Here is a 40,758-nt window from a genome sequence, read left to right as displayed (position 1 = left end):
CGACCTCACCAAGAACGCCTGGACCAACATCGGCGAGACCGCCGACCCCCAGCGCCGCGACTTCACGCTGCTGCAAATCACCGCAGCCAAGTAACGCACTCAACCACCGCTTTTGCCCGCCCAATTGAGACCATGTGGAGTCAATTCAGTCATGAGAAACAGACGTCGCTTAAAACAACGAAGCCGCATTGGCATATCCGGGATCGCCCTCGGTATGGCCCTGAGCATGTTCGGAACGGCCTGGGCGGATTCGGCGGCGGCGGCCGAGGTGGGCCTGCCCGACGACGCGCGCGCCCAGGTCCTCGACGCGTGGCAGCTCGGCGGCCGTGCGGTACGTCAGGAGGCCGAGACGGCACTCGTCGGCGGCAACGCCGAACTCAAGGCCTTCCTCGACACGGGGATGGCCCGCGCCCGCACCGAGGACGAACGCGTCGCCGTCCTGTCGATGCTCAACTACGCCGGCCCCGGTGTAAGGGCAGCGATCCAGGCCGCCCTCTCCGGCACGGACGCGCAACTGCACGCCTTCGTGACGGAGGGCTACAAGGCCCCACTGGCCGACGACCGCAGGGCCGCGGTGCTCACCGTCCTGGGCACGGGCGGCAAGGCGGTCACCCTGGAGGCGAACAAGGCGCTCAACAACGGCTCCGCCGCCGCCCTCGACGCCTTCCTCCAGTCGGGCCAGTACAAGGCGCGCGAGGAAGACCAGGGTGTCGAGGCCCTCACCCTGCTCAACGGCGCCGGGCCGAACCTGACCGAGGCCGTCAACCGGGCCCTCGACGGGACGCCGGCCGACATCACACGCCTGCTGGAGAAGGACCAATACCTGGCACGGGCGCGCGACCAGGAATCACTGACGATCAGTCAGCTGGTGGATCAGGCCGAGAGCGCCGGACGCCGTGCCCTCGAAGCGAAGGTCGCCGCCAAGGAGGCCGCCGAACGGGCCGAGTCGGCCTCCGCCGAGGCGAAGAAAGCGGCCTTGAAGGCGGCAGAGGAGAGCGCCAACGCCCAGGCGGATTCGGTCAAGGCGTCCCGTGCCGCCGGACGCGCGGCGGACGCCGCCCAAGGCGCCGCCGATGCCGCCCGAACGGCGATCTCGGCCTCCCGTACGGCGATCTCCGCCGCGCAGACGGCGGCCAGCGCAGCCCAGGCCGCGGCCGGTGCGGCGGCAGCCGCGTCGAAGGCGTCCGTGCGCGCCTTCACCGCAGCGTCCGCGGCCTCCAAGGACGCGAGCAAGGCGGGCGCGGCCAGCGAAGCCGCCAAGACCGCCCGCGACACGGCAAAGTTGGCCCGCCGGGCCGCCGACGCGGCCAAGTCCGCCGCCGACGCCGGCGTATCGGCCCAGGAGTCGGGCAACGCGGCAGCACGCGCGGGGCGAAACGCTGCGAACTCCGCCGAGGCGGCAGCAGACGCCGCCGAGGCCTCGGGCGTCTCCCAGGCGCAGGCCGAGCGCGCGAGGAGGGCGGCGGAGCTCGCCCGGTCCGCCGCCAACACCGCAACGGCCGCAGCCAACCGAGCGGCGACCCTCGCCGGCCGGGCCGCGGCCGCGGCTCGCGAGGCAGGGACCGCCGCCAGCAGCGCGGCTGTACACGCCGACGCCTCGGCGGCGGCGGCCGAGGACGCGGCCGCGCACGCCGGACAGGCGGTGGAGTGGGCCAACAAGGCCACGGCGAACGCCAATGCGGCCATCGCCGCCGCCGCGGAAGCGGGCAGCGCGGTCGAGAAGGCCAAGGGCATCGCCGAGCTCGCCCGCGACACGGAAGCCGCCCAGCTCGGCGAAGAGCGTGCTCTGGCCATCGAGGTGGCCAAGGAGCTCAAGGCACAAGAGAGTCAGTACCAGGCCCTGGCCCAGAAGCTCCAGGGGCAGGAGCAGTCGGCGACCAAGGAGACCCAGGACCTGCTGGCCCGGGCGAAGGCCGAGACCGATTCCGCCAAGGCCGCCGCGCTCGGCCGCAAGGCCGCGCTCAACCTGATGGACTCGGCGGGAGTCTGGACGCGGCAGGCGGCACAAGAGGCGCTGACCACCGGCGACCAGGGTGTCGTCGACTGGGCGAAGACCGGATACACGAAGGCGGCGGGACTCGACGACCGGGAGAAGGTCCTCACGCTGGCCAAGCAGAACAGGGTCGTACTCTCGGAGGCCGCACAGAAGACCCTGGAGAGCAGCGACCCCAAGGCCGTCAGCAACTTCCTGGTCCAAGGCGCCATGGACGTCCAATTGGACGACTACCGGGCGGCTGTGCTGCAGACCCTGAACGGCGCCGGCAAGGCCGTCACCGCCGGCGCCGGCGCGGCGCTCGACAACGGCAGCGTCCAGGCTCTGCACAAGTTCCTGCTCGTCGACTACTCGACCGCGAAGACCGAGGACGACCGCGCGGCGACACTGACCGCGCTGAACGGCGCGGGGCCCAACGTGGAGGCCGCGGCCCAGGCCGCCCTCGAGGGCCCGCAGTGGATGGTGCAGCAGTTCGTCAACTACGCCTACTACAAGGCGCAAGAGGCGGATCGCGACACCGCGACCCATGTGGAGTCCATCAACACACAGATCAACTCGGCGGCGCGCATCGCCGCCAACGCCTACAAGGACGCCGCCGAGGCGGCCGAGGCGGCCGCCCAAGCGCGGCAGGCTGCGACGGAGGCCCAGGGATGGGCCTCGAAGGCCGCCAAGTCGGCGCAGGACGCGAAGCTGTACGCGAACCAGGCGGCTGCCTCGTCCGCGTCCGCAGACAAGTCCGCCGCGGACGCGAAGGCCTCGGCCAACACCGCGGCGTCCGCAGCGGCGTCCGCACGCACCTCGAGCCGTCAAGCCAACTACTCCGCCAACCAGGCCACGGCCTCGGCCCGGGCCGCAGTGGCCTCGGCCGACAGCGCAAAGGCCTCCGCGACCCGCGCGTACGCATCCGCGCAGGCTGCCGGCAAGAGCGCCGGCGAGGCGAAAGCGGCGGCTGTCGAGGCCAAGCAGTTCGCTGAGCAGCTGCGCAGTAACGAGATCACTGCCGAGGCCGCGAAGGCCGCGGAGCAGGCTCGGCAGAACAAGGCGAACAATGTCGATCCGGCCAACACCGCGGCGAACGACACCGTCAACCCCGGCGAATACAAGGACGAAGCCCAGGCGTCCGCCGCGGAGACGGCCACGACCATGGCGAAGATCAGCGCCGGCTTGGGAGCGGCCGCGCTCGCCACGGCATTCGTACCGGGGCTTCAGCCCCTGGCGGCCGCGCTGGGCGGGGCTTCGCTGGTCTTCGCGGGGATCAGCACCCTGTACAACGCCAAGGCATATGGCTGGAGGAGCAAGCAGGTGGTCGTCGGGGTCGCCGGTATGGCTCTGAGCATCGGTCTCGGCAGCGTGGGGAGTCTGGCGAGCTCCATGGCTTCCACCAACGTCGGTAAGGCCACGGTCAGCGGGATCAACAACGCGACTTCGGCCATCGTAGGCTGGTTCACAGCGTAGGACGATCCAATGGATTGGCGGCGAGGGACAACCTCGCCGCCAATCCGCCGTGAGAGAGGCTTCTTCCTGCCTCCGTGGACGAAAGAGTAACGGTGCTAGAGAAAAGCTCTCCCTTGTGGTGGGTATTCGCGGCGGCCAGCGTGGCGCTCTATCTCGCGACGTTGTTCCCGGGAATGGCCAGCAAAGGGCAGAAGATCTTCGTGTCCTGCGGTCCGATCGCGGGGTTCATCGCCGTCATGGCTTATACCATGAATTACAAGTGGCCCATCACTGAACTGCTCCCCGTCTACTGCGCGATCAACCTGGCCATCGTGACGGGCTTCCTCGGGCACGGGAAGGCACTTCGCGCGTACATGGCCGAACGGGCGGAGAACCCGAACCTGCCCGAGGACGGAACGGCCACCCCGTGGGCCCTCCAAATAGCCTTCACCCTACCCGCCTTTCTCGGCGCCGCCTTCTGGTACGTGAGCAACTGATTCTCCGGCCGACCTGCCGGCTGCGCGCACGCTCGCAGGGATGTCCCGCGTACCGGCCAGGCCGGAACTACTGTGTGGCTTTCACCCGGGGAGACCGTAAGTGCACAACACTTCACCATCGACTGCAGATTATCGATGATCAATCATGGTTGATTTTCGTCAGGTTCCCCGTACGGTCCTGCCACATCGGGGGAACCCACGCCCGAACGGAGCGGTCGACGAAACCGAGCACGCGGTCTGAAACCACACCCCGGCACCGCACCAGAGATTCCCGGACCTTGCGCTGTTCTCCAACGCAGCCAGGAGTCCGGGAACGGCGGCCGCAGGGAGCATCCCGCGTATGTGTCATCGGGGAGACCACGCTGTACGACAAGGGCGCCGCCAGCCCCAGGGCGGTGATGACCGCCAGTGACGAGAACATGGAGGCCAGGAAGCTGGGATCCGGCAGCAATTACGTCGACGTGCGGATGGTCATGCACGCCAGCAATCCCTTCTGCGACGGCGTGCTCGGGTTCAAGGGGGGCATCGACGGCGCGTTCACCATGAACCTGACCACTAGCGGCAACTGGACCATCCGCTCCGGCAAGCACCGCCCGGTGCCGAACCGCCACATCTTCATCACCGACGGCGGAGAGGTCACCGACGTCTACAAGGCGAAGTACAAGGACCTGATGTGCCTGATCGGCTCGCTCATGTGCCCGGAGCCGGACCTGGCCGCTTACTACGGCAGCTTCTGACCCCTGCCGAAGCGAGGGAGAAAGCGATCACGAGGGCGCGGCGGGGCCCCACTGCGCGAGCAGCGTCCCGGCGATGAGGGAGAGAACGCGGATGGGCATCACGTCTACGGACGAGCGATCCACTCTCCACGGGACGGGCGCGCTCGTCTTCGGGCTGTTGGGGCTGACCTGCCTGGTCGTGGCGAAGTGGACTGGGCCTGGTTTCTCGGTCATTTTCGGCGCCCTCGGCATCACCATCGGCGGGATCGGACTGGGCTCCAAGGACGCCGCGCGCGTGCGGTGCATCGTGGGCATCGCCGCCGGGGCCGTCGCATTCCTGTTCCCGGTCGTGCTGCTCCTGCTCATGTTCAGCTGACCCGCCCACGGCATCGCTGCGCCGACGCCCGGGTTGGCGCAGCGATGCCGGCGCGGACAAGCCGCACAGAGCTGTCACGGGTGCCCTAGTACCAGCAGTCCCTCCTGGCGACGTGGCCGGTGTCTGTCGACCGGAGACGTCAGCCCGCTCCGGCTCGCTCCGTGCAGAACCGTTCCATCGCCGAGTTTCCCCGGAAGAACGGCACCAGGACGGCGGCTCTGGCCCCCGGATCGCCGCGCGTGTCCACCACGTCGAGGCCGCCCGGCCAGCCAGCTCCACCCGAGCGCCCCCGGCCACGCCACTGTCCGCACAGCCTCAGGCAGACGGCCCCACACCCGAGACCAAGACCTCCAGCGCCCCCAAGCCCCGTGGATGAGAAGCATCGCTTCCGTGGCAGTGGAGGCCATGAGGGGTGCACCACCCCACGACAGGGGGAGCCGCCCCAGGCACCGCTTCCGTCTGTCAGTAGCAGACCTGCCTTGTGGTGGCTTACCAGGAGGCTCCTCGTCTGCTGCTGGTACAGCACCCAACTAATACGAGGGCGAGTCCGGCTCCTTGGAGGGGCTGGTCCAAAGATAGTACGAATCGTGGTGATCGGGAGGGCTGCGGACTCGGTGGTCAGCGGATGGACTGGATCCAGCGCCAGCCGCCCTCCCCGATGGTTATGGACGGGCCGAACCCGGAGCCCGTGGCGTCGCCCGGCAGGAAGGTCAGGTTGCCGGTGTTGTCGCCCTGGGGCGCCGTGATGAGCAGCAGGTCGGCGCGACGGTCACCGTTGGTGTCGCCGACGGTTCCGGCCAGCGGGTGGGTGTCCCGAGGGGCGGAACCGAGGGCGGTGGGCGCCGGGAGCGCCTGCGCCCCCTTCGAGAGGTACTGCCGCAGCTGCCCGTCCGAGGCGCGCGCCCACAGGTCCGCGCGGCCGTCCCGGTCCACGTCGCCGGGAGCCAGGATCTCGGGCAGGTCGGCGGGCTTCCACTCCGCCCCGCCCAGAACCACGGCGTCACGGGTCAGGGCCGGGTTGGTACCGACGGTGCCGCGGTGCAGGTACAGGCCGTTGACACTGCGGCCCGCGACGTCCGGCTGCCCGTCCCCATCGACATCACCGACGGCGAGGACGGTGGCGTGCGCCCAGCCCTTGGGCCGTTCACCCATGGGGACGCGCTCACCGAGGTTGCCGAGGCCGATGTTGGGGTACACCCACAGCTCGTCCCCGATCCGGGCGACGACGTCCTCGCGGCCGTCGCCGGTCCAGTCACCGCGGTGGCTCACGTCGGCACCGGCGAACCCGCTCGTCCCGATGACCCGGTGCGGGGCGAACCGGCCGTTCCCGAGACCCGGATAGAGCCGCAGTGAGCCGTCTTCCTGAACCGCGAGCAGGTCTGGTGTGCCGTCGCCCGTGAGATCCCCGTCCACCGGCGTCCGAGTCTGGAACGAGGCCGCCGAGCGGACCATCAAGTGGTCCTTGACCTTGGTGAAGCCGGTCTCCAGCGTCTCGCTGCGCAGGTCCCGGAAGTCCTGGCGGGTGAAGAAGGTGAAGTCGAACTTCGAGACGTACTTCGTGCCGGTCTCGTTGTCGACCAAGGTCGGCTCGCCGGTGCGGCACTCCGCGGCGCCGGCTGCCTTGCACGCGGCCGTGAAGTACTGCTGGTCGGTGCCGTCCGCCTCGGCCAGGGACAGGGATCCGGGCCGACCCGCGTACACCGGGTCCATGTGCGCGTAGCCGGGACGGGCGTTGAAGTCGCCGGCCAGGATCACCGGCAGTCCGTTCGCCCATGTGTCGATTCGCGCCATCAGTGCCGGGGTGTCGTTCTGCGCGGCGTCGTCGCGCCGCAGGTGGGTGCCGCAGGCAAGGACGGCACGCCCGTCCACGGGGGCCTTGGCACAGACCACCGAGCGTTTCTCCCCGGTGGAGCCCGGCGGGGTGAGCTCCGCAGACATCCCGCTGACCTCGCTCTGCGGGGCCCGCACCAGCAGCGCCTGACCGAAGCTCTTGTCGTCCCCCCACTTCGCGCATCCGTCGGCAGTCTGGGTGCTGGTCCACACACCGGTGTAGCCGGGCAGCACCTGCCTTAGCCGGTCGTACTGGCCCTTGCACATCTCCTGGAGCATCACCACGTCGGCGTCCCAGCCGGACACGTGCCCCTGCAGGCCGTCCGCCCACGAGGCGAGTGACATCTCGCTGCGGCACTTCTCGGCATACGCGCCGCAGACGTTGTATGAGATCGTCCGCACCGGCGGCGTCCCGGGCGGCGCCGGCGCCGATACGACGGGCGTCACCGGCAGCGCTGCGAAGGCCGCGGCCACCGTGATCAGCCCCCCTGCCGCCCAAGCGACGAGTCTCTCTTTCCTGCTCACAGTTCTCACTCTCAGGGTGCTTTCTTGTCGTGCCGCCTGCTCCGGACCAGCTGGTAAACGCCGCCCGCGGCTGAGAGGGCCTGCCCGCCCCCGCTAGGGGACGTGTGCGGGCAGGCAGCCGGGGTGGACCGCCGCCGGGTCAGAGCGTGGCGGTGAGGGCGACGGAGCCCAGGGGGGTGGCGGCGATGCCCTGGATCGTGGGCACGGTGACCGGGTTCGTGAAGAGGCGACCGGGGTTGCTCCAGGAGGTGTACACCACGCGGTTGTCGCTGGTGGTGAAGGCGAAATCGACCTCATGGGGGAAGCCGGCGGCGCCCACGGACTTGACCGTGATGTTGCCGAGGTGGGCGGTCAGCTCCGAGAAGGTGCCCCAGACGCCGTTGCCCTGGCGGGTGGTGTGGTACTGGCGGGTTCCGTTGTCCGTAGCGATGACGACGTGAGCGGTGCTGCCACTGCCGGCCATGGCCACGGAGCTGATCGGGCCCGTGGCGCCGGCAATACCTGCGACGTCGCCCCAGATGGTCCAGGCGCCGCCGGTGTTGCGCAGCGTGTGGTATGTCTTGCCGCCACTGATGGCGACGACCTGGAGCTCGCCACCGGTGTTCGCCGTGGCGATGGAGGTCACGTTGCTCATGGGGCTGGTGACGGCGGCGACGTCACCGAAGGGGGCCCAGGTGCCGTTGGCACGGCGCAGGCTGTGGAAGACCTTGCCGTTGGAGACCGCGACCACCTGGATCTCGGTACCCGTCGAGACGGCGGACACCTGGCTGACGTTGGGCAGGACGCCGGCCTCTGCACCGACGTCGCCGAAGTTCAGCCAGGCGCCGTCCGCCTTGCGGATCGTGTGGTATATGTGGCCGTTGGTGCCGAGCGCCACCACGTGGGTGTCGCCGTCGATGCCGGCGACAGTGGCCGTGCGGATGCCTCCGACGTTCCCCGCCTTGGACTGGACGTCGGTGAAGCCGGTCCAGGAGCCGTCGGCCAGGCGGATGCCCTGGTAGAGGGAGGTGCCCGCCTGTACGACGGCCTCGGTCTTCCAGCCGGGGGTCAGCGAGCGGACCTCGGCGGTCCAGGCGCTCAGGTTGTCGGCCCGCGCCGAGATGGCACCGGTGCGGGTATCGGTGGCGGGGGCGCCGAGGCAGCCTCCCTGCCAGGAACGACTGTTGACGCCGACAAGCTGACCGGCCGAGTTGAACAGCGGACCGCCAGTGTCGCCCTTGCAGATGACGTCGGCGCCCTTGCCCGTGATGGTGAGGGTGCTGGTGTCGGAGGCGTTGGTGGTGAAGGTGCCGGTGTGGAACTTGTCCGGGACCCACTCGGTCTTTGTCCGTCCAAACCCGACCGAGGTCAGGTCGGTGCCGGCGGTGGGGGCCGCGGGAGCGATCCTGGCCCCCGGGAGATTGAAGGCGGCGGTGGCCAGGCGGCCCAGGGCCAGGTCGCGGTCAGTGCGGGGTGCGAGGTCGACGACCTCGACGGCCGTACCGTCGGCGAGCGTGGCGATGGACTTCAGTGCCGGCTTACCGGCCGGTACCGGCGTACCGGGAGTGGTGGCAAAGCAACTGGCCGCCGTGATGATCCAGTTGTCGTCGAGCAGGGTCGCCGTGCAGGCCCGGGAGTTGGCCTCGTCTCCGATGTTCAGCTTCACGACGGACTTGTACTGGGTGGCCGGGGCATCATGACCGGACAGGGCCGTGGCGGGAGCCGCCGAGACGAGGCCTGCAGCGACCGCGGCGGCGGAGACGAGCAAAGCGATGCCGCGAGCTGCCCGACTCAAGGACTGTACGGATTGCAGAGACTTCATTTCACATCCTGGGAGCAGGGTTCGGGGACGGATGACGGCTCGTTGATGCCGTCGACCTGTGTGGTACGTGATACGAGGCGGTTGGTGTCGTCCGCCTACTGGGCGGTGCGGATCTCCACGAGAATGAAGTCCCGGCCCTCCGCATCGGCGCTCTCGCCGACTCCGGTCCAGGAGTTCTTCTTGATCTCGAACGTCTTCTCTTCTTCGCCGACGGTCATGTCGACCTGCGTGGCGTAGTTGTTGCCCTTGATGGCGTGGACGGCCGGGACCTCCAGGGTGAGGTAACCCTTGATGCCGGTAACCTTGAAGCAGATCTCGGCCCCGTCCGAGCGCGACCAGACCCTGAGCAGCTCGCCGGCGGTGCCGCAGTCGGCGAGGACGATGTGACCGTCACCGCGCTTGAGGGTGATCTTCCGCTCCTCAAGGATCTTGTCGGCGTTGGGGTAGCCGAAGTCCTCGACCGCGTAGCCCGGTCCTTCGTCGGCTACCGCCTTCAGCGCGACGGCGTTCGCGTCGGACCCAACCGGCCGGTGATCTCGCCGCCCGCGACCGCCACCCAGGCCAGGGCACCCGCGCCGATGGCCTCCCCCACCGTGCGGAGGAGTTTCTTGCGTGTCTTCATCTCTGCCCCAAGTCATTGGTTCCGGCACATGCCGTGCCTGAATAGGTCATACGGGCGTGAAGGCTTACGCCTGGCAAAAGACGAGTGCCTCGACAACGGATCAACTTCCCTCGGAGGCCTCCTCGCTTTCGGCGCCGATCCTAACCGATCGCCTGCCACACAAATCAAGCCCCAGAAACGCCATATGACGTTTGATCAGTTTCGTTGCTCGCGCACGCCGATTCACTGGCACCTCGAAGCCGTGATTTAGGTCACACGAACGAAGAGATGAGGCCGAGCGGGATCACATGTTCCATAGCAAATGTCCGGAATCTTGCGCATGCGGTCGCCACTTAGGGTGCATCGGACAACCTTCGCAGCAACCATGGTTGATTTGACGTCAACTTACGTATAGTCAAAGCTGCATGTCGCACGTAGGGTGGCGGTGCGCTCCCGATCAAGCCTTGTCACGCTTTCCATTCCGGTAAATGAAGCGCACCTCAACCCTGCTGTCCTGGACCAGGTCGCCCTCTTATGCGGCTAGCCAGGCGCCGAAAGCTAAGGACCGTTTTGGGCACCACTTATTGGAGCAGACGGCGTATTCTCGGCGCCATCGCGGCCACCACGGCCGTCGTCACCACTTCCAGCCTTGTACTCAACCCCGTGACAGCCCTGGCCGACCGCCCCCGGCGGGAGGCGGCGACACGGGTGATCTGTTCCTGCTGCCGGACACGGAACGGGCCAAGGTCGTCAAGGCGTAGATGCTTGCAGGGAAGGCCGTGCGGTCCGCCGCCGCGGCGGCGTTGACCGGCTCCGACGCCGACGTGCAGAACTTCCTGGCCGTCAAGCTCGCCTCGGCGACGTCCGAGGACAACCGCGTCGCGCTCGCAGCTGCCATTGCGCGCGGCGGCAAGGGGCACCCGCCAGGAGGCGAATGCCGCGCTGAACGCCGGTGACTCCGCCATCGCCGCGTACCTGGAGGGCGGCTTCAAGCCCGGCATCGTTGAGGACCTCCGGGTGGCCACCACCACCGTGATGGCCACGGAAGGCAAGGGGGTGAACCGGGCCGGCAATGACGCACTCAACGCCGGCACCCAGGCCGCGCTGGAGCAGTTCCTCATGGAAGGCCAGCACACCGCCCGGCTGCAGGACATGCACGCCGAAGTCAGCAAGATGACGGTGCAGGCGGTTCCAGAGCTGCAGAGGTACGCCGACCGGTCCCTGTCCGGCACGTCAACCGACATTGCTGGTTTCTCTACATCGGACAGCACATCGCCTGGGCCCGGGATCAGGAGACCTCGAAGATCGAGGAACTCGTCGCCCTCGTCGAACGCGAGGGAACGAAGGCCGACGCGCGGACGAAGGAGGCCGAGGAGGCCTCGGTCCGTGCCTCGGAGGCGTCGGCCAGGGCAAAGGAGGCTGCGGACAAGGACGTCTACGAGGCGGCGGCCGCACGGAACGACATGGCGAAGGCCGCCAGCGCGGCCCGCAGAGCCGGCGAAGCAGCCAAGGCGGCAGCCGATTCGTCGAGGATGGCCATCGTCGCTTCCCACGCCGCCATTCAGACGGCCCGCCGCGCCTCCTACTCCGCTGCGGCAGCGCACCAGGCCGCGGTTGGTCGCCGGCTCCGCCGCGACGGATGCGTACAACGCCGCCAGGGTCGCGGGCATGCAGCCAAGACGGGGCGGGAAGTCGCGGAATCGGCGCTCAGGGCTGCCTCCGCCGCATCGCAGGCAGCGGCCAGCGCGCAGGCAGCTTCCGACATAGCCCCGTTCGGAAGCAGCGGAGGCCCGACGGCAGGCGCAGATCGCGAGTGCGAACGCACGGATCGCCACCTACGCCGCCAGGTCGGCGTAGGCCCTGGCCAACGCCGCGGCGACTGCGGCGCGCGCCTCCCGGGATGCCGCGGACCGCGCGGCCGATCACGCGGACAAAGCCGCGGACGCCGCCAAATGGGCCGCTACGTACGCAGGCCAGGCAGTCAACTACGCGAACAAGCCCACCACCTTCGCCAATGAGGGCACCGCGGCCGCCAACGCCGCCACCGAAGCCGTTACCCAAGCGGTCGAGGCGGAGAGGGCCGCTCGTGAGGCAGCGTGGCAGCGTCTGGACCAGGAGACGCAGCGGGCCGTCGAGGACATGCGTGTGATCTTGCAAATCGAAGCCCGGGAAAGGGCGGAGGCCGAGCTCAAGCGGACCCAGGCCGAACGGACTGCCCAGGCCACGAAGGACCTCATCGGCCAAGCCGAAGCGGCCCTGAGGGCTGGCAACCTGGCCGGCGCCGCTCCCCCACTGCGCCCCACATGTCTTCCCCACCCGGACGCATCCTCTGCCGACCAGCATTCGCCGAACCTCCGAACACCGGACGACAACCAATCAGTTCCCTGGCCAGAGGGGATTTTTGGCGGGCTGATGAGCGTCTGGCGCATGTGGCCGGAACCCTGGTGAACGGGTCCGGGCAGCCGCAAGCGACTGCCCGGACGTGCGAGCGGACGTCATCGGAGGAAGGAAAGGCGGCTATCCGGTCGCGTCTGTGCGGCTCTCGCGTGCGCGGTCCTCGCGAGAGCGCCTGGCGATGGATTCGATGAGGGCGATGATGGGCTGCGCGGTATCCTCTGGTACGTCGGCCAGCGCCCGTGCGGCGTAGTCGACGACACCGAGACCAGAGGCGGGGGACCCGGCCGAACCGCTCTTCATCAGGCGCTGGATGTCTTGTTCTTGACGGGTGACGGTTTGCTGTAGCAATTCTTTATGGATCTGCTGAAGTACTCGGTCCAAGGCCTGGGCGGGCTCGGCGACGAGGAAATCGATGCTCTCACCGAAGAAGCCGGCAATCCCGGCCGCGTGGTCGAGGTTCGGCGCCTTCCCAGCCCTGATCATCTTGTCGAGCCACTGAGTACTCGTCCCGGCGGCCACCGCAATTTCCGCCAGCGAGTACGGGCGACGCTGTCCGTCGGGGGAGGTGCGCAGCCGAGTGGAGCGAAGGAAGACGATACGGGCGACTACCCGTCGGTGCCGCTCCTCCACGGGCTCCGCCTCACCGCCGTCGCCCTGCGGCAGAGGCCCGCCGCGCAGCAGCGCGTGTACGTCTGCCGCGGGCAGCCCCGAGGTGTACGACAGGCCGCCCTCCCCTTCCACTCGGAGCACGTCCTCGCGTTCCAGGCCGGCAGGCTCAAGCAGGGAGATGATGTCCTGAGCGGTTCGGGCGGGATCCGCTGCATGTCCCTCGTTCAATTCCGTTCCCCTGCTCCGTGCTATTGGCAGCCGTTCGGCCTACTTGAACTCAAAAATAACGACCTCGGCTGCACCTGGGCAACCAAGGAGCAGGGCGTCATCCTGTACCCACGCTCGTGCGTGACCGAGGCACGAGCGTCCGCCAGCTCCACCTGAGGGCAGGGGACGACGGGTCACGGCCCGAGAAGCAGCCCAGCCTTCTGAGGGAACTGGTTGACCAGCAAGGACAGCATCAGCTGCGCCTTCTGGAAGGTGCCTGGTTCGCGTGCGCCCTTGAGCGAGAAGCAACGCCCGAAGGTCGCCGGCTTCTCATGGTGTCGGCCTTCTGCTGAAGTCAGGTATCGGGTCGCGGAAAGCACCTGGCCAGCGCCAGTGCTCCCTCCCGGCCGGAGGGCCGTTCCGCATCGCGCTCGCTGGTGTCGCGTACGGGGCGGGATGTGAGGCAGGCCGGTTCAGCATCAGTGGGTGAACAGCAACGGACTCAGAAGTCTCCTGATGTCCCAGCCGCCGGAGTATCGCCGAGCTACGGAAGGACCGGGCTCATCCCTGTTCGACCACTTCTCGGGAGATCACTACGGGCGGACCGACCAGCCGCAGGACCTGTGATGCCCTTCGGAGCACGCCTCGGACTCAAGCATTCCGGTCCAATGTCCTGGCGGACGCCGCGGATGTCACCGACGTACTGGCCGCACCGCCCAAGCCGCTCGACGCGGACGAGTACCCCCACGTGCCCGAGCCGTGCGTGCTCACCCCCGAGCAGGTCACCGAACACCCCGACCACCTGGAACCTCCCGAGGAGTTGAAGCAGCAGATCACCGACCTCGCGCCTTGGCGGGCGGCGGGCACTGCGGCCGACCCGAAGGAGCTCTACAACGACGCGCTGTCCCACACCCCCGGCTGGAAGATCGGCGGCTGAGCCCCCTGGGGACTCACCGATCCCATGCCGCAGTTCTGTGCGGCCTGCAATACCGGGATGACGCCGCTGCTGACCATCGCCTCGTCCAAATGACACCGCCACAGCACGAGCTGGATCCCCTACGAGGACCGCGCACGCGAGAGCCGCACAGACGCGACCGGATAGCCGCCTTTCCTTCCTCCGATGACGTCCGCTCGCACGTCCGGGCAGTCGCGTGCGGCTGCCCGGACCCGTTCACCAGGGCTCCGGCCGCATGCGCCAGACGCTCATCAGCCCGCCAAAAATCCCCTCTGGCCAGGGACTATGTCAGCCCGGATCTGGTTGCTTACGCGCATTCGACTGGTTAGGGTCACAGGCGCGGGGTTGGTCATGCCGGCCCGTTCTGCGGGAGCGTGTGTGGGGACATACGCATCGAGGAGACACGAACTGATTGGTTGTCGTGCGGTGTTCGGAGGTTCGGCGAATGCTGGTCGGCAGAGGATGCGTCCGGGTGGGGAAGACATGTGGGGCGCAGTGGGGGATTCACGCGCGATGAAGCGTCATCGGGACGAGCTGTTCGCAGGGGTGCGCTGCCCGGCCGGGCTGGATCCGCAGAAGCTGTTCCAGGCGATCTGCACCCATCTCACCGAGAGCAGCGACCGCGAGGTCCGTCTCATGCTGGAACCGTTCCCTCCGAAGACAGTCAGCGGGCTCTGGCTGGACCTAGGCGATCACGAAGTGATCGTGGTGGAGCAGAACACCCTACCCATGCATCAGATGGTGATATTAGGGCACGAGTTGTGGCATCGCGAAGAACGCCGGTCCGGCCGGTCCACCAGGCTTGATGGTGATATCGAGGGAGCCGCGGCCGCCTCCGCACGCATGCTCGGGAACCGGTGGACAGTCGGTGACGCGGTGAGACACGTGGCGGCGCGCACCGACTACAGCGCGGCCGAGGAACGGCGGGCGGAGAGGTTCGGCCGCCTGCTGGCGGCGAAGTTCCGCCCCTTCCTCCTCGGCAACCGCGGCAACACGCCCCCCGACGAGCCACTCGGGCGCATCTGGGCATCGCTGGAGCGCTGATGACACCCCAAGGCGCCCCGAATTACTACATCCCCGCCGCCGTGCTCGGCATCGCCATACTGGCGAAAACACCCGCTCTGGTACGGGGATGGCGCAGCCCCACAGTCCGGACGGTGAATGTTCTGCTGTTCCTTCCCTGCGTCGGCTACTTCCTCGCCTCGACACCGACCATCAGGGCCGTCAACCGGATCACCGGTATCAGCAACCTCTCCGCCCTGCTCGTCTACTGCATCCTCACGGCCTATGCCTGTACGTGTCTCGTGTTGCTCGAGTACTGGAAAGGAGGATCGGGATACCGCGACAGTAGGCGCCGACGTGTGCGGACATGGAAGATCGGCTGCTGCGCGGTAATCGTGGCAATGGTGGGACTCTTCGCGCTGGGCGACGTCCCGGTGGAACGGGTGCACGACTTCGATACTTACTACGCCGCGACCCCGTTCATCACCGAAATGCTTCTGCTCTACCTGCTCACGTACGTCGCTGCTGCCGCTGCCATGACCGTCGTGTGCTGGAACTGGATCGTCAGCATCGACCGGAAGACCGAGCACGAGCCGAAGACGACGGTCGACAGGTCCTTGCGGGTCGGTCTACTCGTGCTGGTGCTCGCCTCCATGGCCAACATCATCTTCGGCCTGTTCAAGCTGACTGCCATCGGCGCCCGCTGGGCGGGCCGGGACTGGGACGCATTGAGCACCGGCCTCTCCCCATTCATGTCGGTCAGCGGAGTGGTCGTCAGCCTCGGGCTGCTCGTGCCGGCCTACGGGACCGGCCTGATCGACCGGGTGTGGAACCCGCTACTGGCCATCGCCGCGCTTCGACCGCTGTGGCGTCTGGTCCGACTGTCCGGGCCCGCCCCCGGGAACGCGATGCTCTTCACGCCGGCCTGGTACACCGGCCCCGAGCAGATCCTGCTCTACCGGATGACCACCATCCACGACTGGATGCTCGAACTGTGCGCCCACTGCGAGGAGGGGGTACGGGAGCTGGCGTACCGCGAGGCAAAGGGAAACGGGGCCTCGGAGCGCCAGGCCGTGGCTGCGGGCCTCGCCGCCATGTTCACGGTGGCGGCTGACGGCCGTGCGCACCAGCCGCCGTCGGAGGCCGAGCAGAGCATGCTCGTGGTGGCCGCCTTGAAGGCGGCCGAGGCGGAGGACCCCGACCTGCTGGTATCGATCTCCCGAGCCCTGGAGACTGCCTGACACCGTGAGGGCCGGTCAGGTGAGGATGCTGAGCATTGCCTTCACGGTCCAGCCGCCGCGGGACCGGCCAAGGCCGTGATCGTCGGGTTCGGCCTGGCGGCCGCCCCGCCAGAACACGGCCTGGTGGGCGGCCGTGCGCCAGATCTGCATCAGGCAGTACTGATACGTGCGTCCGTCTTCTGCTCGTGCCCCCGCCCGTATCAGCAGCGGCTCACGGGTCCCCGCCAACGGCTCGGTGAAGGAACCGCGTTCACCGTTGAACAGCCACTACTGGCGCATCCCGTACGACCCGCTGGTGACACTCCGTCCCCTCTCCACGCCACGCCGTCGAGTCTCAGCCGTACTCACCGTGACGGCCGCCGTCGCGTTCGGGTCGTGGGTGCTGTGGCCGGTCCACGACTCATCATGCGTCGTCTACTCCGGGTCCTACGTCCCCATGGATGCGCCGAAGGCCGAGGTCGACGCCGCCGTGCAGCGGCGCTACGACAAGGCCCTCGCCGACGGGGCGTGCGGGCCCGAGCGGGCGCGCTTCCACAACTGGACCAGGTGAGACCGGTCCTGGCGTCATCCCTGGTTCCTCCGGCTTCGGTGATCAGGCGGGTGGCTGTCTTGTCGTGGGCGGCCTTGACATCCTCCGCTGATCGGGGAAGGCATCCGGTAGGACAGACGCCCCCTCAAAACCTCAGCGTGATCCCGCTCGGCGGACCTATGCGGTCACCGCACCAGACGTACCGTAATCCTCGGTCACGATGCCGTCAGGCCGGAACTGCAGGGAGGAAACGCGCCCCCACGAGATCGCTGGCCGCTGCTTCCCATGGAAGTTCCTCAGGGCCCTCACGTCGGCTGATTCGCAGCCGCCAACGGCCGGGCGATGACAGGTTCGGTCCCTTGTCCGGGCCCCACGTCGCTTTGATCCACGAAGAAGCGCGCCGTGGGCAAGTCCAGCGAAATGCAGACCTGATCAAGCCAGTACCCGTCATCGATCTCAGCGGATCCGTCCCACCCCTCGACCCGGAGCCGCGCCTTGCAGATCGTGTTGTCAGACGTCTCCAGGAACACCGAGCCGGAACTGGCGTGGACCCAGTCGTCATGGCAGGCGGTTCGGCAGTCCTTCGCCCGCACACGCTTCGTCCACCAGACCGAACATGCCATCCCCGATGTATACGTCTTGCTGCATGGCGATCGACATCAATGCCATCCGGATTTCCTCCTGTCGACGAGAAGGCGAACAGGCGAACCTACTCGGTTACAGCACTGGCCGGTCGGCCGGGTCCGCCGCCAGTTCGTCGCGCCAGTGCACGGACCTGCGCGGGCTCAGGACCGTCTACGCCGCGGCGGGCAGGGGCAGCAGCTGGAACTGGCGCAGGGCCCCGGCCTCCGCGTCCCGTCCGTGCCACGCTGCGAGGTCGGCTGCGGTGCCGGGTGCCGGGTCCGGCTGGTGGCGGGCTGCGTCGAGCAGTCCGCGGACGGCTCGGGGCTCCGCCCTGCTGGTCCGCATCCGCAGGTCGAGGGGCCCGTCGGCCGTCAGGTCCACCGGCTCGCCCCGGCCGGCCTGCTCCAGCGCCCGGGCGATCTCCGGGTAGCCGTCGATGCCGGTCTCCGACGCCAGTCGGGCGAGCTGCGCCGCCACCGCGGAGCGAAACCGCTCCGGCGGGGTCCGGTCCACGAGGGCGCCGAGGTCGAAGTCGCGTACGACGGCGACCGGGTGCCGCGCCTGCAACACCTCGTTGAGGACCGGCAGCAGCAATGCGCCGGCCAGTGGCGCCGCCGCGCCGTCCGCCGGGTCCCAGTTGATGCCGTGCTCCGCCGTCAGGCCTGTCGGCAGCCGCGCGTAGGCGGCCGTCGAGCCGGGCCAGGGATCGACGCCGATCCGCTGCCACTGCTGTCCGCCGGGTCCGAGCGAGGGCTGCCCGTTGGGGCCGGTCACGTAGTCCTCGCGCGGCGATTCGATCCGGTGGCCCGCCTCCGGCCGCTCGGTGCCCTCCTCGACGACGGTCACGTGCACCTCGTGCCCCTGCTTGGCCAGCCGCACCACCCGGGTCTGCCGCGCCTGTTCCCGGCTGCGCGGCCCACCGGTCGCGGGCACGGATCCCAGCCGGTCCAGCAGCTCCCCGGGGTCGATGCCCGCCACGAACACGACGTCCGGCTGCACGGGCGGTGCGAGTGCGGGTCCGAAGAATCCGCCGCTTCCGAAGGTGATGACGGTGTACGCCCCGTCGGGCTGCGGCCGGGGGCCCCGGCGGAGCTCGGGTCGGCGACGACCGTCCCGCCGCCGTCTCAGATCAGCCGGCCCTCGTGGGCCAGGGGTGTCCGCCCGCCGAGGGGCAGGCCGTTCTCCAGGGCCGAGGCGAAGTCGGAGAGGACGTGCCACAGCCCCGGCCAGGGGGTGAAGGTCGAACCCGTCTCGTCGAAGTACCGGCCTACCCGCCCGTGGTTCGGGCCGGGGCGGGTGGCCAGGAAGACTCCGTCGGAGGACGGCCAGCCGATGCCCAGGGTGATCAGCAGCCGTTCGTGTGGCCAGTAGGCGTACTCGTCGAGCTCCTCCTCGTCGGGCTCGGCCTCCTCCTCGGCAACGTCCTCCCCGACCTTGTGCAGGAACTCTGCGCTCCAGGCGGTGGCCCGTAGTAGTCGAGCCGGAGCGTTCCGTGCTGGAACTCCACGCCGTCGGGCCGCAGCAGCGATTCCCTCGGGTCGGGCGGAAACGTCACCCCCAGCCGGAGTTCGGCCGCCGCTATGTCCGCCAGGGAGGACTCTTCGACGGTGGACGTGATCATGCCCAACACCCTAGGCGCGGGAACGCAGTGGTGGAGCCGGTCCGGTGCGCTCGCGTTCGCCCGCGGCCTCGGGTGATCGGGGCCGTTCCCGCGTGTGCCGTGGGGCCGGAGGGCCGTGGGTGGGCCGGGAGTGGTGGCGCGGCGGTTCGGGGACGTTCAGGACAGGTCGCGTGCCTGGCGGCTGACGCGGTGGGCCGACCAGGCGAGCACCGCGGCCGAGCGGGCGGCGAGCCACAGGATCGCGGAGCCGTCCGAGGCGCCGGGCGCGGCGGACACCGCGTGCCACAGCCACGGGGCGATGACGAAGCCGGCCGCCAGGGCCGGGGCAAACCGCCACAAGACGAAGGGCACCGCGGCGTACCAGTCGAGGGACAGGGCCAGCAGGTCGTAGCGGGGCGCGCCCCGATAGGCGCCGACCAGTGTGCTGCCCACGAGCGACGGTCCCGCCAGGAGCAGGGCCGTCGCATAGGTGGCGAGGTCACCGGTGGGCATGCCCGGGAGTCGGGCGACCAACCAGGTCGCCGCGGCCGCCGCCCACAGCAGGAGCACGGGTACCGCAAGGTGTCCCACCGCGAGCACGCCGGGCGGGTAGGGCAACAGGAGGGCGCGCCGTGGCCGGTCGGTGTCCTGGTAGGCGGGCTCGGCGAGGGCGACCGCCGCCAGGTAGAGGGGCACGACAAGGACCAGGCCCATCGCCGTGGCCCGGAGCGGCCCCACCGGACCGTGGGGGCTTTCGGTGAGCCACCGGGCGAGCAGGTGGGTCGCGGTGGCGCCGGTGCCCAGGGCCGCGAGGGACGCGATCAGCCGGCCGGGGTGGCGCAGTATGACGACGGCGTCCCGCCACAGGATCACCGCCCACCGCGACCGCGGCATGCGCAGGCGGCCCCGTCGCCGTCCGGCGGACTGCAGGACGAGCGTCAGCGCGCGCAGGTCCAGCAGGGTCGCGCCCTGGGCTGCCTGGCGGCTGGTGCCGCTGCGCTGGAGCAACTCGGCCGTCGGAATGGCCGCGGCCGCTCCGAAGGCCGCCCGCAGCGCGACGGCCGCGCAGAGCAGGAGGGCACCGAGCGCCACGGACCAGGCGAGCAGGTCCCCTTGGGCCGCGCCGGCCGTTGCCCAGGCCGCCCAGCCCCCGGGCCCGCAGAAGGCGGCCAGGGGGGTGGCGGCGGGAACGGCCGGGCCTACGAAGACGATCGCGCAGCCTACGACGGCCGAACCGGTGCCGAGGGCGCGTGCCCGCCCGGCCAGGTCCGGCCGTACCTCGATCAGCGTCCCCACGGCCACCGCGAGCCAGGCGAGGGCCAGATGCGCTCCGAGGGCCACGGGCAGTGCGGTGGACCGCGAGCGGCCTTCGAGCAGCAGTGCGAGGGCGGCCGTCAGGGTGCCGGTGAGCAGACCCACGACGGTGGCGACGGCCACGGCGCGTGCCAGGCGGGGGCGCAGCAGCCGTCCCCGGTCGCCGGGCAGCGGCAGCAGCCAGGTGATCTCGGCCGTGCCCAGCAGTACGGGGCCCAGCCGTACGCACGTGGCCAGTTGGCCCGCCCACAGCAGCAGACCCGAGGCGACGAGGACGGCGCGGGTGGCGGCGCCTGCGGGGGTGTCGAGGGCGTGGCCGATGGCGGGGGCGGTCCGTACCAGACCGGCGAGGACCACGACGGTCGAGAGGGCGACGCACGCCCACGACCACACGTCGTCGAAGCGCGGGCGTCCCGAACCGCGGGCCCGGCGGGCGCGCGCCACCTGTGCCATGGCGTCGGCGGTGGCGTTCTCCTCGTCCCTCGCGAGGCCGGTGGTCACCGCCATGGCGTAGCCGCCGCCGCACGGGTGACTTCGGCGGGCGTGCCGAGGGCCGCGACGCGTCCCCGGTCCAGGAGCAGGACCCGGTCGGCGGCCTCCTCCACGGTCGCCCGGTCGTGCGACGCCAGCAGGACCGCCGTGCCGGCGGCTTTCGCCGCCCGCAGTGCGGTGGCGAGTCGGCGCCGGGCGCCGGTGTCCAGTCTCTGTTCGGGCTCGTCCACGACGATCAGACGGGCCGGACGCACCAGGACCGCGGCGAGCAGGAGCATCTGGCGCTGTCCCGCAGACAACGCCTCGGGGAACGCGTCGGTCCGGTGGTCCAGTCCGAGTTCCGCCAGCACCCGCTCCGTGGCGGACCCGGCATCCTTGCCCATGCCGTGCGCGGTGGCGACCAGGCGGATGTGCTCACCGACCGTCAGGTCGGGAAGGCACTCGGCCCCGTCGAGCAGCAGTGCGACGTCGCGCCGGAAGGCGGCGTCCGCCTCGCGCGGTGGCCGATCGGCGAAGAACACCTCCCCTTCGTCGGCTTGTTGCCGGCCGACGCAGACCCGCAGCAGCGTCGACTTGCCGGATCCGTTGGCGCCGGCGAGGGCCAGGCCGTGCCCCGCTCGCAGGTCCAGGTCCACGCCGTCGAGCACGGCCGCGTCACCGTAGGCGATGTGGATGCCGGTGGCCCGCAGCACGGTCGCCGGGGCGGTGTCCGCTTCTTCACTCATGTCCGGTCGCTTTCCTTCGCGTTCGCCCGTACGGCCGCTCCCGGCTGCGCGGCACGGAGCCCGTCGGCCACCTCCGCCAAAATATATTCATCACGCACGAATATGCCCAGGCGGTTCAGGGGCATGTAGGTGTGGGAGACGATCAGGCCGGGTGTGGCGCCGTCGTTCAGGGAGGCGGTCGCAAACGGCAGCGCCGTGGCCAGGGAGAGCTCCGACGGGAACACCGCGGACGTACGCACCGCCGGCCCGGTCGCGCCCACCTTGGTGGACCCATGAGTACTGCGGCCGACTCGGCCGCCCTGCGGGCCGGTTCCTCTGCCGGGAAGACCTCCCAGGGAGCGGACCGGGACCAGCCGCGCCCGTACGCAGCGTGCAGCCTCAGCTGGCGCTCGATCGAATCGCCGGACGACTGCGGGCGCGGAGCGAGCGCTGCGGCCTTGAGGAGGACCTCAACGGACCTCAAGGCCCAGCAGCCTCGGCCTGGGCTCGTCGAGAGCGGATCCGGCGGCGCGCAGGGACAGTCGGCTGGAGAGCATGAAGGCTTCCTCGGCCGTCTCCAGGGCCGGCCCGGTTCCGTAGCGTGCGGTCTCCGGTTGGTTGGGCGCCGGATGGACACCCGGCGCGAGCACGGTGGCCGCCACCCTGAGGCCCACCGTCGGGTCGCTCGCCGTGGAGGCGGCCGCGGTGCCCTGCGGGGCGTGCGATGGCGACGCCGGCAGGCCTCCGGCCACCGCGGTGGCGGAGCCGCCGATCCATGCTCTGCGCCTGCATACGTTCGACATGACGTTCTCCGGAAATCGAGTCAGGGCGTTCCGGCCACGCGACACGGCGGACGGAAGGGTGCTCGAATGTCGGTCCGGCGGAATCTCCCGGCCGACAGGCGGTGAGGGCTACGAGGTGACGGTGACCTCGACGAGGACGTGGTCACGGCGCTCGGGGTCGACGGCCTCTCCCGCGCCCCGGAGCCTTCGTGCCCGCGCGTCGTCCCAGGCGTGCGCGCTGCGGCGGGCGGGCGGGGGCCCGGTGGCCGCGCAGGCTGGTGGCGGCGTAACCGGGGTGGACCACGTGCGCCATCACGCGGGATCCGGCCCGCGTCAGCCACCTCTGGAGCTCGTGGGTGAAGAGCGGCATCCCTGCCTCAGGCGGGCCGGGCGGGGCGACGGCCCGGGGCTTCAGGGAGCCGGCCCGGGGCCGGCGGTCTGCGACGGCGGAGCCGGGCGCGGCCGTCGGCGCCGGAGGTGGTGCCAGGCCGCCGCGGCTGCGCCGGTGCCGACGAGGAGGCCGGCCGGCCAGGCGTAGGCGGTTCCGGTGCCGGCGGCGGATGCCGGGGGTGGCGGGGCTGCGGGCGGGGCGGCCGTTCCGGCTTGTTGAGGCTGGGGCGGCGGTAGGAGCGAGCCGATCGGCTCCACCCGGCCGGCGGCGGCGAAGCCCCAGTCCAACAGGGCCCGCGTCTCCTCGTACACCGCGAAGGCGCCGCCCTGCTGGGGGTTCATGACGGTGACGAGGAGGGTGCGGCCGTCCCGTCGTGCGGCCGTGACCAGGGTGTATCCGGCTTCGGAGGTGTAGCCGTTCTTGACGCCGACGATGCCCGGGTAGACGCCGACACCGTCCTCGCCGGTCAGCAGCCGGTTGGTGTTCTCGATGCCGTACGTCCAGGCCGGCCGCCCCTCGGCGTCCGTGTCCCCGGGGAACTGCGCGTCGGTGAGGGCCGCGTAGCGGGCGAAGTCGGGGTCGGCGAGCCCGGCCCGGCCGAAGACGGCGAGGTCGTAGGCGGAGGACACCTGGCCTTCCGCGTCGTAGCCGTCCGGGGAGACGACGTGGGTGTCGGTCGCGCCCAAGGCGCGGGCCCGGGCTTGCATCTGGGCGGCCGTCTGCGTCCAGCCGCCGTTCATGGAGGCCAGGACGTGGACGGCGTCGTTGCCGGAGCTGAGGAAGACGCCCCGCCACAGGTCGGGGATCCGGTAGGTCAGGCCGGCGTCGAGCCCGACGAGGCTGCTGCCCTCACCCACGTCGGCGAGTTCGGCGTCGGTGACGGTGTGGGTACCGCCGCGCGGCAGGTGGGGCAGGGCCGTCAGCGCGAAGAGGGTCTTCATGGTGCTGGCGGGCGGCAGTCCCAGGTGGGCGTTGTGGGCGGCGAGCACCTCCCCGCTTCCGGAGTCGGCCACCAGCCAGGACAGTGCGGACAGGTCGTCGGGCAGGGCGGGGGCGCCAGGGCGGGGCCGGACCTGGACCCCGGGGCGGTGCAGCAGGGCGGGGTCCGGCGGGGCCACGGCGCGCGGCGGAGCGGGCTCGGCCGGCGCCGCGGCGCCGGTGAGCGGGGGCATGAGGACGACGCTCGCGCCGGCTGCCAGGGCTGTCGCCCGGGCGAGGAGCCTGCGTGCTGACGGGCTGAGGGCCATCCGGCCACGGTAGGGAGGCCTGCGGGGGTTCGCAGCCCGGCATGGGCCGAGCGGAGCAGCGCCCTGGGCCGAGTGGGCACCGTCATCGATCGTGCCGGTGCTCCCCCGCGGCCGAATCGCGGCCCTGCCGCGTTGTGCGTACGCCCTCGCGGCAGTCCTGCCGCGTCGCGGCGGCGCCGTGCGGGGCATGACCGGTGCGGTGTGGACCGCCGGTGAGGGGCGGCCGCCTCGAAGGACGAGCGCCGGCCCCGAGGTCGAGCCACGTGCTGGGCCTCCGGCACCCCGCCGACGAGGACGAGGACGCCAGCCGGCCCGTGGTGGACGGCCTCAGGATCGCCCGGCGTATCTCCGCTGCCCAAACGCAGACCGGCAGGGCGGCTGGAACGCGAGGTGCGCCGAACGGCGAGGTATGCACGGGCGCGGCGGTCGCCTCCGACGAGGGGCCCGCCCATACGCCCGGCCCACCGGCGGTCCGCCCCACCCCGGCGAACGGCGTGGTCACCGTCCTGTGAGGTGGTGACACGGCAAAGGGCCCCGGCCTCCGTGAGGAGGCCGGGGCCCTGATCGAGCGCTGGGCAGGCCTTGCACCTGCATTCCCCCACGGGAAGTGGGGTGTCTTTCCTTGGACCACCAACGCGAGCCCCGCGACCGGGAGTCCCGGCTGCGAGCACAAGATCGAATATACCCTACGGGCCGGGTGGAGCGGGTGGTTCCTCCCCCGAGTACGTGTCCGTGAGTTCGGCACCGATCCGGGCCAGCCACTGCCGTACCTCGGGCGGCTCCAGCACCTCGACCCCGGCCCCCAGTCCGGCCAGATGGCCCGCCAGGGCCTTGGCGGCCGGGCCGGCCACCCAGACCTCGGTCCAGCCGTCGGGCAGCGGACCGCCGACGCGCACACGGCCGCCGAGGAACCGTTGCAGCAGGGGCAGCGTGTCGGGGCGGACGCGGGCCCGGGCGGTCACCGCGTGCATGCCGTCCTGGAAGGCCCCGGACAGCGCCCGCCACGCCGTGCCGAGCTCGAAGTCGGGCGGCCGGACCACCGGTTCGCCGGTGGGCTCGACGGAGGTGACCCGGCTGAGCCGAAAGGTGCGCAGGCCCTTCTCCGTACCGGCGACCAGGTAGTCCACCCCCGCCTTGGCCACGAGCCCGAGCGGGTCGACGGTACGCTCGCCGGCCGGTTTGCCGAGGCCCGCGTACCCGAGGCGGACGCGGATCCCGTCCACGACGGCGGCCTGGAGCGCTGAACGGTGGGCGGCATCGGCGGTGACGGCGTTGCGGGACCAGTCCGTGGCGTCGACCACCCCAGCGCGGGTCGCGGCCTCGGCCTGCGGCCTCAGGGTCGGCGGCAGGGCCCGGACCAGCTTGCGCAGGGCGGTGCGCAGTTCGGGGGTGGCCGACAGGGGGCCGGTGATCAGGAAGAGCGCCCGGATCTCCTCGGCCGTCAGCCCCGTGAGGTTGGTACGGGCCCCGCCGACGAGGGACCAGCCGCCGCCGCGGCCGCGTTGCGAGTAGACGGGGATGCCGGACGTGGCCAGGGCCTCCAGGTCGCGGCGCGCGGTGCGCTGGGACACCTCCAGTTCGGCGGCCACTTCTGGGACGGTGACGCGGCCGCGCTCCTGGAGGAAGAGCAGGGTCGCCACCAGCCGGTCGGCTCTCATGCGTTCTTTCCTCCTGCGTGGGCGGGCTCGTCGTCGCCTTCGCATTCTCTGCGGAAAACTGGCCGGAGGATGGCCACTTTTGCTTCCAGGATGTACGTATGAACAACACCGAGCAGCTCGTCGAGACGCCGTCCGACTCCACCGGTACCGCCGCCGCCCGCTCCGGCCCCGCCTCCGCCTCCGCCTCTGCCTCTGCCTCTTCTTCCTTCGATCCGCGGGCCGACCTCGCCGCGGCCGTCGAGCTGGCGGGCCGTACGCTGGCCGCCGTCCGGCCCGAGCAGTACGACGCCCCGACCCCTTGCGAGGAGTTCGACGTGCGGCGGCTGTCCAGCCACCTCGTCGCCGTCGTCCGCCGGATCTCGGTGATCGGGCGCGGCGAGGACCCGTTCGGCGTGCCGTCCTTCGCCGACGAGATCCCCGACGGCGGATGGGCGGCGGCCTGGGAGCCGGGTGCCCGCGAGGTCGCGCAGGTGTGGGCGGATCCGGGCGTCCTGGGGCGGCAGCTGCGCCTGCCGATGGGCGTCCTGCCGGGTGCGGCCGCCGCGGCCGTCTACACCCACGAGCTCACGGTGCACACCTGGGACCTGGCCAGGGCGACCGGACAGGACCCGGAGTGGGACCAGGCCCTGGTCGAGCGGGTGATCGACGTCGTACGTCGCGCACTGCCGGCCGAGACCCGTGGCGGGCGGATCCCCTTCGCCGAGGTGGTCGCCGTGGACGCCGGGGCCCCTGCCATCGACCGGCTGGTGGCCTGGGCCGGACGCCGCCCCTGAGGGGCCTCGGGGCGGGCGGACCGAGGTACGGGCCGTCGTACGCGGGTGACGGCCCGGCCACCGGGCGCCCGCGGGCCGGCGTCGGTACACGAACAGGCGGTCGCAGGCCGGGACGGTCAGGTGGTTGTGCGTTGGCACGGGCTCGCCGTGCAGCACCACGTCATTGGGGGCGGTCTTGAGGCAGTCCGCCTTGTGCCCGCTGGGCGGGACGATGTCCCGTCCCCTGCGTGCGGTACTGCACGTCCTGCCACAGCGGGTCGGTGTCCGCGGGACTGCCGCAGAGGGGCTGCACCGGGCCCGGCGGGCAAGGGCTCGGGCAGGCGGGAGGCGACGGTTCCGCGGGCAGGGACAGCCCGGCGTACCGCCGGAGCCGGGCGGCGGACGCGCCGCCGCAGACGCGCTGCCGGCCGCCCCGGTCGGCAGGGCGCCCGCACCCAGGGCACCGGAAAGGGCCACGAGCTGACGCCGGGGCATGCCGTTCGGCGTGCCGGTCGCGTTCATGCGAGGCCTTCTCCGATGGTCGACGAACGCTGCTTCGGCCGACCAGTCCAGGCACCGGAGCGCCCGCCTCCCGGGAGGGGGCGGGGGGAGCGCCCAGGATTGAGCCGGAAGGCGGAACGGCACCGGCCCCGGTACCCGTGCAGTCGCCGAGCAGCCCCGGCGGTCCTGCGCCGCTGAACTCCCGACCCGCGCGAATCCCGTACGCGCCCATCGGATCCGCGTGCCGGCCGAGCAGGTGCCGCCGGGGTGTTGCGCCGACGGAGCCGGGCACCGTACGACGGGCTCGCCCCGGTGCCGGAGTTGCCTTCGAGTCCACTCGATGGTGTTGGCTGGTGGGGAAACACCGCGACGTGCTGACCATACGGATGACGAGTTTCCTCGAGGAGCACACCATGACGCAGAAGATCTGGTTCATCACCGGTGCCTCACGCGGCTTCGGCAGGGAGTGGGCCATCGCCGCCCTCGAACGCGGCGATTCGGTGGCCGCGACCGCACGCGACCTCTCCACGCTGGGCGACCTCCGCGACAAGTACGGGGAGCGACTGCTGCCCCTGCGCCTCGACGTGACGGACCGTGACGCGGACTTCGCCGCCGTGCGGCAGGCGCACGAGCGGTTCGGGCGCCTCGACGTGGTGGTCAACAACGCCGGATACGGCCACTTCGGCATGATCGAGGAACTCACCGAGGCCGAGGCGCGCGCGCAACTGGAGACCAATCTGTTCGGTGCCCTGTGGGTCACGCAGGCGGCGCTGCCGTTCCTGCGTGAGCAGGGCAGCGGCCACATCCTCCAGGTCTCCTCCATCGGGGGCATCAGCGCCTTCCCGCTGGTCGGGATCTACCACGCGTCGAAGTGGGCGCTCGAAGGCATGAGCCAGGCGCTGGCCCAGGAAGTGGCGTCGTTCGGCATCAAGGTCACGCTGATCGAGCCCGGCGGGTTCGCCACCGACTGGGCGGGTTCCTCGTCCAGCACGTCCGAGCCGCTGCCCGCGTACGCCGACCTCCACCAGGAGGTGCAGGAGCAGCGCCGCGAGCGCGTCGGTACGCCGGGTGATCCGACCGCGTCCGCCGCGGCCGTGCTGAAGATCGTCGATGCCGACGAGCCGCCGCTGCGCTGCTTCTTCGGTTCGGCGCCGCTCGGCATCGCCAAGGCCGACTACGAGCGGCGTCTCGCGGTGTGGGAGGAGTGGCAGCCCGTGGCCGATCTGGCGCAGGGCTGAGCAGGGGCGCGAGACCGGGCGCACGGAGCGGGCGGCCGAGGGCGGAAGCCCGTGCGACGATCTCCGGGCGGGGGCCGGTGGCAGTGGTCTCCGCCCCGTCGGGATCGCTTCCGGACCGGGTGCCCGGGGATGTGGCCGGTGCCCGGGGCCCCTTCGGTCGTCTCGCTGTGCGGTCCGCCCGGGAGGCGGGCAACGAGGCGGCCGACGGCTTCCCAGCCGGAACATGTGCGGTCCCCGGAGCGGCGCCGACCGTCCGGCTGCGCGGTTCTCCTTCGACGTGGGCCGGGTGTTGTCCGCCGACGTGTGGTCAGCTCCGGAGGGGTCTGACGGTCTGCCGGTGGGAAGCCTCGCCCGCGGTGCCCCTGTTCGCGTCCGCGGCGTGTGAGGTTCCGCCGAGGGTGAGGGTACTGAGCAGGACCGCGGTGGAAGTGGCGGCAGGTCCGCATGAGCAATGAGGACATCAAGGCGTTCTGCGGCCTGCTGCTGACGGTGGGCGCCGAGGCCACGGACAAGGCCTGTCGGCCGATCCGCGGCAGCTCGCGGCCGCCAGGCGGACCGGGCGCTGATCGACCGGGCCTTCCCGAAGACGCTGCGCCACAGCCGCCCGTACACATGATCATGCGTCAGGCCGCTGTCGAGGTAGTACTGAGCGGTGGTGCCGCGCCGGCCGGTGCCACCGTCGCCTGCCTGATCGGCGCGGCCGACCGCGACCCCGGGCGCTACAAGGATCCGGACCGCTTCGACGTCTTCCGGGACCGCCTGACGGCGACCACGGCCTTCTCGGCGGCCGCAGACCACCTGGCGTTCGCGCTCGGACGGCACTTCTGCGGCGGCGCCCTGCCGGTCGGGGTCGAGGTCGAGATCGCCACGAACCAGGTCCTCGACGCCATGCCGGACCTGCGGTCGGCATCCGGCTACGACCCGGCCGAACAGGGCGTCTTCAGCCGCGGCCCGAGGGCCCTCGTCGTGGACTTCACCCCACGCACGGCCTGAGCGGTGGCGTTGCCCCTCCCGGGAGCCGCCGCTCGCGCGCCCCTGGTTGAGCACCCTGCGGCGGGGTAGCGGATCGGCATGGCACTCGAGAACTCTTCCGCACCCGCGACCGGTTACGTGCAGCCCGAGATCGACGTCGCTTCGCTGACGGCCGTCCTCGACGGAGAGTACGCCGGGATCCGCGACCTGGTCCGCGGCAACCTGACGACGTACTCCTCCATCCTCGACGAAGCCGACGAACTCGGCATCGACGCGTATCGCGAGCGGGTGCGGGAGATCGTCGTCAAGATGGCCGCGACCGGCCAGACCGGCATGGGGTTCCCCGCCGAGTACGGCGGGGGCGGGGACGTCGGGGCATCGATCGCCGCGTTCGAGACCCTGGCCTTCGGCGATCTCTCCGTCCTGGTGAAGGTGGGCGTGCAGTTCGGCCTCTTCGGCGGCGCGATCCTGCACCTGGGGACCCGGCGCCACCACGAGGCCCACCTCCCGGACCTGATCACCGGGGCGCTGATGGGCTGTTTCGCGATGACCGAGACCGGCCACGGCTCCAACGTGCAGGCGCTCGGCACGGCCGCGACGTACGACAGCGCGGCCGGGGAGTTCGTCATCACGACCCCCGACGACCACGCCCGCAAGGACTACATCGGCAACGCGGCCCGCCATGCCGAACTGGCGGTCGTCTTCGCCCAGCTGGAGGTGGACGGCAGGTCGCGGGGCGTGCACGCCTTCGTCGTACCGCTACGGGCCGGTGGCAGGACGGCGCCCGGCGTCCGGATCGAGGACGACGGCCGCAAGATGGGGCTCAACGGGGTGGACAACGGCCGCATCTGGTTCGACGGCGTACGGGTACCGCGCGAGGCGCTGCTCAACAGGTTCGCCGACGTCACGCCGGAGGGCAGGTACGAGAGCGCGATCGATGATCCCAACCGGCGCTTCTTCACCATGCTCGGCACCCTGGTGCAGGGCCGGGTCAGTGTCGCCGGTGCCGGGACCAGCGTCGCCAAGGTCGCGCTGACGGTCGCCACGAAGTACGCGGCGCGGCGCCGGCAGTTCGGGGTGGGTCCGGGCTCCGAGGAGCAGGTCCTCCTCGACTACGGGCTGCACCAGCGCCGCCTGCTGCCTCTGATCGCCCGGACGTACGCCCTGCACGCGGCGCAGGACGTCGTGCGCACCCAGTTGCACGAGGTCTTCTCCGGCATCGAGGACGACGCGCGGGCGCGACGTCGGCTGGAGGCACGGGCGGCGGGCATGAAGGCGCTCAGTACCTGGCACGCCACCCGCGTCGTCCAGGAGTGCCGCGAGGCATGCGGCGGCGCCGGCTATCTCGCCGTCAACCGGTTCGCCGCGCTGAAGGGCGACAGCGACGTCTTCACCACCTTCGAAGGCGACAACCACGTCCTGCTGCAGCTCGTGGCCAAGGGGCTGCTCACGGATCACGCGAGCGAGTTCGAGGAGCTCGACCAGCTCGGCATGGTCCGCTACGTGACCGGCCTGGCCGTCGAAACGGTCATCGAGCGGACCTCGGCGCACAAACTGCTCGAACGGGTACGCGATCTGCTGCCCGGGGGCGACGCCTGGGACCGCGAAGCCGGGCTGCTCGACCCGGAGTACCAGTTGGCCATGTTCCGCTTCCGTGAGGAGCACCAGCTCGCCGGGCTGGCCCGGCGGATCAAGCGCGGGATCGACCAGGGGCGGGCGGCGGGCGCGGTGTTCTCGCAGGTCCAGGACCATGTCATCGCCCTCGCCCGTGCACATGTCGAGCGGCTGGTCGCGGAGGCCTTCGTGGACCAGGTGCGCGCTCTGCCCAAGGGAGGTGGGAAAGCGGCCCTGGGACTGCTGTGTGACCTGTTTGCCTTGTCGGCGATCGAGGCGGACCGGGCGTGGTTCATGGAACACGGGCGGCTGACCGTACAGCGTTCCAAGGCGATCAGCCGCGAGGTGAACGACCTCTGCGGCAAGGTGCGTCCGCTCGCCGTCGACCTCGTCGACGCCTGGGGCGTTCCGTCCGCCGTGCTCCGGGCGCCGGACCTCGTGGACTGACCGGTCGCCCGCCAGCCACCGAGCCGGACAGCCGCGAGCTCGTCTCCTGGGGTGCGCGTCGCGCCGCATGGACGATTTGAGGCAAGCATGCCAACCCCTGCGGTCAAGATCCGCCACGTCACGGGTCTGTCCCAGCAGCCAGGTGGCCGGGAACCGGCGAGTAACCGTGGCTCGATCCGGCGTCGTGGCTGGTCGGCGAAGCGTCCTGACGAGGTGGTGGCACTGTGCGTGTAACGGGAAGGTATTAGGGGGTGGCCGTGCGGAACGGCTCGACGGTCCGGACGGGTCCTGGTGGTCAGAGACCTTCGCTCGTACCGACCCCGTACCGACCCGTACCGGTTCCGAGCGGCCGCCCCTGCCGACTGATTCCGAGGAAGCACCGATGCGCGTTCACAAACTCACCCTCGCCGCCATGGCCGTTGCCGCCGGCCTCACGCTCACGGCGTGCCAGAACGGCGAAGACGGGGCGGCACAAGGCTCCGCGCCCGCCGCTTCCGCCCCGTCCGTCCCCTCCTCGTCGGGCGGCGGTTCGAGCGCGGGAAGTGCGAACCAGGGCAGCGGAAAGGGCTCCGCCGGGACGGGCTCCAACGGGAAGGGCACGGCCGCCGGGGCCGGGGCTGGGGCCGGCTCCGGTGACAGCGCCAAGGGCGGCAAGTGCCGCACCGATGACCTGGAGATCACGGCGAGCGACAGCACCGTCGGAGGCGACGCCGAGGGCACCGTCGCGGTGCAGCTGAAGAACCGCGGGAGCGCGGACTGCACGCTCTCCGAGTACGCGGGCGTCGACGTGAAGACGAGCGCGGGATCGCTGTCCGCGAAGCGCACCGGCGAGCACCCCGGCCCGGCCGTCCTCAAGAAGGGCACGTCCGTCTACTTCGGCGTCACCTATCCGCTCAACTCGTCGGGCGGCTCCGGCGTCCGCATCACCGGGCTGGTCGTGACCCCGCCGGACGAGACGAAGTCGGTCTCCCTCGCCTGGCCGGGCGCCGCCACCCTGCCCGTCACGGACGGCTCCGGTTCCCCGATCAAGGTCGGCCCGATCGGCAGCGCCGGCCAGGGGGGCTGACCGGGGGACTGACCAGGGGGCCGACCGGGCGGGGCCTTCTCGGCGCGGCGACCCCGGGCGGTGTGCCCGCTCTGGTCCGCAGCGGGGCGGCCTCGCCCCGTACCCGGTCACCCGTACCCGGTCACCCGTCACCGGGCCGTCGGCCGCCGCCAGGTGATTCCGTTCGGGCTTCTGGCTTCTGGCTTCTGGGCACCTGCATGACGCACAGGTGTCATTCGGGCAGAAGGCGGGAAGTCGCACTCAGGACGACGTCCAACCACACGGCAGACGGGCAGGGGCAGGCAGCGTGCGCATCGATCTCTCCGGGAAGACGGCTCTGGTCACGGGTTCCACCCAGGGCATCGGCGCCGCCATCGCCGCCGGGCTGGCGGCGGCCGGCGCGCGGGTCGCCGTCAACGGCCGGGGGAAGGAGTCCGTCGACGCGGCGGTGGCGCGGCTGGGCTCGGAGGGCGGTGGCGTGTTCTTCGCCGCGCCCGGCGACATCGCGACGGACGAGGGCGCGGAGGCCGTCTTCGCGGCGGCACCTGACGTGGACATCCTGGTCAACAGCCTCGGGATCTTCGGCGCGTGTCCGGCTCTGGAGATCGCCGACGCGGAGTGGCGGCGCTACTTCGACACGAACGTGCTGACGGCCGTACGGATGACCCGGCACTACCTGCCGGGCATGATCGAGCGCTCCTGGGGCCGCGTCCAGAACATCGCCAGCGACTCGGCCGTGGCGATCCCGGCCGAGATGATCCACTACGGCATGTCGAAGACCGCCCTCCTCGCCGTGTCCCGCGGCTTCGCCAAGGAGGCCGCCGGGACGGGCGTTACCGTGAACTCGGTGATCGCAGGCCCGACGCACACCGGTGGGGTGGAGGACTTCGTCTACGAGCTGGTGGACCGGGACCTGCCCTGGGACCAGGCGCAGCGCGCCTTCATGCGCGAGCACCGGCCCCAGTCGCTGCTCCAACGGCTGATCGAACCCGAGGAGATCGCGAACATGGTGGTCTACCTGAGCTCACCGCTGGCCTCGGCCACCACGGGCGGGGCCGTACGGGTCGACGGCGGCTACGTCGACTCGATCCTCCCCTGAGCGGGATCGGGGCGGGGATCGGGGCGGGAACGGGTACGGCCGTTCAGCCAGGCCTCGGCCTCGCCCGGGCTGCGCAGGTGGATGACGCGTAGCGGGGCGAACCGTGGGTCGGCGGCGCGCCGCCCGATGTCGGCCCGTCGCTCGGCGTGCCGGGACCAGGCCCACCACACCGGATGGTCCCCGCGCAGCCACTCGCGCCACCGCTCGCGGTTCCCTCCGAACAGGCGCTCCCGGAGCAGGCTCCGGCGCAGTGAGCGCCGCAGGACCCGCCGCATCACCACGCACCGCGGGAAGTCGAGCCACACCACGGCGTCGGCCCGCTCCCACATGAGGTCCCGGACCGTCTCCGGCCCCTGGCCGTCCAGCACCCACCGCTCCCCCGCCGCGATGCGGGCCGTGTCCTCGGCGAACGTGGCACTGACCTGCCACGCGGGTCCGGCGAAGTGCAGGGCGTCCAGCTCGTGGAAGGGCAGGCCGAGCCTCCGCCCCAGCGCACGCGCCAGGGTGGACTTGCCGGCTCCGGTGATCCCGAGGACCAGGACGCGTTCCACACCCGGATCCTGCCACCGAGACCGAGTCCGGGCGTCGCGGTCACGGCCGGGGCGCCGGATTTGGTCGTCATTCTGGCGTACGGGACGTTCACCGCGTCGGCCGGAGCCGGTGGTGTTGCGCCACGCGAGGTGGGGCTTGCGCGAACAGCGGCCGAAGACAACGCAGAGCGCCCGCAACGCGCTCCGGCATCTTCTGCGCCTGCTGATCGGCCGGCTGTCTGTCCGCACGGCCGACTCACCGAATCATGCGGGATCCGAGTACGGGCAGGAGCCGGTCGGCCAGTACGCGGCGAGCTGGTTCGGAGGACAGCCACAGCAATGTGTGGCGGGTGCCGTCCGTCATCGTCACGGCAAGGCCCGCCGTAGTGAGACCGGGGTGCAGACGGGCGTGCGCGATGCCGTCGAAGGGGATGACCTTGTTGGTACGGTGCGCCCCGAGGACGGCCACCGGGTCGTAGCCGATCACGCTGGTGGCGGTGTGTTCCCGTATGCCGGGGCCGATGGATTTCACGACGGTGTCGACGAATCCGCCGCGTACGCGGACCAGAGAGTCCGGCAGCAGCCACAACTCGCCGTGGACCCAGTCGAGCCAGCCCGTCGTGCAGCTGGCAGCGAGCAACTGGGCGTGCTGCACCTTCAGGCGGGGAGCGCGCTGGACGGCGTCGTCCAGCAATGCGTCCCATGCGTCGAGGGAGCGGACACGCACGCGTTCCTCCAGCAAGCCCAGGGGTGCCTGGTACGTCAGAGCTGCCGTCCCGTCGAATTGCAGCTCGATGGACAGGGCCACACCCCAGTCTGGTCCCGCGATCCACACAGCGACTGCCTCGGTGGCCGCATCCGGACCGCTCTCGGCCGACACGTGTGAACCCGCTTGATGCCGCCACTGGACGGGCGATACGGACAAGCCCTCTGCGAGCCACCGCCGCCTGTGGAGGTCCAATCGTGCTCCGGCCATGTGCAGTTCTATTCGCTGCGTCATCCCTACAGCATCGCTCGTCGAAAGGGCCAGCAGACGATGCCTTCGGCCTCGATGGCCATCGCGAAGTCAAAGCAGGCGGTCTCGGGCGCGGCGTACCGACTGTGTTTCGTCGCCTGGGGCGGCCTGTTTCGCCGGGATCCCCAGGTTGCAGGCCTCCCACAATCCTCTGTGTCAGACCTCGGTGTCAGACTGGCGGCAGAACGAAGCTCCGGAAGGGGCAGAGCGGTGCGGCGGGCCGGCGGCGCGAGCCCGCCGGTCGGCTGCTGGCGGAGGGTGTCCCATTTAGGGGGTTCACACCTCCGGTCCCCCGCCCGGTGCACCCCTCCAGACACCTCTGCAGCCCCTTCCGGTGCAACCCCCTCCGGAGCCGGGGAGGCTTGCCGAGGTGCGCTGGAGGGGTGGCGGCCGGGTCCGTGGCGTGCCCCGGCCGCCGGGCAGTCGGATTGCGGGTCCAGCGGCCCGATCAGCCCGTGCACGGGTCATGTCTCCGAGGCAGAGCATGGGACCACTCAAGCTGCACAAGCCGCGGGGACCGAAGGGGCGTCAGTGCCGGCCGGACGGCCGGACGCAGAACAGCTCGGTCCGCAGCACGGGGGTGCCGTCGACCGGTGCCGGCTCCTCCGTGGTCGGCTGGATTCCTCCGGCGGCGACCTTGTCGAGCGTTGCCAGGCCGTCGGGGCCGACCGTGCCGAACACCGTGTAGTTCGGTCGGAGTGCGGAGTCGCCGTAGACGACGAAGAACTGTGCACCGTTCGTGTCCGGCCCGGCGTTGGCCATCGCCAGCAGGCCGCGCCCGTAGAGGCGGCGCGCGCCGGTCGGATCGGTCGGCGCGGGGGGCAGGTCCACCGGGAGCTCATCCTTGTACTTGTACCCGGGCCCGCCCTCACCCGTACCGGTCGGGTCGCCGCACTGCAGGACCTTCAGCGTCGGATACGCCGTCAGGCGGTGGCACACCGTCCGGTCGTAGAACCCGTGCCGGGCCAGGTGCAGGAAGCTCTGGACCGTGCACGGCGCCTTGGCCTGGTCGAGGTGCAGCGGAAGGGGGCCCTGGCTGGTCGGGACGGCCATGTCGACCACGCCGCGGCTGGGGGTGCGACGCGGGTCGGGCGGCAGCGGAACACGGCGCGCGGGCGGCTCGTCCGGGGTCTGTGTGTACTGGCAAGGGCCGTGCGTGGTGCGCGGCGGAGCGCCGTCGGAAGCGGTGGCGGCACCTCCCCCGGACACGACCAACGTCACGGCCGCCAATCCGCTGATCAGTAATCGGTTCATCTCGTGAGCCCTCCTGATGATCGCCGGGATTCGGAGCGGTCGCAGTCTAAGGGCGTGATGTGGTCGGCGGGAATGGTCCACGGAACGGGAGCCGCCGGGGCCCGTCCCGCGACGAACAGCAGGGCGCGGCCTCCACCCTCGACGGTGCCCGGCAGGCACGTGGGCGGACTGGATGCGCGGCCGAGCACACGCCGCTCCGCCGCCGTCGCGTCCTCGCCGGGTTCAAGGGCCGCCTCGGGTCCGTGCAGGTCCTCGGCGAAAGTGTCGACGCCAAGAAACCTTGGCTCGCCTGCGGGTCCACCTCAGCGGAACGCGGCGACGTTGCGGGCTGCCCGGTCGGCGAACGGGAACGGGGCGCGGCCCAGGGTCCGCCGGAAGTCCGGGCTGACGCGCAGCTCGGCGGGGGGGGAGCCGGGGATGTGCAGGGTGTCGTCGGCGAGTTCGGCCGGCATGCTCCGGGCCGTGGCAGGCTTGGCCTCGTCGTGCCGCGAATGCGGTCGAGGTCTTCTGCCGTCCGGCCGCGGGCCAGAATGGCCATGCCGTCCTCGCGCAGAAGGATGTCCTGGCCCAAGAACCACCGGATCGCGTCATCCTCCTCACCGATGGGATATGCAGGGAACGGCAGCCGGACGACGTTCTCTTCCAGCAGCTCGGTGCTGCCTTCGTCCGGGTCGGGGAAGTCGCAGAGCTCCTGATCCGCTTGCAGGGACTCGGGCAGCACGATCTCAACGGAGCAGAGGGAAAGACGCGCCGGCCAGTCCTCCCACCGCTCGGCTTTCTTGTCCGCAAGGTCAGGCCGTACGAACACCGCAGGGTCGTCGACCTGGAGGCTGCCGAGGAGGAGGCCCCAGGATGCGGCTCCCTGCTTCTCGTGGCGGAAGACCAGGGCCTCCTTCGCATCGTCCACATGCAGCTCGGCCGGGCTGAGCAGCACATCGTGGTTGCTCGTGAGGTCTCGACGGCGCCCGAACAGCAGATGCGGCTCACGCAACGCCGCCGGCAACCGGACGCCCAGCCGCGCCTCGGCAGCGGCCGGATCGGTCTCCGCCCACCCGTCACCGCTCTCCAAGACATCAGCCCAGTGGGCAGCGAAGCCCTGGACGGCCGGCGCCTGTCGGTGTCAGCAGGAATCCGGGTGGGGAGGGGAGACGTAGATCGCGGACAGCACCCCGTCGCCTGCCACCTTGACCGGGACGGGGGCGGTGGTGTCGACCAGTTTCAGGTCGTACGGCAGGGACCGCAGCGGAATGTCCTCGCCGAGGTAGGCCACCGAGACCGTGCCGCGACAGGCTGACGGCCCCGGCGGCGCGGTGTCGGGTACCCGGCCGTCCTGCGGGCCGGCCGCGTGGGAGGCGGTGCCGATCAGGGTGTACGAATACTCGTAGCGGGCCCCGCTGACGGGGGTGGCCTCGTGCGTCTTCTTCAGGTCGACCCAGTAGTGGGCGAGCTTGACCGAGACCGCCTCGCACGGACGCTTGATGTCCTCCGGGGTGAAGTTCAGGCCGGAGGAGTCCAGGGTCAGACCTTTGGTCTGGTAGTCCCCGCTGGAGCTGCGGAGTTCCTTCAGGTAGCCGGTCAGCTGCTCGGCGCTCATTGCGGCGGTCCGCACGCACTCCTTGGGCGCGGTGGGCATCGGGCTCGCGGCCGGGGCGGCGGAGCCGGTGGCGGGCGCGTAGTGCACGAGACCGGAGGGCGTGGCAGCCGGGGCCTGGGCGGCAGGCTTGCCACCGCCTGAACATCCCGAGACGGCCAGCAGCGCGGCCACGAGGGTGGCGGGCAGTACGGACAGCGCACGCGCGCGGTGCATGTGTCCCTCCAGGTGCGAATCGAGACGGCTTCCCCGGGCAGATCCTCTCAAGCGCGGAAGGAAGCGCGCAGGCGTTCGGATCAGGAATCGGGCTGAGGGTTGAGGGTTGAGGGTTGAGGAGCATCCGCCTGACGTGCGGAGTTCGGGTTGAACCCCGAGTCGGGCGCGTCGTCGCGGCGCTTCAGCCCGGTTGTGGCGGTCAGCGGCCGGTGTTCGGGACGGCTGTCGGTGGCCGGGTGGGCGGCGCCGGTTGTGTCGCCTCCTTCGTGCTCGCCCGGTCGCCTCCCCCGCACGTGCGGGAACTCGTGGTCTCGTCGCGCACGTGCGGGGCGACGTGGAACCAACTGCGGCCGAAACGCATCCTTGAACATGTTCAGTGATCATCTTCTGGGGGGGGTTCCCTTGTACGCACGACGCAGAAAGACTGCGATCTGGCTCTCGACCGGCACGGTCCTGACCGCTGTGACGTACATCGGCTGGTGGTCGTACGGGGCCGGTTTGGAACTGGACGGCAAGGCGCCCGTCTCCTGCGGCCAGGCCATCCGCTTCCTCCGTACCGCCCAGCCCCCCGAAACCGCGCGGAACAAGAGCTGCACGAAGGGCCAGTGGCAGACCACTTGGTACGACATGGACTTCGAGGCGACGCGTGAGGAGGCGGAAGTGTGGCTACACACCACCTACCCGGGCGCGAGCGTCAGGCGCGACTGTCTGGAAGCCGATCTCTGCTCGTCCCCCGGTGTCGACGTGGACGGCGACGGTCGCACCGACCTCATGGACGTCGGCATCCGTTTCAAGGAGCACGGCCTCGCACACGTACGCGTCCACGGAGGCACAGTGGACTGACGGCCCTCGGCGCGGACCGTCGAGTTCTGCCCGGGCGGTGTATGACGCCTTCCGGCCTCGGCCCGTCGATGCTGTGTACGCGGGCTACGGGCCCGGCGCGCCGTCCGCGGTACGCCAGTGAGCAATGTGGCGTCCGCTCGATTCCCGTGCGAGGAGTTCTCCCTTCCGCCGTGGGAGCGTCGGGGCTCCAGGCTCCACCGGGGACGGAAGGGCGAGAGGTATGACCAAGTCAGGGCGCAGGTTCGGCATCACCGCGGTGGTGGCCGCCGTGGTGACCGCGATGATCACTTTTACGGGATTGCAGGGGGCCAGCGCGCTGGACCAAGGGCGCCGCGGCTGGGACCACTTCGGGTTCGGGGTGCCGTGGGAGGAGTCCTACGGGTACTCGCAGGGCATCAGAGCCGGGGACACGATCTACATCTCGGGGCAGGTGTCCCATGACGCGGCCGGTAACTTCGTGGGCGCCGGCGACTTCGAGAAGCAGGTGCGCACGTCGTTCGACAACCTGGACAAGGTGCTCGCGCACTACCGGGTCCCGCGCAGCCAGATCATCAGCATGAAGATCTTCACCAAGGACCTCCGCAAGAACTTCGACACGGCCGCCAGACTGCACAAGGAGTACGTCGGCAACCACCGCACGACCGACACCATCGTCGGTGTCACCGACATGTCGGTCCCCGAGCAGCTCGTGGAGATCGAAGCCATCGTCAAGGTCTCACCGCGCTCCTGACCGACGGCCGAGGACCCCCCGCGGCCGGCCGGCTGCCGGCGTCCTGCCGATGGTGGCGGGTGGCGGCGGCGACCGGCCGCGGCCGTCTCCCCGAGCGGGTACCAACGCGGGGCGTACCGGTAGTCCGTCCCGCAGGGCTTCGTCGCGGGCCCGGCGCCGCCGCGGGTGGCCGGGCCCGGTGCTTCCCGGTGCGATCCCTCGCGCCGTTTCATGGCTGTTGTCCCTTGTCGCGATCTGGTGAAGATCGTTAGCATTTCCCGCAGTCGCCCTCTGGGGGTGTGGAGGGGGCAGCTGTGTCAGAGGCACCGGCATTGGCGGGGCGGCGGGAGGAGATCGCCGCGCTCGCCCGGGCGGTCGAAGACCTCTACGCGGGTAGAGGTACGGTCCTCGAGGTCGCGGGAGACCCCGGCATCGGAAAGACCGCCCTGCTGAACCTGCTCGCCCGGCTCGCCGCCGAACGGGGCGCGAACGTACTGCGGGCCCGGGCCCGTTGCGGTGAGGCCAAGCCGTACCAGGTGTTCCGCGACGCCTGGAAGCGGGCCGCGCCCCCGGCGGCCGGTTCCCGCCTGCCCGCCGAGCCCGGGCCGCCGTGGGACACGGCATCGGATCACGAGCTGGTGCGCGCCCTGCTCGACGGGTGCGCGCGCCGGGACGGCGGCCGCGGGAGCGTTCTCGTCCTCGACGACCTCCACCACGCGGATCCCGCCTCGGCCCGGCTGGTGGAGGCCCTCGCCGAGGAATGCGCCGCGCGCCCCCTGGTCCTGGCCTTCGCCCTGCGGCCCCGGCAGACTCCGGCGGCCCTGCTCGCCGCCCTCGACGCCGCCTCGCACACGGGGCACCTCGTCCGGGTGGAACCCGCTCCGCTGGACGCGGCGGCCATCGCCTCCCTGGCCGGCGGCTCCGGGCCCGCCGAGCGGCTGGCCGCATGCTCCCTGGGCAACCCGCGCGCCCTGCGCGTACTGCTGGCGGCGGGGTACGACCCCGACGAGTGGCCGGCGCGGTCCGAAGCGGCGGCGGGCCCGCTGCTGCGTGCCGCGGCGCCGGTGTTCGCCGAACTCGAAGCCCTCCCGGGCGACTGCGCGGAGGTGCTGGCCGCCGCCGCCGTCCTCGGAGAACCCTTTCGCCCCGGCGACGCCGCGCACGTGGCCGGGTATCCCGTGGACCGTACCGCCGTCGCCCTCGGCGCCCTGGCCGCCGCCGACCTGATCCGCTCCGGCCCCCCGGCCGGCACCCTGGTCTTCCGCCACCCCGTACTGGGGCACCTCCTGCACCACCGGATGAACCCCGGCCTGCGGCACGACGCCCACCACCGCGCCCTCGGCCTGCTCGACGCCCGCGGCGCCGGGTCCGCCGCCCGCGCCCGGCACGCCGAACACGCCCTGCCGG

General features: G+C 70.9%; 36 protein-coding genes and 2 pseudogenes. 18 read left to right on the top strand and 20 right to left on the bottom strand.

What is annotated here, in order from left to right; genetic code table 11:
* Positions 1–226 precede the first annotated feature (226 nt).
* The 4 genes from ABZW32_RS30355 to ABZW32_RS30340 all read left to right on the top strand — a co-directional run bounded on the left by ABZW32_RS30355 (position 227) and on the right by ABZW32_RS30340 (position 5,016).
* Positions 227–3,448 (top strand): ALF repeat-containing protein, encoded by a 3,222-nt coding sequence (locus ABZW32_RS30355; RefSeq protein WP_356221910.1) that lies wholly within the window; start codon positions 227–229, stop codon positions 3,446–3,448.
* Positions 3,449–3,522: 74 nt separating this feature from the next.
* A complete protein-coding gene (locus ABZW32_RS30350) occupies positions 3,523–3,924 on the top strand; it encodes a hypothetical protein (RefSeq protein ID WP_356221908.1) in 402 nt (133 codons plus the stop codon).
* Positions 3,925–4,322: 398 nt separating this feature from the next.
* Positions 4,323–4,661 carry a hypothetical protein gene (locus tag ABZW32_RS30345; protein WP_356221905.1) on the top strand — a complete coding sequence of 113 codons (339 nt, stop codon included), beginning with the start codon at positions 4,323–4,325 and terminating at the stop codon, positions 4,659–4,661.
* A gap of 91 nt (positions 4,662–4,752) precedes the next feature.
* Positions 4,753–5,016 (top strand): hypothetical protein, encoded by a 264-nt coding sequence (locus tag ABZW32_RS30340; RefSeq protein WP_356221903.1) that lies wholly within the window; start codon positions 4,753–4,755, stop codon positions 5,014–5,016.
* A gap of 618 nt (positions 5,017–5,634) precedes the next feature.
* On the opposite strand, the gene ABZW32_RS30335 is transcribed toward ABZW32_RS30340, so the two are convergent.
* The 3 genes from ABZW32_RS30335 to ABZW32_RS30325 form a co-directional block, all read right to left on the bottom strand.
* Entirely contained in the window at positions 5,635–7,248 is a 1,614-nt protein-coding gene (locus ABZW32_RS30335) for an FG-GAP-like repeat-containing protein (RefSeq protein WP_356221900.1), read from the bottom strand.
* 262 nt (positions 7,249–7,510) lie between these two features.
* Positions 7,511–9,145 carry a trypsin-like serine protease gene (locus ABZW32_RS30330; protein ID WP_356221897.1) on the bottom strand — a complete coding sequence of 545 codons (1,635 nt, stop codon included), beginning with the start codon at positions 9,143–9,145 and terminating at the stop codon, positions 7,511–7,513.
* A gap of 122 nt (positions 9,146–9,267) precedes the next feature.
* Complete coding sequence (locus tag ABZW32_RS30325; protein ID WP_356221895.1) at positions 9,268–9,810, bottom strand: hypothetical protein; 543 nt, start codon at positions 9,808–9,810, stop codon at positions 9,268–9,270.
* A 724-nt stretch (positions 9,811–10,534) separates the two neighbouring features.
* Between ABZW32_RS30325 and ABZW32_RS30320 the strand changes: the two genes are divergently transcribed.
* A complete protein-coding gene (locus ABZW32_RS30320) occupies positions 10,535–10,729 on the top strand; it encodes a hypothetical protein (protein ID WP_356221892.1) in 195 nt (64 codons plus the stop codon).
* Positions 10,730–10,790: 61 nt separating this feature from the next.
* Positions 10,791–10,901 (top strand): annotated as a pseudogene (locus tag ABZW32_RS30315) (ALF repeat-containing protein); the annotation flags it as partial.
* A gap of 160 nt (positions 10,902–11,061) precedes the next feature.
* On the opposite strand, the gene ABZW32_RS30310 reads toward ABZW32_RS30315, so the two are convergent.
* Together ABZW32_RS30310 and ABZW32_RS30305 are read right to left on the bottom strand one after the other, a co-directional pair.
* Positions 11,062–11,202 carry a hypothetical protein gene (locus ABZW32_RS30310; RefSeq protein ID WP_356221913.1) on the bottom strand — a complete coding sequence of 47 codons (141 nt, stop codon included), beginning with the start codon at positions 11,200–11,202 and terminating at the stop codon, positions 11,062–11,064.
* Positions 11,203–12,290: 1,088 nt separating this feature from the next.
* Positions 12,291–13,007 carry a hypothetical protein gene (locus tag ABZW32_RS30305; protein ID WP_356221890.1) on the bottom strand — a complete coding sequence of 239 codons (717 nt, stop codon included), beginning with the start codon at positions 13,005–13,007 and terminating at the stop codon, positions 12,291–12,293.
* Between the two features lie 727 nt (positions 13,008–13,734).
* On the opposite strand from ABZW32_RS30305, the gene ABZW32_RS30300 reads away from it, so the two are divergent.
* From ABZW32_RS30300 to ABZW32_RS30290, 3 genes are all read left to right on the top strand, one after another.
* Positions 13,735–13,923: a hypothetical protein gene (locus ABZW32_RS30300; protein WP_356221888.1), complete on the top strand. Its 189-nt coding sequence runs from the start codon at positions 13,735–13,737 to the stop codon at positions 13,921–13,923.
* A 531-nt stretch (positions 13,924–14,454) separates the two neighbouring features.
* A complete protein-coding gene (locus ABZW32_RS30295; protein ID WP_356221885.1) occupies positions 14,455–14,985 on the top strand; it encodes a toxin-antitoxin system, toxin component in 531 nt (176 codons plus the stop codon).
* A gap of 113 nt (positions 14,986–15,098) precedes the next feature.
* The gene (locus tag ABZW32_RS30290) at positions 15,099–16,184 is read left to right on the top strand and encodes a DUF6545 domain-containing protein (RefSeq protein ID WP_356221883.1); all 1,086 of its coding nucleotides are present in this window, start codon (positions 15,099–15,101) and stop codon (positions 16,182–16,184) included.
* Positions 16,185–16,199: 15 nt separating this feature from the next.
* Here the strand turns inward: ABZW32_RS30290 and ABZW32_RS30285 are convergent, their stop codons facing one another.
* The 10 genes from ABZW32_RS30285 to ABZW32_RS30240 form a co-directional block, all read right to left on the bottom strand.
* Positions 16,200–16,334, bottom strand: a complete 135-nt coding sequence (locus ABZW32_RS30285) for a hypothetical protein (RefSeq protein WP_356221880.1) — start codon at positions 16,332–16,334, stop codon at positions 16,200–16,202.
* 684 nt (positions 16,335–17,018) lie between these two features.
* A complete protein-coding gene (locus ABZW32_RS30280; protein ID WP_356221877.1) occupies positions 17,019–17,306 on the bottom strand; it encodes a hypothetical protein in 288 nt (95 codons plus the stop codon).
* 202 nt (positions 17,307–17,508) lie between these two features.
* Positions 17,509–18,336: a hypothetical protein gene (locus tag ABZW32_RS30275; RefSeq protein ID WP_356221874.1), complete on the bottom strand. Its 828-nt coding sequence runs from the start codon at positions 18,334–18,336 to the stop codon at positions 17,509–17,511.
* 346 nt (positions 18,337–18,682) lie between these two features.
* A complete protein-coding gene (locus ABZW32_RS30270; protein WP_356221871.1) occupies positions 18,683–18,958 on the bottom strand; it encodes a hypothetical protein in 276 nt (91 codons plus the stop codon).
* A gap of 156 nt (positions 18,959–19,114) precedes the next feature.
* On the bottom strand, positions 19,115–20,752 hold the full coding sequence (locus tag ABZW32_RS30265) for a DUF6297 family protein (RefSeq protein ID WP_356221868.1): 1,638 nt from the start codon (positions 20,750–20,752) through the stop codon (positions 19,115–19,117).
* On the bottom strand, positions 20,749–21,468 hold the full coding sequence (locus tag ABZW32_RS30260) for an ABC transporter ATP-binding protein (protein WP_356221865.1): 720 nt from the start codon (positions 21,466–21,468) through the stop codon (positions 20,749–20,751). The genes ABZW32_RS30265 and ABZW32_RS30260 overlap by 4 nt, the downstream gene beginning before the upstream one ends.
* Complete coding sequence (locus ABZW32_RS30255; protein WP_356221863.1) at positions 21,465–21,728, bottom strand: hypothetical protein; 264 nt, start codon at positions 21,726–21,728, stop codon at positions 21,465–21,467. The genes ABZW32_RS30260 and ABZW32_RS30255 overlap by 4 nt, the downstream gene beginning before the upstream one ends.
* Before the next feature lie 189 nt (positions 21,729–21,917).
* On the bottom strand, positions 21,918–22,250 hold the full coding sequence (locus ABZW32_RS30250; RefSeq protein ID WP_356221861.1) for a lantibiotic dehydratase C-terminal domain-containing protein: 333 nt from the start codon (positions 22,248–22,250) through the stop codon (positions 21,918–21,920).
* 390 nt (positions 22,251–22,640) lie between these two features.
* Positions 22,641–23,867, bottom strand: coding sequence for a serine hydrolase (locus tag ABZW32_RS30245; protein ID WP_356221858.1), 1,227 nt, complete (start codon positions 23,865–23,867; stop codon positions 22,641–22,643).
* Between the two features lie 686 nt (positions 23,868–24,553).
* Complete coding sequence (locus ABZW32_RS30240) at positions 24,554–25,525, bottom strand: WYL domain-containing protein (protein WP_356221856.1); 972 nt, start codon at positions 25,523–25,525, stop codon at positions 24,554–24,556.
* Between the two features lie 98 nt (positions 25,526–25,623).
* Between ABZW32_RS30240 and ABZW32_RS30235 the strand changes: the two genes are divergently transcribed.
* The 6 genes from ABZW32_RS30235 to ABZW32_RS30210 all read left to right on the top strand — a co-directional run bounded on the left by ABZW32_RS30235 (position 25,624) and on the right by ABZW32_RS30210 (position 33,193).
* Positions 25,624–26,298 carry a TIGR03086 family metal-binding protein gene (locus ABZW32_RS30235; protein ID WP_356221853.1) on the top strand — a complete coding sequence of 225 codons (675 nt, stop codon included), beginning with the start codon at positions 25,624–25,626 and terminating at the stop codon, positions 26,296–26,298.
* Between the two features lie 893 nt (positions 26,299–27,191).
* Entirely contained in the window at positions 27,192–28,016 is an 825-nt protein-coding gene (locus ABZW32_RS30230; protein WP_356221850.1) for an SDR family oxidoreductase, read from the top strand.
* A 444-nt stretch (positions 28,017–28,460) separates the two neighbouring features.
* Complete coding sequence (locus tag ABZW32_RS30225; RefSeq protein ID WP_356221848.1) at positions 28,461–29,009, top strand: cytochrome P450; 549 nt, start codon at positions 28,461–28,463, stop codon at positions 29,007–29,009.
* Between the two features lie 78 nt (positions 29,010–29,087).
* On the top strand, positions 29,088–31,049 hold the full coding sequence (locus tag ABZW32_RS30220) for an acyl-CoA dehydrogenase (protein WP_356221845.1): 1,962 nt from the start codon (positions 29,088–29,090) through the stop codon (positions 31,047–31,049).
* 382 nt (positions 31,050–31,431) lie between these two features.
* On the top strand, positions 31,432–32,115 hold the full coding sequence (locus ABZW32_RS30215) for a DUF4232 domain-containing protein (protein ID WP_356221843.1): 684 nt from the start codon (positions 31,432–31,434) through the stop codon (positions 32,113–32,115).
* Positions 32,116–32,401: 286 nt separating this feature from the next.
* On the top strand, positions 32,402–33,193 hold the full coding sequence (locus tag ABZW32_RS30210; protein WP_356221840.1) for an SDR family oxidoreductase: 792 nt from the start codon (positions 32,402–32,404) through the stop codon (positions 33,191–33,193).
* On the opposite strand, the gene ABZW32_RS30205 is transcribed toward ABZW32_RS30210, so the two are convergent.
* From ABZW32_RS30205 to ABZW32_RS30185, 5 genes and pseudogenes are all read right to left on the bottom strand, one after another.
* Positions 33,169–33,744 carry an AAA family ATPase gene (locus ABZW32_RS30205; RefSeq protein ID WP_356221837.1) on the bottom strand — a complete coding sequence of 192 codons (576 nt, stop codon included), beginning with the start codon at positions 33,742–33,744 and terminating at the stop codon, positions 33,169–33,171. The two genes, ABZW32_RS30210 and ABZW32_RS30205, sit on opposite strands and share 25 nt — an antisense overlap.
* A gap of 235 nt (positions 33,745–33,979) precedes the next feature.
* A complete protein-coding gene (locus ABZW32_RS30200; protein ID WP_356221835.1) occupies positions 33,980–34,531 on the bottom strand; it encodes a hypothetical protein in 552 nt (183 codons plus the stop codon).
* A 735-nt stretch (positions 34,532–35,266) separates the two neighbouring features.
* Positions 35,267–35,992, bottom strand: a complete 726-nt coding sequence (locus ABZW32_RS30195; protein ID WP_356221832.1) for a peptidylprolyl isomerase — start codon at positions 35,990–35,992, stop codon at positions 35,267–35,269.
* A gap of 302 nt (positions 35,993–36,294) precedes the next feature.
* Positions 36,295–36,474 (bottom strand): annotated as a pseudogene (locus ABZW32_RS30190) (NmrA family transcriptional regulator); the annotation flags it as partial.
* A 638-nt stretch (positions 36,475–37,112) separates the two neighbouring features.
* Entirely contained in the window at positions 37,113–37,799 is a 687-nt protein-coding gene (locus ABZW32_RS30185; RefSeq protein ID WP_356221829.1) for a hypothetical protein, read from the bottom strand.
* Between the two features lie 402 nt (positions 37,800–38,201).
* Here ABZW32_RS30185 and ABZW32_RS30180 point away from each other — a divergent pair, with 402 nt between their 5' ends.
* The 3 genes from ABZW32_RS30180 to ABZW32_RS30170 all read left to right on the top strand — a co-directional run.
* On the top strand, positions 38,202–38,642 hold the full coding sequence (locus tag ABZW32_RS30180; protein WP_356221826.1) for a hypothetical protein: 441 nt from the start codon (positions 38,202–38,204) through the stop codon (positions 38,640–38,642).
* 220 nt (positions 38,643–38,862) lie between these two features.
* On the top strand, positions 38,863–39,372 hold the full coding sequence (locus ABZW32_RS30175; RefSeq protein ID WP_356221823.1) for a RidA family protein: 510 nt from the start codon (positions 38,863–38,865) through the stop codon (positions 39,370–39,372).
* A 293-nt stretch (positions 39,373–39,665) separates the two neighbouring features.
* The coding region (locus ABZW32_RS30170) for an ATP-binding protein (protein ID WP_356221821.1) at positions 39,666–40,758 on the top strand (1,093 nt) is incomplete at its 3' end.

The organism is Streptomyces sp. NPDC004667 (genome assembly GCF_040609475.1).
Taxonomy (GTDB): Bacteria; Actinomycetota; Actinomycetes; order Streptomycetales; family Streptomycetaceae; genus Streptomyces.
The sequence above is the reverse complement of the archived record's forward strand: the minus strand, read 5'-3'. Positions and strand labels throughout refer to the sequence as shown.

Coding starts and splice junctions, on each gene's coding strand:
- ABZW32_RS30355 (WP_356221910.1), top strand. CDS start 227: ATGTTCGGAACGGCCTGGGCGGATTCGGCGGCGGCGGCCGAGGTGGGC.
- ABZW32_RS30345 (WP_356221905.1), top strand. CDS start 4,323: ATGACCGCCAGTGACGAGAACATGGAGGCCAGGAAGCTGGGATCCGGC.
- ABZW32_RS30340 (WP_356221903.1), top strand. CDS start 4,753: ATGGGCATCACGTCTACGGACGAGCGATCCACTCTCCACGGGACGGGC.
- ABZW32_RS30325 (WP_356221895.1), bottom strand. CDS start 9,810: ATGACTTGGGGCAGAGATGAAGACACGCAAGAAACTCCTCCGCACGGT.
- ABZW32_RS30320 (WP_356221892.1), top strand. CDS start 10,535: ATGCTTGCAGGGAAGGCCGTGCGGTCCGCCGCCGCGGCGGCGTTGACC.
- ABZW32_RS30295 (WP_356221885.1), top strand. CDS start 14,455: ATGAAGCGTCATCGGGACGAGCTGTTCGCAGGGGTGCGCTGCCCGGCC.
- ABZW32_RS30285 (WP_356221880.1), bottom strand. CDS start 16,334: ATGCAGATCTGGCGCACGGCCGCCCACCAGGCCGTGTTCTGGCGGGGC.
- ABZW32_RS30270 (WP_356221871.1), bottom strand. CDS start 18,958: ATGATCACGTCCACCGTCGAAGAGTCCTCCCTGGCGGACATAGCGGCG.
- ABZW32_RS30260 (WP_356221865.1), bottom strand. CDS start 21,468: ATGAGTGAAGAAGCGGACACCGCCCCGGCGACCGTGCTGCGGGCCACC.
- ABZW32_RS30250 (WP_356221861.1), bottom strand. CDS start 22,250: ATGTCGAACGTATGCAGGCGCAGAGCATGGATCGGCGGCTCCGCCACC.
- ABZW32_RS30245 (WP_356221858.1), bottom strand. CDS start 23,867: ATGGCCCTCAGCCCGTCAGCACGCAGGCTCCTCGCCCGGGCGACAGCC.
- ABZW32_RS30240 (WP_356221856.1), bottom strand. CDS start 25,525: ATGAGAGCCGACCGGCTGGTGGCGACCCTGCTCTTCCTCCAGGAGCGC.
- ABZW32_RS30235 (WP_356221853.1), top strand. CDS start 25,624: ATGAACAACACCGAGCAGCTCGTCGAGACGCCGTCCGACTCCACCGGT.
- ABZW32_RS30230 (WP_356221850.1), top strand. CDS start 27,192: ATGACGCAGAAGATCTGGTTCATCACCGGTGCCTCACGCGGCTTCGGC.
- ABZW32_RS30225 (WP_356221848.1), top strand. CDS start 28,461: ATGAGCAATGAGGACATCAAGGCGTTCTGCGGCCTGCTGCTGACGGTG.
- ABZW32_RS30220 (WP_356221845.1), top strand. CDS start 29,088: ATGGCACTCGAGAACTCTTCCGCACCCGCGACCGGTTACGTGCAGCCC.
- ABZW32_RS30215 (WP_356221843.1), top strand. CDS start 31,432: ATGCGCGTTCACAAACTCACCCTCGCCGCCATGGCCGTTGCCGCCGGC.
- ABZW32_RS30195 (WP_356221832.1), bottom strand. CDS start 35,992: ATGAACCGATTACTGATCAGCGGATTGGCGGCCGTGACGTTGGTCGTG.
- ABZW32_RS30185 (WP_356221829.1), bottom strand. CDS start 37,799: ATGCACCGCGCGCGTGCGCTGTCCGTACTGCCCGCCACCCTCGTGGCC.
- ABZW32_RS30175 (WP_356221823.1), top strand. CDS start 38,863: ATGACCAAGTCAGGGCGCAGGTTCGGCATCACCGCGGTGGTGGCCGCC.